The organism is Pseudomonas sp. CFBP 5748, from assembly GCF_053850495.1.
In genome coordinates, this window is sequence record NZ_JBSPTN010000006.1 from 172538 (window position 1) to 227278 (window position 54741).

Here is a 54741-nt window from a genome sequence, read left to right on the forward strand (position 1 = left end):
CCTGTCGGCGGGTTTGACCCTGCTGGAAGTGGGCGATGACCTGGACAACGCCTTGCAGCGTGCCGACCAGGCTTTGTACCGAGCCAAGCGAGACGGCCGCAATCGATGCGCCGCGGCCTGGGAGAATGTCGATGCCTGAACTGACAGTCGCCGGCAAGCAGTGGACGGTGGCGGCAGGCAGTAACTTGCTGGACGCGTTGAATCAGTCCGGCGTGCCGGTGCCCTACAGTTGTCGCGCCGGCAGTTGCCACGCGTGCCTGGTGCAATGCGTGGACGGCGATGTGCGCGACAGTCGGCCCGACGCCCTGAGCCCTGCGCAGCGCGATCAAGGCTGGCGGCTGGCCTGCCAGTGCCAGGTGGTCGAGGATGTGCAGATTCATACGTTCGACCCGCAACGCGACGGCCAGGCAGCCCAAGTGGCGGCGGTGGATTGGCTGGGCCCTGATGTGCTGCGCTTGCGCGTCACCCCAGAGCGGGCGCTACGTTACCAGGCTGGCCAGCATCTGGTGCTATGGGCCGGTGACGTGGCCCGACCCTATTCCCTGGCGAGCCTGCCCGAGGAAGACCGCTTCCTGGAGTTCCACCTCGATTGCCATGAGCCCGGCCGATTCATCGATGCGGCGCGAAAAATGAAAGGCGGCGACCCGATTCGCCTCGGTGAGTTGCGCGGCGGCGCCCTGCATTATGACCCCGACTGGCACGCCAAACCCCTGTGGCTGCTGGCCGCCGGCACCGGCCTGGCGCCACTGTTCGGCATCCTGCGCGAAGCCCTGCGCCAGCATCACCAAGGCGCGATTCGCCTTATTCACGTGGCCCATGATGCTGCCGGGCATTACCTGGCCAAACCCCTGGCGGCGCTGGCGGCCAAGCATGAAAACCTCTGCGTCGAGCTGCTGACCGCGGCCGAGGCGCCGCCTGCGTTGGCGCAACTGCGGCTTGTTTCCCGGCAAACCCAAGCCTTACTCTGCGGCCATCCCGACCGGGTCGAAGCCTTTGCCAAGCGCTTGTACCTGGCCGGCCTGCCGCGCAATCAACTGCTGGCCGACGTCTTCCTGCCCCGTGGTTGAGCGCTGATCTTCAGACGCGAGACCGACCATGACCGAAACCCTGCTGCTGGAACGCGAACGCGGTCTGCTGACCTTGCGCTTGAACCGCCCGCACAAGAAAAACGCTCTGACCCGGGCGATGTACAGTCAATTGGCGCAGGCCCTGGCGATGGCGGATGCCGATCCGCAGATCCGTGCGGTGCTGCTCACAGGTTCCAGTGACTGCTTCACCGCTGGCAACGACATCATCGACTTCCTCGAACAGCCACCCGCCGACCTCGATAACCCAGTGTTCCAGTTCATGCTCAGCTTGCTCGATTGCCGCAAACCGGTGATCGCCGCGGTGGCCGGGTCGGCGGTGGGGATCGGCACGACCTTGCTGCTGCATTGCGACCTGGTCTACGTCAGCCGGGATGCGCGGCTGCGCATGCCGTTCGTTAACCTGGGGCTGTGCCCGGAATTCGGTTCCAGCCTGATCCTGCCGCGCCTGCTCGGCCAGGCCAGGGCGGCGCAATTGTTGCTGCTGGGCGAGGGCTTCAGCGGCGAACAGGCGGTCGCCTGGGGCATCGCCACCGAGGCGTTGGGCAGTGGTGAAGCGGCATTGGCCAAGGCTCGGGAGGCGGCGCTGCGCTTCGAATCGCTGCCGCCTGACGCGGTGCGCGTAAGCAAGCAACTGATGAAAGCACCGGATCGGGAACAACTGCGCAGGGTGATCGAAGAGGAGGGCAAACTGTTCACCCAACGCCTGCGCTCGCCCGAGGCGTTAGAGGCGTTGTCGGGGTTTATCAACAGGCATTAACTTTGTAGTGCCTGGGCTGGCCCTATCGCGAGCTTGCTCGCGATAGCGGCCGACGAGGTGATACCTGTGCATCAGGTAGAAACCAAAAAGCCCCACCATTCACATGGCAGGGCTTTTGTTTTTCGAGCAGCAGGTCACTCAGACCATCGGGTCGCCAACGTGCAGGATTTTCATCCCGTTGGTGCCGCCGATGGTGTGGTAGCTGTCGCCTTTGGTCAGGATGACCCAGTCGCCGGTTTTCACCACGCCGCGCTTGACCAGTTCATCCACCGCCGCCTGGCTGACTTCGCCCGGTTGCAGGGCGGCCGGGTCGAATGGCACGGTGTAGACGCCACGGAACATGGCGGCGCGGGCCTGGGTTTCGCGGTGCGGGGAGAACGCGTAGATCGGCACCGAGGAACGGATGCGCGACATGATCAGCGGCGTGTAGCCACTTTCGGTCAGGGCGATGATCGCCTTCACGCCCGGGAAGTGGTTGGCGGTGTACATCGTCGCCAGGGCGATGCTCTCGTCGCAGCGCTCGAAGGTCTTGCCGATACGGTGGCTGGAGGTCTTGCTGGTCGGATGCTTTTCAGCGCCGATGCAGATGCGCGCCATGGCTTGCACCGCTTCGAGCGGGTAGAGGCCGGCGGCGCTTTCGGCCGAGAGCATCACGGCGTCGGTGTAGTCGAGTACGGCGTTGGCTACGTCGGACACTTCGGCGCGGGTCGGCATCGGGTTCTGGATCATCGACTCCATCATTTGGGTCGCGACGATCACCGCTTTGTTGTGGCGGCGTGCATGCAGAATGATTTTCTTCTGGATGCCCACCAGCTCGGCGTCGCCGATTTCCACACCCAGGTCGCCACGGGCCACCATCACGGCGTCGGACGCCTTGATCAGGCCGTCGAGGGTTTCATCGTCGGCCACCGCTTCGGCGCGTTCGATTTTCGCCACCAGCCAGGCAGTACCGCCGGCTTCGTCGCGCAGTTGACGGGCGTATTCCATATCAGCAGCGTCACGCGGGAAGGACACGGCCAGGTAGTCGACTTCCATTTCCGCGGCCAGCTTGATGTCGGCCTTGTCTTTCTCGGTCAGGGCCGGCGCCGTCAGGCCACCGCCGCGACGGTTGATGCCTTTGTGGTCCGACAGCGGGCCACCGATGGTCACGGTGCAGTTCAGTTCAGTGGCGGTGGCGGTATCGACGCGCATTACCACGCGGCCGTCGTCGAGCAGCAGCTCGTCGCCCACGCCGCAATCCTTGACCAGGTCCGGGTAGTCGATGCCGACCACTTGCTGGTTGCCTTCGGTCAGCGGATGGCTGGTGGAGAAGGTGAAGGTGTCACCAATCTTCAGCTCGATGCGCTTGTTGGCGAATTTGGCGATACGGATCTTCGGGCCTTGCAGGTCACCCAGCAGGGCAACGAAACGGCCATGCTTGGCGGCGAGGTCGCGCACCAGCTTGGCACGGGCCTTGTGCTCTTCGGGGGTGCCGTGGGAGAAATTCAGACGGGCAACGTCCAGGCCAGCCAGAATCAGCTGTTCAAGAACTTCCGGCGAATTACTGGCCGGGCCAAGGGTAGCGACGATTTTGGTGCGACGGACGGACATGCAAGACTCCTCAAGTTCAAGCGCCAGCGAAGGCTACTATGCTCTTTGGGTGTAGTCATTGTTCATATGCACTACTTTTTCGTTTGTTTTTCGAAATGAACATTCCTGAAAATTTTTGCGTCTTTAACCGCTAAAGCCGAACATCGCTCTTGTGGCGAGGCAAGCGTTTTCGGGCTGAAGATTTTCTTGCCCAGGTCGATACAGAGCTCAAGACAGGAGAACCTCCCCATGCGATTCGTGCTTTTCGTTGCCCTGGCCCTGAGCGTCACGGGCTGCACCCGTTGGTCGATGAACCATCACATGAACCTGGCCTACAAGGCCTATGACCGCGGTAATTGCGAGCAAGTGATGCTCGAATTGTCCCAGGTCGACCGCGCCAGCCGTGCCCGCCGCTATATGCAGCCGGAAGTCTCGATGCTGCGCGGCCAGTGCCTGGAACGGCAGAAGCTGTTCATCGATGCGGCGCAGACCTACCAGTTCATCCTCACCCAATACCCTAACAGCGAATACGCTTACCGTGCCCGCGCGCGGCTCGAAACCTTGCAGAGCCTGGGTCATTACCCGACCCGCAGCGCCTCGGCGATCCGCCCCTCCGCGTCCTGAGACCGTTCGTCCAACCCTTTGCCATCGGCAGGTGATTGCGTTGGGGTAGATGAAAGGTGCGTACCTGGGCTGGCTGTCGCCAAACCTTGAGCTATATTTGTACAAGTCGTATTAGAGCTGAGTCTCTAATGTTAAGAAGCACCTGTGACCGGCAGAGGTATGGCCTGGACGCTGTCAAGTGTCTGGCACCGGGATCGGGGAGAGCGGACTGGTATAAGGTTCGTTCCGAAGTATTCGTTTCCCCTGTCCGGGGTCGTTTAAAAGCGATACAAGACATGTACAAAAAAAGGCGAATCGAACGGCACCAGTTGCCGTGCTTCCTGCGCGTGTTCAACGGCGTCAATGACAGGCCCATCGGCTTTCTGGGCAATGTCTCTGAAAATGGCCTGATGCTGATCAGTCATTTGCCTTTGATGGTTGGCGCCGACTTTGAACTGCACTTGAAAATCCCTTCCGACGAGGGACCGCAACAAAACATCAAGTTGAAAGCCAATTGCCTGTGGTGCCATGAAGACGTGACGCCGATGCATTTCGATGCCGGCTTCAGACTGCACTGGACGCCGCCGGAGTACCTGCAACTGATCAGTGCGTTGCAGCAATATTTCAGTTTTTATCCGTTGCCGGAATCGGCTTAAACCGCGGGTGTACTCAATCCAACTGTGGGAGCGAGCTTGCTCGCGAAGGCGGCGACACATTCAGCATTGATGCAAGCTGATCCACCGCTATCGCGAGCAAGCTCGCTCCCACGGGTCCTTTATGCACCCTGTAGTTCTACAGGTCATTCGGCCTTCAGCGCTGAATCTTCGCCTCGTTATCCAGCAGCCTCTCCAGCAACAACACCCCCATCTCGCCCATCTGGTGAATCGCCAGGGCCAGGTTGCGCGGGGCGCCTTCGAGGTCTTCGGATAAATCCAGGATCAGCGTGCTCACCGAGCAGAAGGTTTCGTAGCTGTGGGCGAGCATGCCTTCGGGGTCGGCGTCGGGGGCGACGATGAAGTAGTCCAGTTGCTTGTCGGTTTTCTTGTCGGCTTGGCCGTTGTCCGGCTTGAGGTAGTAGTCCAGGGCCCTTTGGGCGGCCTGTTCGAGTTTTTCGGGGTCGAGGGTTTCGTGGGGGGATAGTGGGTCGGTGTGTGGTGGGTTGGGTGTAGCCTTGAACATGATAGGTCTCCTTAATGGGGCCTCCACCCGGTTCGCGACTAAACGAATGTAGGGTGGCGGCTGGACGCAGGTTAGTCGACCGGCGGAGACACGAAGTCCGGCGCGCCCGGGGGCGCCCTGCGTACAGCCACCATCAAGTAAGGGATAGGGGAACCCCACTGGATGACGCTTGTGCACATCGTGTCAAACCGCCGGGCGACTAAACCCGATCGCTGGATATCAGCGACGCGAATCAAGTTACGGGGCAAGACCAAGGTGCACAAGCCGGCGGATTCTGGCGGATCTGTAGTCCGTTGCGCAAGGCGCTGTAGTCAGCCGGACCTCTGCTTGTTCGCTGTAGGACCTAGGCGGTCCCCGCCTTTTTCCAGGCCAGATATTGCGTCACCAATTGCGCCCCCAATTCACTGGGGCGCGCATCCAGGGTCGGGATGCCATGGGCGCCCAGTTGCTGATGCAGTTCGGCCCGCGCATTCACATAGTCCACCGTGCCGCAGTAAGCCAAGGCCTCAGGCAGTGTTTGCACCGGCACTTGGCGCAAGCGGTCGAGCGCCTCTTCCCGCAGGCTGGCCACCAGTACCCGGTGGTGTTGGCCCAGCCGTTTGACGGCGGCCAGCAGTTCTTCGTCGTCCTCGTCCCGCAGGTTGGTCACCAGCACCACCAGCGCCCGGCGTTTTTGCCGGGCCAGCAGTTGAGTCACGGCCGCCTGGTAGTCGGCGGGGCGTTGGCTGCTGTCGAGGTCGTACACGGTGTTGAGCAAGACGTTGAGCTGGCCGGTGCCTTTGACCGGTGCGAGGTAGCGCGGCTGTTCGCTGGCGAAGGTGCCCAGGCCCACGGCGTCGCCCTGGCGCAGGGCGGTGTAGCTGAGCAGCAGGCAGGCGTTGAGGGCGTGGTCGAAGTGCGACAGCTCGCCGTCCTGGCTGCGCATGCGCCGGCCGCAATCGAGCATGAAGATGATCTGCTGGTCGCGCTCGTCCTCATATTCCCGGGCAATCGGTATCCGATGGCGGGCGGTGGCCTTCCAGTCGATCTGACGCAGGCTGTCGCCTTCGCGAAATTCGCGCAGTTGATGGAACTCCTGGCCCTGGCCGCGCCGTTGCCGCTGACGGATACCGAGCTGGCTCAGCCAGTTGTCCACCGCCAATAGCTGGCCTTCGTAGAGTCTGGCGAAATCCGGGTAGACCCGAGTCTCATCGATCGCGTCCAGCAGGCGCTTGTCGGTCCACAGGCCCAACGGGCTCGGCAGGTTGATTTCGCACTGGGCGAAGGTGAAGTGACCGCGTTTGAGCGGACGCAGGCGGTAGCCGACCTGGTTGTGCTGGCCGGGTTGAAGCTCGACGGACAGGGGCAGGTTTTCGAAATCCAGGCCGTCGGGTACGTGATCGAAGACCTGGACGTTCAGCGGCTGCGCAAAGTCGTGGCCGATTTCCAGGCGAACTTCGCCCCATCGACCCAGTGCCAGGCTGCCGGGCATCTGCCGTCGCACCCGGGGCGAGGGCAAGCGCCTGAGGCGCACGGCGTCGAGCAGCGCCAGGGCCAGCAGCGCCAGCATCAACCCCCAGTTGATCGACAGCAGCGTCGATGGCAGCGCAATGCCCAACGCCCGCAGCGTGCCCAGCGCGATGCCGAGGGCCAGGAGGATGGCGAGCCAGGTCAACAGCAGGCGGGAGGGTTTCATGGCCTCATCACAACCGCGGCGCCGGCACTTGATCGAGCAACTGCCCCAGCACCTGATCCACCGTCAGCCCTTCGATGTCCAGCTCCGGCGCCAGTCGTACCCGATGGCGCAGCACGGCCAGGGCGCAGCCTTTGATGTCATCCGGCACCACGAACTCGCCGCCGCGCAACAACGCCCGGGCCCGGGCGCAACGCACCAGGGCAATCGAGGCGCGAGGCCCGGCGCCGAGGGTCAGACCCGGCCAACTGCGGGTGGTGCGGGCCAGGCGCACGGCGTAGTCGAGTACCTGCTCGTCCATCGGCAGATCACTGGCGATGCGTTGCAGCGCTTGCACGTCCTTGGCCTGCAACACCGTACGCAATGGCTGCACGTCAAGCATGTCGGCGCGGGTCGAGCGGCTGACCTGGCGCACCATGTTCAATTCCTGGTCGGCGTCGGGGTAGTCCATGCGCACCTTGAGCATGAAACGGTCGAGCTCGGCTTCCGGTAGCGGGTAGGTGCCTTCCTGTTCGATGGGGTTCTGGGTAGCGAGCACCATGAACGGCTGGGCGATGGGCAGGGCGCGGCCTTCGAGGGTGACCTGGCGTTCCTGCATGGCTTCGAGCAGCGCGGCCTGGGTCTTGGCCGGTGCGCGGTTGATCTCGTCGGCCAGCAGCAGGTTGGTAAACACCGGCCCTTTGCGCAGCTTGAACTGCTCGGTCTGCAAGTCGTACACCGCGTGCCCGGTAACGTCGCTGGGCATCAGGTCGGGGGTGAACTGGATGCGGGCGAACTCGCCACCGAAACAACGGGCCAGGGCACGCACCAGCAAGGTCTTGCCCAACCCGGGAACCCCTTCGAGCAGAACGTGACCGCCGGCGATCAGCGCCGTGAGCACATCGTCGATCACCGCGCTCTGGCCGACTACCGCCTTGTGCAGCTCGGTGCGGATCGCCTGGGCCAACTGACTGGCGCGCTGGCGCTGTTGGACGGCGTGGGTCTGGCCGTCGGCAGGTTCGTTCTGTTCAGTCATAAGGCATTCCTAAGGGTTTGCAAATGGGCGACCTGGCGGCAGAACTCAGCGCGGGACATGCGCTGTTTCGGTCGGGGGCTCAAGGCCTGGCTGATGGCTCGCGTGGGCTGGCGGGTCAGGCGGGCGAGCACCTGCCATTGTTCGGCGACGACCAGTTGTTCGAAGCCGGGATGAAGATGGCGGGCCCGGCGCAGCACGTCCTGTTGCAACGTCTGCAACAGCTGCTGCTGGCCGTTATGGCGCAGATGGAAACCGGCGCTGGCCTGCAAGTGTTCTTCCAACTGACGCCGCGCCTTGGGGGCCGGTTGTTGCAGCGGGCCATGGCGTACCGCCGAGCGCCAGAGCCACAGGGCAATCAGCGCCAGCAGCGCCACCAATGCCTGGGGGAAATAGCGCAGCAGCAAGGTCAGCAGGTTGTCGTGGTCGGTGTTGAACAGCAGGGTGACGTCCGTGTCGGCGCTCAAGTACCAGAGCAGCCAGGCGTTGTCGTATTGGTCGATGTGCTCGTTCTTCCACAGCTCGGCGTCGGTGATCACGGTGATCGAGCCCAGGCCGAGGGTCAGCTGCATCATGTGAGTCGCCAGTTCGCTGTTGGCCCAGGCCTGGGCGAGGTTGTGCGGGTCTTCGAGGTGGAAATCCGTATCGAAGCCGATATACGCCGGCGCCTCTTCGTCCTCCAGGTACAACTTGGTCAGCTTGGGGTAACGATCCTTGATGAGTTCCGCTGGCGGTTCCTTGAGGTCCTCACTCAAGAGTTGACGCAGGCGCACGCGGTCCAGCAGCAAGTCGCCGCTGCTGCCGGTGCTGTCATCCCACAGGGCCTCGGCGACAAACAACAGGCGCCCACCGGCCCGGGTCCAGTTCATCAACTGATCGACTTCCCGTGGCGTCATGTTGGTTCGTTCACCCAGCAACAGCAGGCTGCGCTGGTGCGGCTCCAGGTTGGGTAGCACGCCAAGGTTATTGACGTGCTCGACGTTGATACCCTGCTTGCGCAGGAAGTGTTCGGCGGCCAGGTAGGGGTTGGCCCGGGCTTCGGGAGAGGGGCCGTGATCGACGGTCTCCTGATAGGGCACGGCCTTGACGTAGAGGTAAGCGCCCAATGCGCACATCAGCGCGGCCAGTACTACCCCGGCCAGCAACCCCGGGCGCCGGCTCATCGAGACACTCCCGGACCGAACAACCCGCGCCAGCGGTCACACAGTTCCTGTTGCAAATGGGGCGGCGGCGCACGATGCCCATAGGCAATGTTCTGCCAATGCAGGGTCAGGCTTTTACTGAACCCCAGCAGGTTTTCCTGTTGAAGCTGTTCGACGCGTTGCAGTACCTGGCCTTCAGTGTCGGCGGGTTTCAAGGGGACCTTGAAGTCGTGATGCAAGCGACTGAGCAGGGCCCGGTACAGTAGGCCCAGGGCCTCGCGGGGGTTGCTGGACCACAACTGCTCGACGCTGGCCGCCACGTCGACCGGCAGGCTTTCTTCACGGATATCCAGGCCGAACATCTGCGCAGGTACAGGCCGCTCCACCGGCAGGCGTTGCGTCGGTCGGCGATTCACCAGGGCCTTGAGCCGTTCACGATAGCGCCAGGCCAGCCAGACAATCGCGCCCACCAGGCAGGCCCAGAGCACGATCTGGATCAGTGTGGCGGCGATGTCGAAGCGTTGGCCACTCATCCATTTGAACAACGACTTGAACCAGCCTGGGGCTTCGCCCTTCTCGGGAGCGTCGGTGGTTTCTTCGCCGAAACGATAATGGGTGACTGCTTCCGGGTTCTTGAACGGTGGGGCATCGAGGATCGTCTTGATGCTGTCCCGGGAGGCTTCGCTGGTGAGGGGCTGATTGAGCAACCGGGGGCTGTCGGGGCCGATGCTGTCCTCGTCGGCCCATGCCGGGGGGGCCAGTGGTAGCAGCATCAGTGCCAGCAACATCAGCATCGGGGCTATGCCGCTCAGGCGCTGGCGCAGGCGTCGGAACGCCAGTTCGATGTCCCAACCCTCGAGGATCGTGCGTCGGTTCAGGTAGAGGCTGAAGCCGCAGGCGACATAGATCGGCTCCCAGACGATCAACAGCAGGGGATAGAGGAGGTTGACCAGGTGTTCGAACCACAACCAATCGTGCTCGGCCGCTGCGACCAGCATCTGCCAGTCCCATTCCAGTTCGACTTGTTGTGGCACGAACAGATAGAACAGGGCCATCAGGCCGAACCAGAGGACGGTTTCCAGGTGCATGCCGATGATGGTCAGCCATTGCGCCGCGCCGCCGCTGCGTTGCAGTAGGACCCGCAGGCGCTGCTCCCGTGCCTCACCGGCGAGGCCCTCCAGTTGCACCACGGGCATCAGGAAGCTGCGGCTCAAGCTAAACCTGCGCCAGGTCAGGCTCGCCAACAACTGGGGCTTGAGCAGCGCGGGCCACTGGCGCAAGGCCTGTTTCAAAGTGGGCGTTTCGCCAAACAGCGCCTTGGAGAGAATGTACAACGGCAGACGATCAAAGGCCGGTTTCAACCACCAGAACACCACCACGACCAGGGACGGCGAATCCCACAGCAACAGCGCCAGCAGCAGATACACCGGCAGCGTGACGATGGCCCAACTGGTCATCAGCAGCCGTCGATGTTGCTGGCTCATCAGCACGCCGAGGTCCATGGCTTCCCAGGTGGTGCGCGGGCGGATAACGACCGTGGCGTCACTCAGGCGCATGGCGGACCCGTCCGGCAAACAGCAGATAACTGATCACCAGCAGCCACAACAACGCGCCGACTGTGTATTTGGTGGCGGGCGTCACGGCGCTGGAAGACCAGTAGGCCTCGATGAACGCGGCGATGAGCAAAAACAGTATCACCCCGCCGACCATCAGCACGCTTTTGCCCGCCGCCAGCCGCAAGGCCTCGCCCCGGGTCAGGCGCCCCGGCGCGATCAAGGCCCAGCCCAGTTGCAGGCCCGCGGCGCCGGCCAGGGCGATGGCGGTGAGTTCGAAGGCGCCGTGGCCGATGACGAACGACCAGAACGTTCCTCCCGAACCGATCTGGGTCAGGTGCCCGGCCACCGCGCCAATGGTCAGGCCATTGAAGAACAGGAAGAACGCGCTGCCCAGGCCAAACATCAAGCCGCTGGCAAACGTCTGAAAGGCAATGCCGATGTTGTGCATGATGTAGTAACCGAACATGACCCAATCCTCGCTGGCGGCTCGTTCGATCGAGCGCCCCAGGTGCCCGGCGGCCGGGTCGTACATGCTGCGTATCTGGCTGACTTCTTCGGCGCTCAGCAAGCTGTAGACCAACTCGGGGAACAGATAGACCAACAGCCCGATGCCCACCAGGCTGCCCAGGAACATCAGGCTGGCGGCCAGTACGAAGCGCCATTGTTCGCGGACCAGTCGAGGAAAACCGGCGAGGATAAAAGCCGAGAGACTGGCCGAGGGGCGGCTGCGGTCCCGGTAGAGTTGCTGGTGACCGCGCAGCGCCAGTTGTTGCAGGGTGTCGATCAGCAAACTGCTGTAGCCCCGGGCCTGGGCCAGCGCCAGATGGTGGCAAAGCCGTCGATAGGCAGGAGGAAAATCGCTGCTCTGGGAAACGTTGCGGCTGCGCTCCAGTTGATCGAGCAGGCGCGACAAATCTTCCCATTCCCCTTGGTGGCGGCTTTCGAACAGGCTTTGCTTCATGTCGGCCCCAACAGACCGCGGGCAATGCCATTGAGTTCGGCCACGGCGTTGGGCGCCTGCAGCTTCAATGGCGCGGCCAGGATGGCAGCCAGTTCGTTGACTCGTTCAGGGGAAAGCTGGGCTTGGCGCTCGGCGAAACTCAGTACCGCGCGTTGCTCGTTCAGGCTCAGGGCAAACGGTGCTCGTATCGGTTGTATCAATGGCAATGCGGGGCGCTTGACCGGTTGCTCGCGATACACCACCAGCGTGCCGGCCGCGAGGTCGCCCAGGCGTTTGAAGGCCGGATGTTGCAGGCAACTGATTGCCCCGAAGGCATAGGCGAAGGGCAGCATGTCGACGAAGCGCAACAGGTTGCGGATCAATGAGGCGGACCAGCCGATGGGGCGACCGTCGTCCTGCACCACGCGCAACCCCATGATCTGCTTGCCGGGAGAGCGCCCCTGGTTCAGCACCTCGAACAGCACCATGTACCACCAACTGATGATAAAGAGCAGGATGGAACCCAGGCCCATGCCCAGTTCACCGAAAAACGCCAGGATGAGAAAGAGCAGGCCCAGCACCAGCCCGCGTATGCCCAGATCGATGGCAAAGGCCAGTGAACGAGGCATCAACCCCGCCGGGCGCAGTGGCAGGTCGATGCCTTCGGGCGTCTCAACCTGATACCGCGTGTCCAGTGGCACGGGCAGCGTCGCGTTCCTTTGCAGTGCTGGTGTCTCGAGCATGGGCAACCTGAGTGATGGGCCGGTTCGAAGGTTCAATGTCGGCATCGATGCTAGCAGCCTTCGCGCGGGCAAACGATATAACTGTGTATGTCATTTTATGGATTCAACAGGATTGAGCGGGCGAGCACAGTCTGTAGCCTCCAGCTGCCTTGTTCTCGGGAGTCCACAGACCCTGCATTCACCGCAGGTCCCCCTGTGGAAGCGAGCCTGCTCGCGATAGCTGCATCGATGTTGAATATGCAGGCGTCATCGTGAGCAAGCTCGCTCCCAGACTGGGTCCTCGGGTGTTTATGGATCTTGCGCTTGCCCCAGGTCCCGGATTGATTTCAAAAGTTACAGGAGCGCTGGCCGCAGGCAGGTGCGAGCGCCTAGACTTCGCCAGTCTTCAGCTCAGGAACTGCCCGTGACTTCCATCTTCTGGTACGACTACGAAACCACCGGTATCAACCCGCGTTGCGATCGGCCCTTGCAGGTGGCAGGTATCCGTACCGATTTCGAACTCAATGAAATCGACGCGCCGGTGAATCTCTACTGCCAGCCCAGCGATGACATTCTGCCCCATCCGGCAGCCTGTGCGATCACCGGTATCACCCCGGCATGCCTGGCCGAAAAAGGCTTGAGCGAAGCCGATTTCATGACCCGGGTCCACGCGCAACTGGCCGCCCCCGGCACCTGTGGCGCCGGCTACAACACCTTGCGCTTCGACGATGAAATGACGCGCTACAGCCTGTATCGGAATTTTTTTGATCCCTATGCGCGGGAATGGCAGGGCGGTAACAGCCGTTGGGACTTGATCGACCTGGTGCGCGCCGCCTATGCGTTGCGCCCCGACGGCATTGTCTGGCCGCAAGAGGAGGGTCGCGTCACGCTCAAGCTCGAGCGCCTGACCGCCGCCAACGGCATCGACCATGGCCAGGCGCACGATGCGTTGTCAGATGTGCGTGCAACGATCGCCCTGGCCCGGCTGATTCGCCAAAAACAGCCACGACTCTACGACTGGCTGTTCCAGTTGCGCAGCAAACAGAAGGTGATGGACCAGATCCGCCTGCTGCAGCCCATGGTGCATATTTCCGGGCGTTTCTCGGCTGCGCGCAACTATATCGGTGTGGTCCTGCCACTGGCCTGGCACCCGAAAAACCGCAACGCCCTGATTGTCTGCGACTTGCACCTGGACCCCCAGGGCTTGCTGGAGCACGATGCGGACATTCTGCGCCAGCGTTTATATACCCGCCGTGAAGAGCTGCTTGAAGGGGAATTGCCAGTGCCCCTCAAACTCATTCATATCAACAAGTGCCCGGTGATTGCGCCGTTGTCGGTGCTGCGCGCCGAGGACCAGCAGCGGCTGCAACTGGACATGGACGCTTATCAGCAGCGGGCGTTGCGACTAACTGACGCACAGAAAGTTTGGCAGGACAAACTTCAGGCTATTTATGGTCGTGAGGATTTCACTGCCAGTGAGGATCCCGAGCAACAGTTATACACAGGCTTCATCGGCGATCGCGATCGTCGTTTATGTGAGCAAGTTCGCATTTCGGATCCAGCTCAGTTGGCGCAAGAACACTGGCCTTTCGATGACGAGCGTTTGCCGGAATTATTGTTTCGATATCGTGCGCGCAACTTTCCAGACACGTTGAATCCCGAAGAGCAGGGGCGCTGGAGACTTTTCTGTCAACAACGTCTGTCTTCTGCGGAGTGGGGAGCGCCTAATACCTTGAACAGTTTTGATGAGGCAATGAGAGAGTGGATGTCCCTCTCTACGCCATTGCAGCGAGAGGTACTCATTGAATGGCAGGGCTACAGCCAGCAATTGCGTAAACGCTTAAGCCTTTGAGGCCGTGCCAGGAAATAAAAGACCGGCATAAAAAAACGCCAGCAAACGCTGGCGTTATTGTGTTCGCAAAGAGCGATGCGAACCGGTGAGGCTTAACCCAGCAGGGTTGCCCAGCCTTCAACCACGTCACCGCCCCACTTGGCTTTCCACTCTTTCAGGGTCTTGTGGTTGCCACCTTTGGTTTCGATGACTTCGCCGTTGTGCGGGTTTTTGTATTGCTTAACTTTGCGAGCGCGCTTGGTGCCGGTAGTTTTTACCGCGCCACGAGGGGCTTTGCTCGACTTGGCTTCTGGATCCAGCAGGGCAATGATGTCGCGCAGGGACTTGGAGTACTCGCCCATCAGCGTGCGCAGTTTGCCTTCGAATTCAAGCTCGGTTTGCAGTTTGTCGTCTTGGGACAGGTTTTTCAGACGGGCTTGCAGTTCTTTGATGGCTTCTTCAGTGGCGCGGTATTCATTGATCAAGGACATGGGGACTACCTTATGTAGGACGCGGGGTGACAAGGACACAGTGCGACAATAGTAATCAGACAGTTTCATCAAGTAAACATTTAAGCCGTGTTTTATTTAATTAATTAGTGCACTGCCACAAAAATGGGCATTGCAGTTAAATACTGCAATGCCGTCTCACATCTGTTTGCAATTATAGCTTGCCGCCCCAGGCCACGCCGTTCGCGGCCTGGGGTTGTCGCGAGGGGCGCGGTGCGTCATCGATACTGCAGTTTTGCTGCGCAATGGCTAGAATGGCCGCCTTTGCGAAGTTCTGGAGTTCCCCTAATGCGCACTTTTCGGCTGGTGATTGCTTGCCCGGACCGCGTCGGCATCGTTGCTAAAGTCAGTAACTTTCTGGCGTCCCATAACGGCTGGATCACTGAAGCAAGCCATCACTCGGACAATCACAGCGGCTGGTTTTTCATGCGTCACGAGATTCGTGCCGACTCGCTGCCCTTTGGTATCGAAGCTTTTCGTGAGGCGTTCGCACCGATTGCCGAAGAGTTCTCGATGGACTGGCGCATCACCGACACCGCGCAGAAAAAACGCGTGGTGCTGATGGCCAGTCGTGAATCTCATTGCCTGGCGGACCTGTTGCACCGCTGGCACAGCGATGAGCTCGATTGCGACATCGCCTGTGTGATTTCCAACCACGACGACTTGCGCAGCATGGTGGAGTGGCACGGCATCCCGTACTACCACGTACCGGTCAACCCGCAGGACAAGCAGCCGGCGTTCGCCGAAGTCTCGCGGCTGGTCAAGCAGCACGAGGCGGAGGTGGTGGTGCTGGCGCGCTACATGCAAATCCTGCCGCCGGCCTTGTGCAGCGAATACGCCCATAAGGTCATCAACATCCACCACAGCTTCCTGCCGTCGTTCGTCGGGGCCAAGCCGTACCACCAGGCCTCGATGCGCGGCGTGAAGCTGATTGGCGCCACCTGCCACTACGTGACCGAAGAGCTCGACGCCGGCCCGATCATCGAGCAGGACGTGGTGCGCGTCAGCCACAGCGACAGCATCGAAGACATGGTTCGTTTCGGTCGCGACGTGGAGAAGATGGTGTTGGCGCGGGGCTTGCGATATCACCTGGAAGATCGGGTGTTGGTGCACGGCAACAAGACCGTGGTGTTCTGACTTACACTCAAAGGGCCTGGACGAGCGATCGCCAGGCCCTTTTACATGAGGCTCGCGATGACCGATCCGTTGGACAAAGCCACTTCCCGAGCGCCGGCGACCCTGGGTGAGGGCTGCCTCAGCCGTTACGACCCTGACGCGTTGGGCCCGGAAGACGGCACTGAGTTTCCCGACGCCGCGCAATTGTGGGAGCAACTGCATCCCCAGGACGAGCCCGAACAGAAGCCGTGATCGGTCACGCCTGTCTGAGCTTGATCAGCTTCTTGATCAACGGTCGCCCGACCATCAAAAAGAACACCGGCCCGCCGGCCACCAGGTAGAAGTAATAGGTCACTGCTCGCCAGATCAGAATCGCCGCCGCCGCGGTGGATTTGCCCACCATGGGCGCCAGCAGCGCCGCCGAGGTCAACTCTGCCGCCCCGGCACCGCCCGGTAGCAGGCTGAACTGCCCTGCGCTCAAGGACAGCATCTGGATCAGGAAACTCCAGGCCCACTGCACATCCGCCCCCAGTCCTTTCAACGCCAGGTACAACACGCTATAGCGCAGTGCCCAATGCAGGCACGTCAGGCCGAAGACCTGGAACAGGGTCTGTCGCGGCAACTTCAAGGTGTCGGTAAACGCCGCCAAAAAGTGCAGGATCTTGCGCGCCCAGCGGCGGCGGGTGCTGCTCTTTACGCGCAAATGGCACAGCAGCCGAGCGCTGAGCCGAATCAGCCGGCGGTGGTAGCGGGCCACCAGTACACAGGCCAACAGTCCGCCAAACAATGAAACCGCGCTCAACATCAGCATCCATTCCAGGCGCTGGCTGAGGTTCTGGAACAGCGCGTAAAACAGGATGCCGACCAGGGCGCATAGGAAGAACAGCAGGTCGCTCAACTGATCCATGGCAAACACCGCACTGCCATGGGCCGGGCGTACGCCGTTGCGCGCCAGCAGGGCCATCAGCGTCAGCGGCCCGCCACTGCCGCCGGGCGTCGCGCACATGGCGAACTCGGTGGACATCACCACGCCCATGCTTTTCAGCCCGCCGATGCGCCCGCGATGTTCGCCCAGCAGCAGGCGCAGGCGCACTGAGTTCAGGCCCCAGCACAGCACAATCATGCCGAGCATGAGCAACAGCAGCGACACGGGAAAGCGTTGCACCCGTGACCACATCTCCCCGCCGCCCACCAGCAGCGGAACCAACAACGCCGTGAGCAGGGCGACGGCCAGCCAGATCAGCCGTTTCATGCGGCGCTGCTGACCTGTAGCCCCTGGGTCGCCAGCCAGCCGGCTTTGGTCAGTGGTACGCGGCCGTCATTGAGCAGGCGTTCGAGGGTTCGCAGCCAATAGTCCCGGGAGAATCCGTGGCGCATGTCCACCGGGTGCAGGCCCAGGCGAATCACCGGGGCTTGGCGCCAGCGCTGTTCACGCTGGTCGCTGAGGATTTTCGACAGGCCACGGCGCCAGGCACTGCGAGCGCTCCAGACCAGCCCCGGGGCGTTGATAGGGCTGAAGTCCGGCAGGCGATAAAGGTGTTGGCTATCGCTGGTGTAACTCAGGGGCAACTGGCGCAAGGCCTGGCGCGTGCCTTCGCTCATCAGCCAGGCCGGTGCAACGAAGCCTTCCAACGGCCAGTGGTAACGCTGGAAGGTTTCGATGCCGGCCCGCAGGCGGGCGAGGGCGGCTTGCTCGGACAAGTTGTAGAACTCGCCTTCGTGGGTATAGACCCGGCGCATGAACCAGTCCTTGGGATGCAGGGCCAGCGGACCGTCGTCGCAATGGTAATAGCCATGCAGCACCAATTCGTCGCCGCGCTCGACCCGGCTGTCGAGCAGGCGCCGAAAGCCTGGATGATTCTCCAGGGCATTGCTGCGGTGAAAGTCCGGCACCACCAGCCAGGTCATCGGCACGTGACCGAGGGCGTCGACGGCCTCGACGAAGGGCTGGTAGTCGGGCCAGGTTTGCGGTGCCACGTCGTGCAGCACCAATAACACGCTGGGCGAGTGATTCATCGACACGGACCTCGCCTCACGCGTTGGCCAACAGTGGCAGTTGTTCGCCCAGCACCGAGTGGTAATGGCCCAAGAGGCTGTTGACCACCGTATCCCAGGCATAGTGATGCTCCACATGCCGGCGCGCCAATACACCACGACGTTTACAGCCTTCAGAGAAGAGTTGCCGCACGGCGTTGGCCATGGCCTGTGGATTGTTGGGCGTGCACAGCAGGCCGCAGTCTTCATGGACGATTTCGGTGAAGGCCCCGGCCGCCACTGCCACGACGGGAATCCCGCTGGCCATGGCTTCGAGAATCACCAGGCCGAAGGTCTCCTGATCACCGGCGTGCAGCAGGGCGTCGGCGCTGGCCATGAGCCGGGCGACTTGCGGCGCCGGGCAGAATTCGTCGACTACCGTGACATTGTCCGGCACCACGGCAGGCATCGAGGAGCCCACCAGCAGCAGGTGGTAGCGTTCGCCCAGGCGTTTCATGCACTTGAGCAGCACCGGCAGGTTTTTTTCCTTGGAACCGCGCCCGGCGAAAATCAGCAGGCGCGTGTCTTCGGCAATGCCCAGCTCGGCCCGCAGCCCCGGGTCGCGGGCGGTGGGGTTGAAGGTTTGCAGGTCCACGCCCAACGGTTGCACGTAGACGTTCTTGACGCCCAGTCCGGTCAGTTTGTCGGCCATGACCTGACTCGGCGCCAGGACCCGGTCGAAATTACCGTACAACTTGCTGACATAGGCTTCGATATTGGGCGTGAACCAGTTACCCATGCGGTTGCTCACCAGCAGCGGCAGGTCGGAATGGTAAAAGCCGATCACGGGTACATCGAGCTGGCGCCGGGCATCCAGGGCGGCCCAGGCGGTGAGGTAGGGGTCGCCGACTTCAATCAGATCCGGCTGCAGATCACGCAGGACATTACGCCAGGGTGCCAGGCGAAGTGGGAAACGATAGCCCTTGCCAAACGGCAGTGCGGGGGCTGGAACCTTGTAGATCCCATCGTGCTCGCTCAAATGCGCGCCGGGGATCAATAGGCTGTGGCGAATCCCGGGCCGATCACCCAGGCGCCGGTGCTTGGCATCCAGATAAGTTCGCACGCCTCCGCTGGCGGGGGCGTAGAACATGGTTATGTCCGCTATATGCACGATGAACGTCCCTCCGGTCTGTGTTCTCCTGTGTTGACCTTTAGTAAGAATAGATGTTCGGTTGGGGTTGTGGAGGTGGGGTGTCAGTGAGGTGATAGGTGTTTGTGATGGCCTCTTCGCGAGCAAGCCCGCGCCCACATGTGCTTTTATATAAGCGTGCAAAATGGCGTCATATCGCAAATACCACGGGTGACCACATGCCTGACTCATCGCAACTCGTTATCGGGGCCGACCTTGCCGGCCAGCCCATCGCCCAAGCCATGCGCCTGGCGAACCGTCATGGTCTGGTGGCGGGCGCCACCGGCACGGGCAAGACCGTCACCTTGCAGCGCCTGGCCGAAGCCTTCAGCGATGCCGGCGTGGCGGTGTTCGCCGCGGACATCAAGGGTGATCTGTGCGGCCTCGGTGCCGCTGGCAATCCCCAGGGCAAGGTCGCCGAGCGTATCGCCGGCATGCCCTGGCTCGGCCACAAGCCTCAGGCTTATCCAGTGACCTTGTGGGACATCCACGGTCAATCCGGTCATCCGTTGCGCACGACGCTGAGTGAAATGGGCCCCTTGCTGATCGGCAGCCTGCTGGAGCTTACGGACAGCCAACAATCGGCGTTGTACGCCGCCTTCAAGGTCGCCGACCGCGAAGGCCTGTTGCTGCTGGACCTCAAGGACCTGAAGGCGCTGCTCAATCACCTCAAGGACAACCCCGAGTTGCTGGGCGACGATGCGGCCCTGATGACCACCGGTTCCAGCCAAGCCTTGTTGCGACGCTTGTCCACCCTGGAGCAGCAGGGCGCGGACGCGTTGTTCGGCGAGCCGGCCTTGCAACTCGAAGACATCCTGCAACCGGCCAGCGATGGTCGCGGCCGCATCCACTTGCTCGACGCCAGCCGTCTGGTTCACGAAGCCCCCAAGGTCTACGCAACGTTCCTGCTGTGGCTGCTGGCCGAGCTGTTCGAGCAATTGCCTGAGCGCGGCGATGCGGACAAACCGCTGCTGGCGCTGTTCTTCGATGAGGCGCATTTGCTGTTTGCCGGCACGCCCAAGGCTTTGCAGGAGCGGCTGGAACAAGTGGTGCGGCTGATTCGCTCCAAGGGCGTCGGGGTGTATTTCGTGACCCAGTCACCGGGGGATTTGCCAGACGACGTGCTGGCGCAGTTGGGGTTGCGCATTCAGCATGGCCTGCGGGCCTTTACCGCCAAGGAGCAGAAGTCGTTGCGGGCGGTGGCGGATGGTTTCCGGCCGAACCCGCAGTTCGAGGCCCTGGCGGTGCTGACTGAACTGGGCATCGGTGAAGCCCTGGTGGGCACCTTGCAGGAAAAAGGCACGCCGGAAGTGGTCCAGCGCGTGCTGGTGGCGCCACCGCAGTCGCGCATTGGCCCACTGACCGAGGCCGAGCGCGCCGGGCTGATTGCCAGTTCGCCATTGCAAGGGCGTTATGACAAACCCATTGATCGCGAATCGGCCTATGAAGTGCTGATGGGGCGCAAGGGGCTGGAGCCGCAGGCAGAAGAGGCCTCGGGCAAGCCAACGGCCGAAGAGCCGAGCTTCACCGAGAAAGCCGGGGAGTTTCTTGGCACGGCTGCCGGCCAGGCTTTGAAGTCGGCGATGCGCCAGGCGGCCAATCAGTTGGGGCGGCAATTGGTGCGCGGGTTGATGGGGTCGTTGCTGGGGGGTAGCAAGCGCCGGTAGGTCTGGACTCAACCTGTGGGAGCGAGCTTGCTCGCGATGGCGTTCCAACAGGCAATGAAAATCTCAGTCCTTGGGCCTGGCATGCGCCGCCAACCGCTCCAGCGCTGCCCGCAGGTTGGGGTCGCTGATGCCATCCGCCGTGGCCTGGATCGTCGCGGCGGCATCGGTGGACAAATCCAGCGTATGCCCCTTGACGCCGACCTGCACCGTGGGCGGCTGGACCTTGAACAGAATCCGCGTCAGGTTGGCGAACTCTTCGAACGCCAGCAATTGACGCAGCAGGCGCTTTTGCTGGTAACGCAAGCGCGTGGCCCAATGGCCGTCGGTGACGATCAGCAACAAACTGCCTTCGCGCCAGGACGCCACGTGGCAATGCTCGCGGGCGGCCGGCTGCAACTGGCTGTCGAGCAGGCGCTGCAAGTGGCCCAGGCGTTTGGCGTGGCCGAAGATGGCTTTCAGCGGTTTGGCTTCGCGCAGCAGGACGGCGGGAGCCTTGGCTGGAAGAGGGCGAAAGGCCATGAATGAATACCGCAAGTGACAGAGGCGCCATGGTAGCAGAAAGCGCCGAGGCCGCCTCGACCGCTGTCGCCCGCCCAATCAACGCGTAACTTCTGTGCTTTGTGGGTTGAAGTTCGCGCAAAAGCCCTTATTTTAGGGAGGCCCCGTCACAGCGCTGTGCCAGCATCGTGGAATAACGCCACTTTCCTCTCCATCGTTTCCGGGTAGAATGCTCGTTCGCATGCGGCCATGAGGGCTGCTCGGGCGACTCATGGGGCCGCCCTCCATCCCTTTAGTGTGGAAGATCCTGCCGATATGTTTGCGCCTTTGTTAAAGAAACTTTTTGGAAGCAAGAACGAGCGTGAAGTCAAACGCATGCTCAAGACGGTACAGACTGTCAATGCCTTCGAAGAGCAAATGGTGGCCCTTTCGGACGATCAGTTACGCGCCAAGACTGCCGAATTCAAGGACCGCATCGCCAAGGGGGAAACCCTTGACCAGCTCCTGCCCGAAGCCTTTGCGGTCGCCCGTGAAGCCGGCAAGCGGATCATGGGCATGCGCCACTTCGACGTTCAGTTGATCGGCGGCATGACCTTGCACGAAGGCAAGATCGCCGAAATGCGTACCGGTGAGGGCAAGACCCTCGTGGCCACCCTGGGCGTCTACCTCAACGCACTGTCCGGCAAGGGCGTGCACGTGGTAACGGTCAACGACTACCTGGCCCGCCGCGATGCCAACTGGATGCGCCCGCTCTACGAATTCCTCGGCCTGACCGTCGGCGTCGTCACGCCGTTCCAGCCGCCGGAAGAGAAGCGCGCCGCCTACGCTGCCGACATCACCTACGGCACCAACAACGAATTCGGTTTCGACTACCTGCGCGACAACATGGCGTTCAGCATGGAAGAAAAATTCCAGCGTGAACTCAACTTTGCCGTGATCGACGAAGTCGACTCCATCCTCATCGATGAAGCCCGTACCCCACTGATCATTTCCGGTCAGGCCGAGGACAGCTCCAAGCTGTACATCGAGATCAATAAACTGATCCCGCAGCTCACCTTGCACGTCGAGGAAGTCGAAGGCGAAGTCACCCAGCCCGGGCACTACACCGTTGACGAGAAGACCCGCCAGGTCGAGCTCAACGAAGCCGGTCACCAGTTCGTCGAGGAAATGCTCACCCGTGTCGGCTTGCTGGCCGAAGGCGAGAGTCTGTACTCGGCCCACAACCTGGGCCTGCTGACCCACGTCTATGCAGGCCTGCGAGCCCACAAGCTGTTCCATCGCAACGTCGAATACATCGTGCAGGACGGCCAGGTCGTGCTGGTGGACGAACACACCGGCCGTACCATGCCGGGTCGTCGTCTGTCCGAGGGCCTGCACCAGGCCATCGAAGCCAAGGAAAACCTGAACATCCAGGCCGAGAGCCAGACCCTGGCCTCGACCACCTTCCAGAACTACTTCCGCCTGTACAACAAGCTGTCCGGCATGACCGGTACCGCTGACACCGAAGCGTTCGAGTTCCACCAGATCTATGGCCTGCAAGTGGTGGTGATTCCGCCGAACAAGCCACTGGCCCGTAAAGACTACAACGACCTGGTGTTCCTGACCGCCGAAGAGAAATACGCGGCGATCATCAACGACATCAAGGAAGGCATGGCCCAGGGTCGTCCGATCCTGGTGGGTACCGCCACCATTGAAACCTCCGAGCACATGTCCGCCTTGCTCAACAAGGAAGGCATCGAGCACAAGGTCCTCAACGCCAAGTTCCACGAGAAAGAAGCCGAAATCATCGCCCAGGCCGGTCGCCCGGGTGCGCTGACCATCGCCACCAACATGGCCGGCCGTGGTACCGACATCCTGCTGGGCGGCAACTGGGAAGTGGAAGTCGCTACCCTGGAAGACCCGACCCCCGAGCAGATCGCGCAGATCAAGGCCGACTGGCAGAAGCGTCACCAGCAAGTGCTGGAGTCCGGCGGTTTGCAGGTGATCGCTTCCGAGCGTCATGAATCGCGCCGTATCGACAACCAGCTGCGTGGCCGTGCCGGTCGCCAGGGCGACGCCGGTTCCAGCCGCTTCTACCTGTCCCTGGAAGACAGCCTGATGCGTATCTTCGCCTCTGACCGGGTGAAGAACTTCATGAAGGCCCTGGGCATGCAGCCGGGCGAGGCGATCGAGCACCGCATGGTGACCAACGCCATCGAGAAGGCCCAGCGCAAGGTCGAAGGCCGCAACTTCGACATTCGCAAGCAACTGCTCGAGTTCGACGACGTCAACAACGAACAGCGTAAAGTGATCTATCACATGCGTAACAGTTTGTTGGCCGCCGACAACATTGGCGAGACCATCACCGATTTCCGCCAGGACGTGCTCAACGCCACCGTCAGCGCTCACATTCCGCCGCAGTCGCTGCCTGAGCAGTGGGACGTCGCCGGTCTGGAAGCTGCGTTGCAGAGCGACTTCGGCGTGGCATTGCCGATCCAGCAATGGCTCGACGAAGACGATCACCTGTACGAAGAAACCCTGCGCGAGAAGCTGCTGGCCGAGCTGATCGCCGCGTACAACGAGAAAGAAGACCAGGCCGGCGCCGAAGCGCTGCGCTCGTTCGAGAAGCAGATTGTGTTGCGGGTCCTGGATGACTTGTGGAAAGACCACCTGTCGACCATGGATCACCTGCGTCACGGCATCCATTTGCGTGGCTACGCCCAGAAGAACCCGAAGCAGGAGTACAAGCGCGAGTCCTACACGCTGTTCTCCGAGCTGCTGGATTCGATCAAGCGCGACTCGATCCGTGTGCTGTCCCACGTTCAGGTCCGCCGCGAAGACCCGGCCGAAGAAGAAGCCCGCCTGCGTCAGGAAGCCGAAGCCCTGGCCGCACGCATGCAATTCGAACACGCCCAAGCCCCTGGCCTGGACGTGGTAGCCGAGGAGGGCGTCGATGTGGATGTCGCGCTGGCGACCGCGCCAGTGCGCAACGAGCAGAAGCTGGGCCGTAACGAACTGTGCTATTGCGGTTCGGGCAAGAAATACAAGCATTGCCACGGGCAGATCCAATAACCCCCGTTTCAACGCTGAATGACCCGCGCCGCGACTCACCATCGCGGCGTTTTGCCATTTTGATCCACCGTTTCGATTAAAGACGGTGCCGATATACATCTATTTGAGGAGCGCATTCATGGCTGTTGGTCTTGGTCCGTTGCCAACGTTGCACCCGGTTGCCGGTTTTGAACTCGGTATCGCTTCGGCGGGTATCAAGCGCCCCGGGCGCAAGGATGTCGTGGTGATGCGTTGCGCCGAAGGCTCGACGGTTGCCGGCGTGTTCACCCTCAACGCCTTTTGCGCGGCGCCGGTGATCCTGGCCAAGCAACGTGTGCAGGGGCCGGTGCGTTATTTGCTGACCAACACCGGTAACGCCAACGCTGGCACCGGTGCGCCAGGCCTGGCTGCCGCCGAGCGCACGTGCGCCAAGCTGGCCGAGCTGACCGGTGTCGACGCCAGCCAGGTGCTGCCGTACTCCACGGGTGTGATCGGCGAGCCGCTGCCGGTCGAGAAGATCGAAGGCGCGCTGCAGGCCGCGCTCGATGACCTGTCGGAAAACAACTGGGCTGCGGCCGCCACCGGCATCATGACCACCGACACGCTGCCCAAGGGCGCGAGCCGCCAGTTCCAGCACGACGGCGTGACCGTCACCGTCACTGGCATCAGTAAAGGCGCAGGCATGATTCGTCCGAACATGGCGACCATGCTCGGCTATATCGCCACCGACGCCAACGTCTCCCGGCAGGTGCTGCAAGACCTGATGCTCGACGGCGCCAACAAGTCGTTCAACCGCATCACCATCGATGGCGACACGTCGACTAACGACTGCTGCATGTTGATCGCCACCGGCAAGGCCAACCTGCCGCAGATCACCGAGGCCAGCGGTCCGCTGTTCGCGGCCCTGAAGCAGGCCGTGTTCGAAGTGTGCATGGAAGTGGCCCAGGCCATCGTCCGTGACGGTGAAGGCGCAACCAAGTTCGTGACCGTGCAGGTCAACGGCGGTGGTAATCACCAGGAATGCCTGGACGTCGGCTACACCGTGGCGCACTCGCCGCTGATCAAGACCGCGTTGTTCGCCTCCGACCCAAACTGGGGCCGGATCCTCGCCGCCGTCGGCCGTGCCGGCGTGCCGGAGCTGGACGTGAGCAAGATCGACGTGTTCCTGGGTGAAGTCTGCATTGCCAGCCAGGGCGCTCGCGCTGCGACCTACACCGAAGCCCAGGGTGCGGCAGTGATGCAACAGGAAGAAATCACCATCCGCATCGAGCTGGGGCGTGGTGATTGCAGCGAAACCATCTGGACTACCGACCTGTCCCACGAGTATGTGAAGATCAACGCTGAGTATCGAACTTAAACCGAGTCGTCCCATTCGCGAGCAAGTCGGATCGCCGCACCGCCGCTCCCATAGGGATTTGTTGGGTGACATAAAACGTGTTCACACCGTAAATCCATTGTGGGAGCGGGCTTGCTCGCGAAGGCGGCCTGCCAGATCCACAGTTTGCTCCACAAGAAAGGAATCCACATGAGCCTGCACCTGATCATCGGCGACAAAGATCTATCTTCCTGGTCCATGCGCGGCGCTTTGGCCCTGGCGCTGACCGGCGCGAAGTACACCGAAGAGTTGGTCAGGCTCGACCAGCCGGACACCCGCGAGAAACTGCTCAAGTATTCAGCCACCGCCAAAGTCCCGTTGCTCAAGACCGAGTTCGGTGTGATTGCCGACTCCCTGGCAATTGCCGAATACCTGGCCGAACAGTTCCCCAGCGCCGGTCTCTGGCCCAAGGATGTTGCCGCTCGGGCCCAGGCACGTTCGGCCTGTGCACAAATGCACAGCGGTTTCTTCGCCATCCGCAGCAACATGCCCTTTGACTTGCTCCGCGATGCGCCGCTGTCGCCCGTGCCGGTGGAAGTCCAGGCGGAAATCCAGCGGATGCTGGCGCTGTGGGCTGAATGCCGAGCCGCGGCCACCGAGAGCGGTCCCTACCTGTTCGGTAGCTTGAGCCTGGCCGATGCGTTTTTCGCGCCGATTGCCGTGCGCCTGCGCACTTATCAGGTGGAACTGCCGGAAGTCGATGCGGCCTATGTCGAAACCCTTTATCAATGGCCGGCGTTCAAGGCGTGGCAACAGGCCGGCCTGGAGGACACTGCGCGGTGAAACGAATACATGTAGCGGCGGCGGTCATTCGTGACGCTGCTGGCAAAATCCTCATTGCCCGTCGGGCCGACACTCAGCACCAGGGCGGCCTGTGGGAGTTTCCCGGTGGCAAGGTCGAGGCCGATGAGTCCGTCGAAACCGCCCTGGCCCGGGAACTTCAGGAAGAGCTGGGCATTGTGGTCGGCGCGGCGCGGCCACTGATCAAAGTGCGCCACGACTACCCGGACAAACAGGTATTGCTGGATGTCTGGGAAGTCTCGGCGTTCACCGGCGAGCCCCATGGCGCCGAAGGGCAACCGCTGGCTTGGGTCGCGGCCCGGGATCTGCCGAACTACGAGTTTCCGGCGGCCAACCAGCCGATCGTCGCGGCAGCCCGTTTGCCGAGTGAGTACCTGATCACGCCTGAAGGCCTCGAAACACCGGCCCTGCTGCGAGGCATGCAGAAGGCCATCGCCGGCGGGATCAAACTGGTCCAGCTACGCGCGCCCAACGGCTACGACCCGCAATATCGCGATCTGGCGGTGGACGCGGTGGGGCTGTGTGCCGGCAAGGCCCAGTTGATGCTCAAGGGACCGTTCGAATGGTTGGGGGATTTCCCCTCCGCCGGCTGGCACATCACCGCTGCGCAACTGCGCAAGCATGCGGCGGCAGGGCGCCCCTTCGGCAAAGATCGCTGGCTGGCGGCCTCCTGCCACAACGCCGAGGAGCTGTCCCTGGCACTGCAGATGGACGTGGACTTCGTCACGCTTTCTCCGGTGCAACCGACCCAGACCCATCCAGACGCTCAACCGTTGGGTTGGGAAGAGGTTGCACGGCTGGTCGAGGGTTTCAACAAGCCGGTTTATCTGTTGGGCGGGGTCGGGCCTGGCGAACGGCAAAAGGCCTGGGAGGCCGGGGCGCAGGGTGTGGCGGGGATTCGGGCGTTTTGGCCTGAGGCTTGATTTTGTGGTGTGGCTGCTGGCCCCTTCGCGAGCAAGCCCGCTCCCACAGTAATATGTCACCCAGTAGGTCCCTGTGGGAGCGAGCTTGCTCGCGATGAGGAACTCACAAACGATACACCTCTGTGATCAACCCTCAGGCTTGGCCGCCGCCACCCAAAGCACCTCCGCCACCCCCTGCCGCCGGGCGATGACCCGCGCCGCCACGAACAACAGGTCCGACAACCGATTGATATAGGCCAGCCCCGGCCCGGCCAACGGTTCCACGGCGTTCAACTGCTGGCAACGGCGCTCGGCGCTGCGGGCCAGGCTGCGGCAGACATGAGCCAGGGCAATCAGTGTCGAGCCACCGGGCAGGATGAAGTTTTCCAGCGGCCCCAGTTCTTCGTTCCACACATCAATCGCCGCTTCCAGGCGCTCGACTTCCGCCGTGGTCAGTGCTTGATAGGCTGGCATCGCCAGTTCACCGCCCAGGTCGAACAACCGATGCTGACAGGGCGTCAGCACGTCGATGACCTCCTTCAGCGCCGGGTATTGACCCATTTCAGCGGCAAGGCCGGCCAGCAGCAACCCCAGCTGACTGTTCAGCGTATCCACTTCACCGATGGCCTCGACCCGAGGGTGATCCTTCGCCACGCGGCGGCCATCTCCCAACCCGGTTTCACCTTTGTCGCCGGTGCGGGTGTAAATCTTCGACAGGCGAAAACCCATGCTCAGCGCTCCAGTTGCTTGTTTTCCTGCGCCACCATCGAAGTGCCCGCCAGGGGCAGGCGCAGGGTGAAGCAGGTGCCCTGGCCTGGCGCCGACTGCACTTCCATCTGGCCCTTGTGATTATTGGTGATAATGAAATACGACACCGACAGCCCCAGGCCGGTGCCCTGGCCGATTTCCTTGGTGGTGAAAAATGGCTCGAAGGTGCGCTTGCGCACGTTCTCGCTCATGCCGATGCCGTTGTCCTCGACCTGGATCTCCGCCCACGGCGGATTCAATCGCGTGCGCAGGATAATACGCCCTGGCTCGCTGTCGTCCTGGCGTTGGTGGATCGCCTGGGCGGCGTTTTTCAGCAGGTTGAGCAGCACCTGCTCCAGCTCGTTGGCCGTGCCAGGCACCGGGCCCAGGTTTGGGTCGAACTGACGGATGATCGCCTGGCCCTTGAAGTCGAAACCAATTGCCAGGTCGAAGTCGTTGCCCGCGATTTCCACCGCCTGGTCGATCAGCGCTGGCAGGTCGCACGGCGCCATCTGCCGGGTACTGCGACGGCTGAAGCTGAGCATGTGGGTGACGATTTTCGCGGCCCGGGCGCCGGCCTGTTGAATGCCGTCGAGCAGTTGCGGGATCTCCCGGCCCTGAAGGTAGCGATTGACCTCTTGCAACTCGATACCCAGTTGCTCGGCCTGTTCGAGGTTCTTGGGCAGTTCCGGCGACAGGCGTCGGCGGATGTTCTGCACGTTGTGCAGGATCGCCCCCAGCGGGTTGTTGATCTCGTGGGCCATGCCCGCCGCGAGGCCGCCGACCGAGAGCATCTTTTCCGATTGCACCATCATTTCTTCCAACGACAGGCGCTGGGTGATGTCATCGATGCGGATCACCACCCCGCGCCCGGCGCCGCCCATCAGCGGGTAGAAAGTGAGGGCGTAGTGTCGGGCTTCGTCGTCCTTGGTCCAGGTGACGCGTTCGATCTTGGCCACCGTGTGCTGCTCGACCGTTTGCTTGAGCTGCGGCAGGTAGGGCTTGAGCGGTTCGAAGGCGAGGAAGATCGGCTGGTTCAGCGCCTCGTCCAGCCGAGTTCCGGAGAGCGCGCTGGCTTCCTGGTTCCATTGGGTGACGTAGAGCTGCTCGTCGAGGGCGATCAGCGCCGACGGCATGGAGTCGATGATGCTGTTGAGGTAGTTCTGAAAACCCGTGAGCTTCTTTTCGATCTTGCTGCGCACCTGGACTTCCAGCTCCAGCTTGCGGTTGGTGTGGCGGGTTTCTTCCGCCAGGCCCTGGGCCTGGTCGTAGGCAGCTTGGGAGTCATCCCGGGCGCGCTTGAGTTGTTGTTCCCGGGCTTCGATGCGCGAGAGCATGGTATTGAACGCCTCGGCCAGGCTGCCGATTTCATCGTGGTTGCCGCGAGCGGCGCGCAGGGAATAGTTCTCCTCGCGGGTGACCTGGCGCGACAGTTCTTCGAGCTGATGGATCGGCTGGGTGATCAGGCGTTTGATCTGCTGGGCAATGATCAGCCACAACAACACGCTGAAAATCAGGATGCCCAGGCTGGCGGTCAGGGTGCCGGTGTAGAACGCCGTCGGCAGTTCGCTGCTGGCCACCAGCAACAGGTGGCCCGGCTCCGTACCGGGGCGGGGCAGGGTGATGACCTGGTTGCTGCGAAATTCACCGGCCTGCCAGGCCTGCATATAGCGGTAATGGTCCGGCAGCTTGAGTTTTTCGGCATGTTGCAATTGCGCCAGGCGTTCGCCCTGGCCGTCATACAGCGCCGCTGCCCGTAGCGGTGCATAGCTGTTGAGCTCATCGAGCAGGCGCTTGGCATTTTGTGGCGATTGCAGGGCATCGGAGATCAGGCTCGGATTGGCCACCAGCCGGCCGATGGTCTGCAGGGCCTGGGGCGCCATGCTTTCCTGGGAAATGTAATAGGCGGCGCTGATAAAGGTCAGGTTGGCCACCAGCAGGACAGTGGTCAACAACACCAACAGGGCGGCCAGCAGTTTCTGGCCGACCGGGAGGTTTTCAAGGTGCTGGCGCAATGGCATCAGGCTCGTCGCAAAAAAGGAACACGAGGGCCAGCGTAGCCGCTGCTCAGTCGCTGGGCAATCCGAGGTTGTTCAAGTGCCCAATCAATCGCTGGCGCAGCTGTTCCAGGTGCGGCACCGTCAACCCATGGCGCTGGGCGACCTTGCAGGCGTGGCCGAGCAAGTAGCTGATTTCGGTGCGGCGGCCGTTGGCGACGTCCTGGTACATCGAGGAGTAGTTGGCGGCGGTGGCCTGGATCACCCGTTCGACTTCGCTCGGCAAGTCTTCGGCTGCCGCCGGCTGACCACAGCGCTCCAGCAGATCGGTGAGTTCGGCGCACAAGGTTGCCACTTCACAGTGATGCGTCTGCAAGCCGCCGTTCTTGCAGTGATGCAGCACGGTCAGTGGGTTGATCGCGCAGTTGAGCGCCAGTTTGCGCCAGAGCCGCGTGAGAATGTCGGCGCTCCATTGGTGGGGAATGCCGGCGGCGCTCAGGTCATCCAGCCAGAACGGTGCTACCGGGTGGGCGGGGTCGCCCAGCCAGGTGTAGCCGTGGCCGGCGAACACCACGCGCCAGTCACCGTCGCGGAACGCGCCTTCGGTGCTGGAGGCGCTGATACAACGGGCCTGGGGCACGCGATTGGCCACCGCATCCTGGCTACCGAGGCCGTTCTGCAGCAGGATCAGTTCCGTCTCGGCGCTCAGGCGATGGGCCACCGAGGCCACGGCCGCCTCCGCATCATAGGCCTTGCAGGCCACCAGCAGGCGGTTGATCGGCTCGGGGCTGACCGCCGTTTCGCCAGGCACCGGGTAACACTGCGCTTGGCCCTGTTCCACCAAGGTCAGGCCACCGGCGGCCCGATAGGCCTGCAAGCGGGTTTCGTTGCGCAGCACCAGCCGCACCGGCAGGCCGGCCCGGGCCAGGCGGGTGGCCCATAAGGTGCCGAGGCTGCCGGCCCCGAGGACATGCCAGGTGGTGGACATCAGTTTTTTACTCGGTTTGGCGCAGGCATCTGAGGGGCTCGCGGTATCGGCAAGAAAAGACCCGTTATAATGAGCCCGATTTTAACCACAAGCCAAGTGCGCGCCTTCGTTACGGGCGCGCCTTTTTATTTGGAGAACACTACATGCCGTCATTCGACGTGGTATCCGAACTGGACAAACACGAAGTCACCAACGCCGTTGAAAACGCCGTCAAGGAACTCGACCGTCGTTATGACCTCAAGGGCAAGGGCAGTTTCGAGTTCAAGGAAAAGGACCTGACCGTCAACCTGACCGCCGAGGCCGATTTCCAGCTCGAGGCGATGATCGAGATCCTCAAGCTGGCCCTGGTCAAGCGCAAGATCGACGTGCAGTGCCTTGAGGTCAAGGATGCCTATGCCTCGGGCAAGCTGATGAAGCAGGAAGCCGTGCTCAAGGAAGGCATCGACAAGGAACTGGCGAAGAAAATCGTCGCTCATATCAAGGACGCCAAGCTCAAGGTACAGGCCGCCATCCAGGGCGAGCAGGTGCGCGTCACCGGCAAGAAGCGTGACGACTTGCAGGAAGCCATCGCGGCACTGCGGGCCAAGGAATTCGGCATGCCATTGCAGTTCAATAACTTTCGCGACTGATACCTCAGTTGTATGGAGACACTGTGGCGAGGGAGCTTGCTCCCGCTGGTTGCGTAGCAGCCCCTTAGTAGGTGGGCGCGACGCACCCAAGCGGGAGCAAGCTCCCTCGCCACAACGCGTCTCTGCAGGTCTTTCGTGGTAACAGGAACAAAGGAGAATTAGATGGACTTGAACGCTGAAGTGGACAACCTGGTCAAGGCTTCCCAGACCTGGATCCCCATGATCATGGAATATGGCAGCCGGGTGCTGCTGGCGATCATCACCCTGGCCATCGGCTGGTGGCTGATCAACAAGGTGACGCAAAAACTGGGTGCTTTGCTGGCACTGCGTAACGCTGACCTGGCGCTGCAAGGGTTTATCAGTACCCTGGCAAACATCATCCTGAAAATACTGCTGATCGTCAGCGTCGCGTCGATGATCGGTGTGGAAACCACCTCATTCGTCGCCGCCATCGGTGCCGCCGGCCTGGCCATCGGCCTGGCGTTGCAGGGCAGCCTGGCGAACTTCGCCGGCGGCGTGCTGATCCTGCTGTTCCGTCCGTTCCGTATCGGCGACTGGATCGAAGCCCAGGGTGTGGCCGGTACGGTCGACAGCATCCAGATCTTCCACACGGTGATTCGCACCGGTGACAACAAGACCGTCATCGTGCCCAACGGCAACCTGTCAAACGGCATCATCACCAACACCAATCGCCAGCCGACCCGCAAAGTCGTGTTCGACGTGGGCGTGGATTACCAGGCCGACCTGAAAAAGGCCCAGCAGGTGTTGCTGGATTTGGCCAAGGATGAGCGCGTCTTGGCCGAGCCGGCGCCGGAAGCGGTGATTTCCACTTTGGGCGACAGTTCGATCACGGTGTCGTTGCGGGTTTGGGTCAAGACGGCGGATTACTGGAGCGTGATGTTCATGTTCAATGAACAGGCCCGGGATCGTTTGAAAGAAGCGGGTATTGATATTCCGTTTCCGCAGCGGGTTATTCGGGTGGTCCAGGAAGGGGCACCGCAATAACGATTTGAATATAACCTGGCGTTAGGGTCAGGTTATGTTTAGTTAGCTTGCTATTTATAAGTTGTCGTAGCGTTGATATGTAGCGGATACAAAAAAACCGCTCACCTGGATCAGGTGAGCGGTTTTTGTTTGTTGCGGGTGCAGCTATCGAATTAGCACTGAATTACAAGATGCTCAGTGGGTATTCGACGATGAAGCGGAAGTCATTGTTGTCGCGGTTGTTAACGGCGGCAGTATAAGAGCTGTTGGTGCGGTAGAACGCGCTACGCAGGCGGAACGACAAGTCTTTGGCTGGACCGCTTTGCAGAACGTATTTGGTTTCGAAGTCCCACTCGTGCTCTTTTGCTTCCCCATCAGGAGTGGAAATGTTGTCACCAGTGACATAACGGGTCATGAAGCTCAGGCCAGGAACGCCGTAAGTTTTCATGTTCAGGTCGTAGCGAGCCTGCCAGGAGCGCTCGTCCTGACCGTTGAAGTCGGAGTACTGGATGGAGTTGGCGAGGAAGATGGTACCGCCGCCGTCAACGCCGTACGCATAGCCGGTATCACCGGTGGAGCGCTGGTGAGCCAGGGTGAACTTGTGGGCGCCGATGGCATAGGCTGCTGCGAGGGACCAGATGCGGTTGTCAACTTCGCCGCTGAGCTTCTGGCCTTGGTCTTTGCTGTCATAACCGTTGAAGTCGAAGTTCAGCGACTGATCTTCGTTGATCGGCAACGTGTAGTTCAGGTTCAGGTATTTCTTTTTGTAGTGATCTTCGACGTCGGAAGCCGCTACGCCGGCTACGAAATTGTCGGTGAACTGGTAGGTTGCACCGGCAATGTCAGCGGATTTCAGGCCAAGGCCGTCATCACCCATGCCAGTTTGCGAGCTGATGGCGTTGAAATGACCTGCGCTCAGCTCCAAGCCTTTGATTTCTTTACTGGTGATCAGCGTACCGGTAGCAACTTCTGGCAGCAGACGGCTGTCGTCAGTAGAGAAAACCGGGCTGGTAGTGAACTGGTTGCCGTATTTCAGAACGGTGTCGGACAGACGGAACTTAACCGCGCCGCCAATCTTCGATTGTGTTTCTTCCAGGTTGCCATCACTGTCCTGAGCGAACAGGCCGTTACCGGCGCGACCAGTACCACCGTCGAAACGGGCGGAGCCGAATGCGAAGGCGTCAGCGCCTACACCAACGGTACCTTGGGTGAAGCCCGACTCGTAGATGGCGCGAACGCCAAGGCCGGCTTCTTCACGATAACTTTGACGAGTGCTTGGTTCGTTCTTGAAGTCGCGGTTCATGTACAGCATGCGGCTCAGAACATTCAAGCTCTGATCTTCAAAAAAGCCCTTGGATTCTTCCTGGGAAGAGGCCATTGCGAACTGCGAGGTACTGGCCGAAACAGCCAGTGCGATCATGCTCCACTTCATCACGCGCATCGTGATTTGCTCCTTTGGTTTTTAGAAGAGTACTGCCGTCCCACCTGTTTTTTTATCTGGGCGGCTCTTTCTTTTTGTGTCGGCGCAAACTTATATCACGACGACATTATTGGCGATACTTGCCCATCCAACCTTTTAGCTTCTTTACGACCATGTCGCCAATGGCTCGATCCATGTCGTATTTCGGCTGTTCCGGCGCAATCGGACTCACAACTCGAAGTTGCTTCTTTTTTCCGGCGACGGTGTAAAGAGTCCTTTGTTACTGCGCTTGAAGCTCCTTGAGGGCAACCTTGCCACTTTATTTATAGGCCAGCTGGTTTTCGCTTCCGGCGACACCTTGCTGGCGATGTCTGGGATGAATGCAACAAGCATGCTCAAACCCGGATTTTGTTCACGTTTTTTTCACATTCTGTGTTTTGACGTGGTGAAACCTCATGAAACCGGGCTCCAAAGGCCTTGTTTTAAATAGGGTTGACTGCCGTGTAGCTCTCGTGTTTGGGGCGCACAAATGTCGCGAGACCACCAAAAACGTTACCGGTTCACCCTGCCAGTGAGTAAATCCCGGATGCTTCGTGCACTGAGCGTAGACGCGTTGTGCTGTTTTGGTGCAAAAAATTTTCAAGCTGTACGATAATTTTACAGCGGCAGCGCTTAGCGCAACCCCTGGGATGGTCGTCTCAGGCGTTTGCGGGACCTGTTGCGCTGTGTTGGTGCGCGCGTTGCCCGTGTTAATGCCAGTTGGAGCGCACAGTGAACGCGTTGGCGTTCGCAGGTATGCTGCGGGTCTGTGCCTGATGCAGGCCTGCGAGGCGCTGAGCCGGGCAGAATCAATAACGAGGAGTACGCGGTGTTTGCCTTAGACCCACGATTGCAACAAGACACATTGCCCATCGGTGATTTCCCGCTGTGCCGGTTGCTCTTGTCCAACGATTCGAATTACCCGTGGTTCATTCTCGTGCCGCGGCGGGAAGATATCAGCGAATTGTTTCAATTGGATGACGCCGATCAACAGCAACTGTGGAAAGAAACCACGGCGCTGGCCGAAACCCTCAAGGATTCGTTCGACGCCGATAAGATGAACGTTGCAACCTTGGGTAACGTTGTCAGTCAATTGCACATGCATGTCATCGTGCGCAAGCGCGATGATGCCGCCTGGCCCGCGCCGGTCTGGGGCAAGCATCCGGCCAAGCCGTATAATGCCGAACAGGTGACGGCCATTCGCGAACGCTTGCGAGTGGCCCTCGCCAATGATTTCAAGTTTCTGGAGGGCTGAAACCATGAACCTTGAAGCGCGTGTAACCGATCTGGAAAGCCGCCTGGCGTTTCAGGATGACACCATCCAGGCATTGAACGACGTGCTGGTGGAGCAGCAGCGCGTTGTCGAGCGTTTGCAGCTGCAGATGGCAGCGTTGCTCAAGCGCCAGGAAGACATGGCCGGGCAATTCGAATCCTTCGAAGAGGAAGCACCACCGCCTCATTACTGACCCCGCCCTGATTGGCAGGCAATAAAAAACCGCGAGCAGCCTGGCTGCATCGCGGTTTTTTTACGCTTGGATCAGCGGCGCGGCAGCGCGGCGATCACATCTTCGGCCTGCAGGCCCTTGTCGCGGTTCATCACGGAGAACTCCACGCGCTGGCCTTCTACCAGGACGCGGTGGCCTTCGCCACGAATGGCCCGGAAATGCACGAAAATATCATCGCCGGAGTCGCGTGAAATGAAACCAAACCCTTTGGAAGTGTTGAACCACTTCACGGTGCCGGTATCGCGGTTGGACATGTCGTAGTTCTGCGGCGCGGCGGCGGGTGACGACTTCTTGTAGAAGCTGACGGCCAGGTGCAGTGCTACCGCCAGCAGGGCCGCAGCCAGGCTGAGCAGGATGGCCGGTTGACCGGCGATTTCCGGCATGGGGGCCAGCAGGGCCAGGGTTTGCACGGCAACGGCCAGCACCAGCAGGGCACTGACGAGGTTTTGCAGTTGATGACGTGGACCTTTGTTCCAGTAAGGGATAACAGGTGCGAGGGTCAGGTTGAGCAGGCCGAAAAAGGCCAGGTACAGCGCATCGGGATGTTGCAGGTAAGGTGTGGCTTCGGAACCCAGGCTAGGGATGAAGGACAGCAGCAGGGCAGCTGCGCCCATTAGCAAGTGGACGATTTTCAACATTTTGATTGGCTCACGGTTAAGACAGATCACAAGGAAGAGCTGGTCGGAGGCGGTTCGCTTCGAGACAATGAGAGGCGTTGGACACGTCTCCGAATCAGCCTATGCGCCATACCCGGAAAAATAGGCGTAGCGACACACTGCCTATTTAACAGCAAAGCCCCGGCCTTCTCAAACGCGTTACGGACGTGTACCACGCTGTTCGTCGGCCAGGAAAAGCCAATCGGCACTTGAAGGGGGCTGGCAAAGGGCGTTGAATTTTCCCAGCTGGCCGGAACCGTCAGGTGTCCAGGCTTGTCGGTTCAGCAGGATTGGCAATTTGTCGCAGGCTGCCGGCGGCGATATCCACTAAATTGTCAAATTCATCACCGTCAGGAGATCAACCAGCATGGCAATTGATATCGGTATCAGTGAAGAAGATCGCAAGTCCATCGTCGACGGGCTGTCGCGCCTGTTGTCGGACACCTATGTGCTGTATCTCAAGACCCACAATTTCCACTGGAACGTCACGGGGCCGATGTTTCGGACCCTGCACCTGATGTTCGAGGAGCAATACAACGAACTGGCGCTGGCGGTGGACCTGATCGCCGAGCGTATTCGTGCCCTTGGCTTCCCGGCCCCAGGCGCTTACTCGGTGTATGCGCGCTTGTCTTCTATAAAGGAAGAGGAGGGCGTACCTGGCGCCGAGGACATGATCAAGCAACTGGTCGAGGGCCAGGAAGCGGTGACGCGTACGGCCCGTGGCATCTTTCCTTTATTGGACAAGGTCAGTGATGAGCCGACCGCCGATCTGCTGACCCAGCGCATGCAGGTCCACGAAAAGACCGCATGGATGTTGCGTTCGTTGCTCGAAGGGCAGTAAGCGTCGCGCAACTGCTGATGTGGCCATCGGTATCATTGCCTGCGCGTCAGGTGTAGGACGGCGTAACTCGTCGCCTGTCTGCTGCTGGCTTGTCCTACGTCGATGGTCATAAAGTCATCTGGATCTGGCGATGCCGTTGAGCTTCCATAGAGCTACAGATTGGTTGTCCCAATTGAGAGGTTCGTATGGCAAAGGAGTGTCAACGGTATGATTCAAGGAAAGGAATCCAGGGAGGGCGCGCTTGGGCGTTGTCAGCCCATAAGCATCGATCCGTTCGTCAGTGGCTTCGACATGCAGCTGGCCCGTCCCTTGGCCCGATCCATCCGCCTGAACGGGTTTGCTACCTGTCTGCGCCTGGAACAGGTCTATTGGGATATTCTCGGCGCCATGGCCCGGCTCAACAGCTGTTCCGTCAGCACGTTGCTGTCCCATGTGGACCGGGAGGTGCATCTGCGCCATGGCGGGGTACGCAATTTCAGTGGGTTGGTGCGGGTGGTTTGCGTGGTGCACAGCTTGAAGGAGACCGGGATGGCGGTTGTGGAGCCCTCGTTGGCAGGCTGAGCACATAGCTCCATCAAATGATGGGGGCGACCTGTGCCGTCTTACGGCTGCACAGGCCGCATTTAATGGATATAATCCCGCTCTTTGCCGCAAAGCCCAGTCTTTGCGCGAGTAACCTGATCGCCGAGACAACCCCCATGCCGATGTACGACTATCAATGTGCTTCCTGTGGTCATCAGATGGAAGCCATTCAAAAGATCAGCGCGGCACCGCTGGTCGACTGCCCTGCCTGCCAGGCGCCGGAACTGAAAAAGATGCTGTCCATGCCAGGTTTCCGCCTCGGCGGCACCGGCTGGTATGAAACCGACTTCAAGACCGGCGCCAAGAAAAATCTGGCCGGTGGCGACAAAGCTGATTGAGTTGAACACGCGCGAGTTCTTGCACGGGCAGGGCCTCCAACCGAATTTCGAATTACGAGAAGTGAAACCACTACCATGATGCGCAGCCATTATTGCGGCCAACTGAACGAAAGCCTGGAAGGTCAGGAAGTTACTCTTTGCGGATGGGTCCATCGTCGCCGTGACCATGGCGGGGTGATTTTCCTCGATATCCGTGATCGTGAAGGCCTGGCCCAGGTGGTGTTCGATCCGGACCGCGCGGACACCTTCGCCACCGCCGACCGCGTGCGCAGCGAATATGTGGTCAAGATCACTGGCAAGGTCCGCCTGCGTCCGGCCGGTGCCGGCAACGCCAACATGGCGTCTGGCATGATCGAAGTGCTGGGTTATGAGCTGGAAGTGCTGAACGAATCGGAAACCCCGCCGTTCCCACTCAACGAATACTCCGATGTGGGCGAAGAAACCCGACTGCGCTACCGCTTCATCGACCTGCGTCGCCCGGAAATGGCCGAGAAGCTGCGTCTGCGTTCGCGCATGACCACCAGCATCCGCCGTTACCTGGACGAGAACGGCTTCCTTGACGTCGAGACGCCGATCCTGACTCGCGCCACGCCGGAAGGCGCCCGCGACTACCTGGTGCCGAGCCGCACACACCCCGGCAGTTTCTTCGCCTTGCCGCAATCGCCGCAGTTGTTCAAGCAACTGCTGATGGTGGCCGGCTTCGATCGCTACTACCAGATCGCCAAGTGCTTCCGCGATGAAGACCTGCGTGCCGACCGTCAGCCTGAGTTCACTCAGATCGACATCGAGACCAGCTTCCTCGACGAAAAAGACATCATGGGCCTGACCGAAGGCATGATCCGCAACCTGTTCAAGGAAGTGCTGGGTCTGGAGTTCGGCGAATTCCCGCACATGACCTTCGAAGAGGCCATGCGCCGCTACGGTTCCGACAAGCCGGACCTGCGTAACCCGTTGGAACTGGTGGACGTGGCCGACCAGCTCAAGGAAGTCGATTTCAAGGTGTTCAGCGGTCCGGCCAACGACCCGAAATGCCGTATCGCGGCCCTGCGTGTGCCAGGCGGGGCCAGCATGCCGCGCAAGCAGATCGACGATTACACCAAGTTCGTCGGCATCTACGGTGCCAAGGGCCTGGCGTACATCAAGGTCAACGAGCGCGCCGCCGGTGTCGACGGCCTGCAATCGCCGATCGTGAAAAACATCCCTGAAGCCAACCTGAACGTGATCCTCGATCGCGTGGGTGCGGTTGACGGCGACATCGTGTTCTTCGGCGCCGACAAGGCCAAGATCGTCAGCGAAGCCCTGGGCGCGCTGCGCATCAAGCTGGGTCACGATCTGAAGCTGTTGACCTGTGAGTGGGCACCGATGTGGGTCGTCGACTTCCCGATGTTCGAAGAGAACGACGATGGCAGCTTCTCGGCGCTGCACCACCCGTTCACCGCGCCGAAGTGCTCGCCGCAAGAGTTGGAGGCCAACCCGGCCACCGCTCTGTCGCGCGCTTACGACATGGTCTTGAACGGCACCGAGCTGGGTGGCGGTTCGATCCGTATCCATCGCAAGGAAATGCAACAGGCGGTCTTCCGTCTGCTGGGCATCAACGAAGCGGAACAGGAAGAGAAATTCGGCTTCCTGCTCGATGCGCTGAAGTACGGTGCACCGCCCCACGGTGGCCTGGCCTTCGGCCTGGACCGCCTGGTAATGCTGATGACCGGCGCCCAGTCGATCCGTGAAGTGATTGCGTTCCCGAAAACCCAGAGCGCGGCCGATGTCATGACCCAGGCTCCGGGCGTGGTGGATGCCAAGGCGCTGCGCGAGTTGCACATCCGTCTGCGTGAACAGCCAAAGGCTGAGTAAGGCCGGCACCTGAGGGCGCATCTTCGGATGCGCCTTTTCATTGGGGTCCATATTTCTGATTGCCGGCTGCTGCGTGAGCGCAGGGCGGGCAATGTTTCAAAGCAAAACCGGAGCGAGTTATGGCAGGTCATTCCAAGTGGGCGAACATCAAGCACCGCAAAGAACGTCAGGATGCCAAGAGGGGCAAGATCTTTACCAAGTGGATCCGTGAGCTGACGGTCGCGGCCCGCCAGGGTGGCGGCGATCCGGGTTCCAACCCGCGTTTGCGCCTGGCCCTGGACAAGGCACTGGGTGCGAATATGAGCCGCGACATCATCGACCGGGCCGTCGCCCGGGGCGCGGGTGCGACCGAGGCCGACAACGTTGAAGAGCTGACCTATGAAGGTTACGGCCCGGGCGGTGTGGCGGTGATGGTCGAGTGCATGACCGACAACCGCAACCGTACCGCGGCGGCCGTGCGTCACGCCTTCAGCAAGTGCGGTGGCAACCTGGGCACTGACGGTTCGGTGGCGTACCTGTTCGAGCGCAAGGGGCAGATCAGCTTCGCGCCGGGCCTCGATGAAGATGCCCTGACAGAGGCGGCCCTGGAAGCCGACGCCGATGACGTGGTCAGTCATGAGGACGGTTCGTTCGACGTATTCACTTCGTTCGTCAGCTTCTATGCCGTGCGCAACGCCCTGGAAGCAGCTGGGTTCAAGCCGGCCGACGCGGAAATCGTCATGCAACCGACCACCAGCGCCGAGCTCGACCTGGAAGGCGCCGAGAAGGTGCTCAAGCTGATCGACATGCTCGAAGACCTGGACGATGTGCAGAACGTCTACTCCAATGCCGATATTCCGGAGTCGGTGGCTGAACAGCTTGGCTGAGAAGGCCTGGTCAAACATTGACGATTGCTAATGACCAAAATGTGGGAGCGAGCTTGCTCGCGATAGCGGTACTTCAGTCAACGCTTTGCTTGCTGATCCGACGCCATCGCGAGCAAGCTCGCTCCCACAGGTCTGAATAACTCCCCTCAAACCGCAGGCGCTATGACTTTAATCCTTGGCATCGACCCCGGTTCGCGCATCACCGGCTACGGCGTGGTTCGCGACACCGGGCGCGGCTGCGTGTACGTCGCTTCCGGCTGTATTCGTACCGGTGCCGGTGAGTTGCACGAGCGTTTGCAGATTGTTTATCGCGGCGTGCGCGAAGTCATCCAGACCTACGGCCCGGTCACCATGGGCATCGAAAGGGTCTTCATGGCGCGCAACGCCGATTCTGCCCTGAAGCTGGGGCAGGCCCGGGGCGCGGCGATCGTGGCTGGCGCCGAGGAAAACCTGGAGATCGCCGAATACACGGCCACCCAGGTCAAGCAGGCCGTTGTCGGAACGGGCGCGGCGAACAAGGAACAGGTGCAAATGATGGTGATGCACTTATTGAAACTGGTCAGCAAGCCGCAAATCGACGCCTCCGACGCCCTGGCCATCGCCATTTGCCATGCCCATACCCGTTCCAGTCTGTTGCCTCACGGCCTGGGAGCCGCACGCAGTCGTGGCGGGCGCCTGCGTCTCTGATAGCATCAGCGCAATCTTTCGTGAGCCCGAGCATTTTGCGCCTGTGTTGTCGGCGTTCCTGCTCTGGCTGTGACTCGCCAGCCAGCAGCTGGCCTACGCCCAAGGATCTGAAACGTGATTGGACGCTTGCGCGGCACCCTGGCTGAAAAACAGCCGCCGCACCTGATTCTGGATGTAAATGGCTTGGGTTATGAGCTTGAAGTGCCCATGACCACGCTGTATCGCTTGCCGTCGGTCGGTGAGCCGCTGACCCTGCACACCCATTTGGTCGTGCGTGAGGATGCACAGTTACTCTATGGCTTCGTCGGCAAGCGCGAGCGGGATTTCTTCCGTGAGTTGATTCGCCTCAATGGCGTCGGCCCGAAACTGGCCCTGGCCTTGATGTCGAGCCTGGAAGTCGACGAGCTGGTGCGTTGCGTGCAGTCCCAGGACACCTCGGCCTTGACCAAAGTGCCAGGTGTGGGCAAGAAAACTGCCGAGCGCCTGTTGGTCGAGCTCAAGGACCGCTTCAAGGCCTGGGAAGCCGTACCGGCGATGTTCGCATTGGTGCCGAACCAGCCGGACGCGCCGGCACCTGCGGTCAGTGCCGAAAGCGATGCGGTTACCGCGCTGATTTCCCTGGGCTACAAGCCGCAGGAAGCCAGCAAGGCGATTTCCGCCATCAAGGAAAAAGGCCTGAGCACCGAAGATATGATTCGTCGTGCCCTGAAGGGAATGATTTAAGTGATTGAAGCTGACCGTCTGATCGCCGCCACGGGCGCGCCCCGTGACCGCGAGGAAATCCAGGACCGCGCGATTCGCCCCGTCAGCCTGGCCGACTATATCGGTCAACCGACCGTGCGCGAGCAGATGGAACTGTTCATCCAGGCAGCCCGTGGGCGCAGCGAGTCGTTGGACCACACCTTGATCTTCGGCCCGCCGGGCCTGGGCAAGACCACCCTGGCCAACATCATTGCCCAGGAAATGGGCGTGTCGATCAAGAGCACGTCCGGGCCGGTCCTTGAGCGGCCGGGTGACTTGGCGGCGCTGCTGACCAATCTTGAGCCCCACGACGTGCTGTTCATCGACGAAATCCATCGCCTGTCGCCGATCGTCGAGGAAGTGTTGTACCCGGCCATGGAAGATTTCCAGCTCGACATCATGATCGGCGAAGGGCCGGCGGCGCGCTCCATCAAGCTCGACCTGCCGCCTTTCACCCTGGTGGGCGCCACCACCCGCGCTGGCATGCTGACCAATCCACTGCGCGACCGTTTCGGGATCGTCCAGCGCCTGGAGTTCTACAACAACGCCGACCTGGCGACGATTGTCAGCCGCTCGGCAGGCATCCTCGGGCTGCCGCTGGACCCGGACGGTGCTTATGAGATCGCCCGTCGGGCCCGGGGCACACCACGGATCGCCAACCGACTGCTGCGCCGGGTCCGGGATTTCGCCGAAGTCCGGGCCAAGGGCCACATCACCAAGCCGATTGCCGACCTGGCATTGAACCTGCTGGACATCGATGAGCGCGGCTTCGACCACCAGGACCGGCGCCTGCTGCTGACTATGATCGAGAAATTCGACGGGGGGCCGGTGGGTGTGGACAGCCTGGCCGCGGCCATCAGCGAAGAGCGCCACACCATCGAGGATGTGCTGGAACCGTATCTGATCCAGCAGGGCTACATCATGCGCACCCCCCGTGGACGCGTGGTGACCCGCCATGCCTATTTGCATTTCGGCTTAAACATCCCGACACGAATGGGTGAGATGCCGGTGGTAGACGAATTCCTCGATGCCGTGGACGATTGAACGAGCTTTGTGCAACGACTTTTTTCGGGTTCGTGCTGTCCCAGACGACACTCGGAGCGTCAATGCCTTCGAGAATGAAAAAACAGTTGCCTGGCCGATTGGCAACCTGAGGAGTAAGCACTAGAGTATGCGCGCGCAAAACGGGCTGGAGTCGTTCGCACATCGCTGTCGCGTTTATTACGAGGACACCGATGCCGGCGGCATCGTTTACTACGTCAATTACCTCAAGTTTATGGAACGGGCTCGAACCGAACGGCTGCGGGAACTGGGTTTTGCCCAATCCGCACTGGCAGGGGAGGACCTGTTATTCGTCGTGCATTCCAGCGAAGCGCGCTACCACGCGCCGGCGCGACTGGACGACGAGCTTCTGGTAAGTGCCGATGTCATCGAATTGAACCGTGTCAGCCTGCGTTTCAAGCAGCAGGTCAGGCGGGCTACGGATAATGTGCTGCTCTGTGAAGGGCAGTTTTTGGTGGCCTGTGTGCGCACCCATAGTTTGAAACCCCGGGCCATTCCCGAAGCTCTACGTGCGGCCTTTGCCGGCGTGAGCGGCGCGGGTACACACTCAGAGCAGGAGATAAAGCGTGGAAGCTAACGTCGTCGACCATACCTCCATGTGGAGCCTGGTCAGCAATGCCAGTGTCGTGGTGCAACTGGTAATGCTGATCCTGGTAGCCGCATCGGTGACCTCATGGATCATGATTTTTCAGCGCAGCAATATGCTGCGCGCCGGTCGCCGTGCCCTGGAGAGCTTCGAAGAGCGCTTCTGGTCCGGCATCGACCTGTCCAAACTCTACCGCCAGGCCGGTAGCAACCCGGACCCGGATTCGGGCGTGGAGCAGATCTTCCGTGCCGGCTTCAAGGAATTCTCCCGTCTGCGCCAGCAGCCAGGCGTTGACCCGGAAGCGGTGATGGAAGGCGTGGCCCGTGCCATGCGTGTGGCTATCTCCCGTGAGGAAGAAAAACTCGAACAGGGCCTGTCGTTCCTGGCCACCGTCGGTTCGGTCAGCCCGTATATCGGCCTGTTCGGTACCGTGTGGGGGATCATGAACTCCTTCCGTGGCCTGGCCTCCGCCCAACAAGCGACCCTGGCTACTGTAGCCCCGGGTATCGCCGAGGCACTGGTCGCCACCGCCATCGGCCTGTTCGCGGCCATTCCGGCCGTTATCGCCTACAACCGCTTCGCTGCCCGCAGCGAAACGCTGACCAGCCGCTACTACACCTTCGCCGATGAGTTCCAGGCGATCCTGCACCGCAAAGTGCACACCAGCGAAGAATAAGCAGGTATTTCCCCATGGCTTTAATCGCTCGAGCCCGAAACAAGCGCAAGCCGGTTGCCGAGATGAACGTGGTGCCCTACATCGACGTGATGTTGGTGCTGCTGGTCATCTTCATGGTGACCGCGCCGATGCTCAATCAGGGCGTGAAGGTCGATCTGCCCAAGGTTTCCAGCGAAGCCTTGCCGCAGGACAACAACACCCAGGTACTGACCATTTCGATCAAGGCTGACAAGACCTACTACTGGAACCTTGGCAGCGAAGTCGACACCGAGAAGCAGCAGGACCGCGCCATGACGTTGCCGCAGATGACCGACGCGGTGACCAAGATCATCAATGCCGGCAACGGTAACGGCAAGCGCACCCAGGTCTTCATTCGCGGCGACAAGACCGTCGACTACGGTGCCGTGATGGGCGCCATGGGCGGTTTGCAGAAAGCCGGGGTCGGTAACGTTGGCTTGATCACTGAGGCGCCCTGATGCAGCAACAGCGAGAGCCGTCCGCCTCGGAAAGCTACTTCTGGCCCAGTGTCCTGGCAATCGGCCTGCATGTGCTGGTGTTCGGCATGCTGTTCGTCAGTTTTGCCATGACCCCGGAGCTGCCGCCGGCCAAGCCGATCGTGCAGGCGACGTTGTACCAGCTCAAGTCGAAAAGCCAGGCCACCACGCAGACCAACCAGAAGCTGGCCGGTGAGGCGAAGAAATCCGCTGCGCGTCAGACTGAAGTCGAGCAGATGGAACAGAAGAAGGTCGAGCAGGAAGCGATAAAGGCAGCGGAACAAAAGAAAGAGGAAGCGGCTCAAAAGGCCGAGGAAGCCAAGAAGGCCGACGAGGCGAAGAAAGCGGACGAGGCAAAAAAGGCTGATGAAGCCAAGAAAGCCGACGAAGCGAAGAAAACCGCCGAGGCAAAAAAGGCCGAAGAGAAACAATTGGCTGATATAGCCAAGAAGAAAGCCGAAGAAGAAGCCAAGAAAACCGCTGAAGAAGAGGCCAAGAAAGCGGCCGCTGAAGAAGCGAAGAAAAAGATCGTCGAGGACGCGAAGAAAAAAGCGGCCGAAGACGCCAAGAAGAAAGCTGAAGCTGACGAGGCGAAAAAGAAAGTCGCCGAAGACGCGAAGAAGAAAGCCGCCGCCGACGCCGCCAAGAAAAAGGCCCAGGACGCAGCGCGTAAATCCGCCGAAGACAAAAAGGCCCAGGCCCTGGCAGATTTGCTTTCCGACACGCCGGAGCGCCAGCAGGCATTGGCCGATGAGCAGGGCGATGAAGTCGCCGGCAGTTACGATGATTTGATTCGCGCCCGAGCGGCGGAAGGCTGGGCTCGCCCACCTTCGGCGCGTAAAGGCATGACGGTAGTATTGCAAATCGGCATGTTGCCCGACGGTACGGTTACCTCGGTCAGCGTTGCCAAGTCCAGCGGTGACGGTCCGTTCGACGCTTCGGCGGTTGCAGCGGTCAAGAACATTGGGCGATTGACGGAAATGCAAGGAATGAAACCGAGCGACTTTGCTCCCTATCGTTCATTCAAGATGACATTCACACCTGAGGATCTAGCCTTGTGAGAAACCTTCTTCGATCAATGCTGGTCGTTATCTGCTGCCTGGCAGGGATAGCGGTAGCAGAGGAAAAGAACATTCTGGTCACCAGCGGCAGCGATCGGGCCACCCCGATCGCCGTCGTACCGTTCGGCTGGCAGGGCGGTAGCGTCCTGCCGGACGACATGGCGGAAATCATCGGCAACGACCTGCGCAACTCGGGTTACTACGCGCCGATTCCGAAGCAGAACATGATCAGCCTGCCGACCCAGGCCAGCGAAGTCATCTACCGTGACTGGAAGGCCCTGGGCGCCCAGTACATCATGGTCGGCAGCATCGTTCCGGCTGGCGGTCGCCTGCAGGTGCAGTACGCCCTGTTCAACGTCGCCACCGAGCAGCAAGTGCTGACCGGCAGCGTGTCGGGCAGTGTCGATCAGTTGCGCGACATGGCGCACTACATCGCCGACCAGTCGTTCGAGAAACTCACCGGCATCAAGGGTGCGTTTTCTACCCGCATGCTCTACGTGACGGCCGAGCGCTTCTCCGAAAACAACACCCGCTACACCCTGCAGCGTTCCGACTATGACGGCGCCCGTGCAGTGACCCTGCTGCAATCGCGCGAGCCGATCCTGTCGCCGCGTTTCGCCCCCGATGGCAAGCGCATCGCCTATGTGTCGTTCGAGCAGAAGCGTCCACGCATCTTCATGCAGCACATCGATACTGGTCGTCGCGAGCAGATCACCAACTTCGAAGGCCTCAACGGTGCGCCAGCCTGGTCGCCGGACGGTACTCGCCTGGCGTTCGTGCTGTCCAAGGACGGTAACCCGGACATCTATGTGATGAACCTGGCTTCGCGCTCGATCTCCCGCGTCACCAATGGCCCGGGCATCAACACCGAACCGTTCTGGGGCAAGGATGGCTCGACCATCTACTTCACCTCCGACCGTGGCGGCAAGCCACAGATCTACAAGACCAGTGCGGGTGGCGGCGGTGCCGAGCGTGTGACGTTCGTGGGTAACTACAACGCCAACCCTAAACTGTCGGCGGACGAAAAGACCCTGGTGATGATCCATCGCCAGGATGGTTTCACTAATTTCAAGGTGGCGGCCCAGGATTTGCAGCGCGGTAGCGTAAAAATCCTCACTGATAGCACTCTGGACGAGTCACCTACTGTTGCGCCCAACGGCACCATGGTAATCTACGCCACCCGCCAGCAGGGCCGGGGAGTCTTGATGCTCGTGTCCATTAATGGACGCGTGAGGCTCCCGCTTCCTACCGCACAAGGCGAAGTCAGAGAACCGTCCTGGTCCCCTTACCTGAACTGACGCGGCGCTATACGTTTTACTTAACACACTGGGGTTCATTAGGAGTTTCACGATGGAAATGCTGAAGTTTGGTAAATTTGCTGCGCTGGCTCTGGCCATGGCTGTAGCTGTAGGTTGCTCGTCCAAAGGCGGCGACAACGCCGGTGAAGGCGCTGTTGATCCAAACGCTGGTTACGGCGCTAACACTGGTGCAGTTGACGGCTCCCTGAGCGAAGAAGCTGCTCTGCGCGCAATCACCACCTTCTACTTCGAATACGACAGCTCGGACCTGAAGCCAGAAGCCATGCGCGCTCTGGACGTTCACGCCAAAGACCTGAAGTCGAACGGCGCTCGCGTTGTTCTGGAAGGCAACACCGACGAACGTGGTACTCGTGAGTACAACATGGCACTGGGCGAGCGTCGTGCGAAAGCCGTTCAACGCTACCTGGTACTGCAAGGTGTTTCCCCAGCTCAGCTGGAACTGGTTTCCTACGGCGAAGAGCGTCCAGTTGCTACCGGCAACGACGAGCAGTCCTGGGCTCAAAACCGTCGCGTCGAACTGCGTAAGTAATTCGTCATGCGAACGTGCCGTCGTGCTGTAACTGTTCTGGCTCTCAGCCTCGCGCCGCTTGCGGCGTGGGCTGCGGTTCCTGTGGTCGATAACGATACCGGCTATAACAATAGCGGGAGCAGCTATCCGCCTGCAGGTTACGGTACGAACGGCGCCTATGCCGGGGGAGGGGTTTCGGCCCCTGTCTCGGCACAGGGCGAGCTGTTCAACCAGCTCCAACAAATGCAGGATCAGCTGTCGCGCCAGCAAGGCGTGATTGAAGTTCTGCAAAATGATATTTCGCGCATGAAGCAGGAAAACCTGGAGCGATACCAGGATCTTGATCGGCGCATAGGAACCGGCGTTGCACCTGCACCTGCCGCGACTCCTGAGAATTCTCCTGCCGGTGGCGACTTGAACGCCCCCGGTGCAGCCGCAGGCGCTGGGGCAACTGCTCCAGCACCGGCCGCCGGTGGCGAGCCGGCTGATCCGGCGAAGGAAAAGCTCTATTACGATGCTGCCTTCGACCTGATCAAGGCCAAGGATTTCGACAAGGCCAGCCAGGCCTTTGCCGCTTTCCTGCGCAAATACCCAAACAGCCAGTATTCGGGCAACGCCCAATACTGGTTGGGTGAAGTGAACCTGGCCAAGGGCGACCTGCAAGGCGCCGGCCAGGCATTCGCCAAGGTTTCGCAGCTGTATCCCAAGCACGCCAAGGTGCCGGATTCACTGTACAAGCTGGCTGACGTAGAGCGCCGCCTCGGTCACACTGACAAGGTAAAAGGCATTCTGCAGCAGGTGGTGGCCCAATACCCGGGTACCTCCGCCGCCCAGTTGGCCCAGCGTGATCTGCAGCGCATGTAGACCGGTTTGACCCTGTATTGAAGAAACCCGCGCCTGTCGCGGGTTTTTTCGTTAGAATTCACGCCCTTTTTATGAAACACGCTTTTTGGGATCTGCGCGTTGGCGGGGTTCCTTCAAGTGCCTGACGGAGGCGGACAGCCTGTTTAGCTGTTACGCCCGTGGCGACTATGCAAGACACATTGAGAATCACCGAAGTTTTTTACTCGTTGCAGGGTGAAACGCGAACGGCCGGGCTGCCCACAGTTTTTGTGCGCCTCACCGGCTGCCCGTTACGTTGCCAGTACTGCGACAGTGCCTACGCGTTCAACGGCGGCACCTTGCGAACCCTCGACGATATCCTTGAGCAAGTGGCCGGCTATCGTCCGCGCTATGTGTGTGTCACAGGGGGCGAGCCATTGGCGCAACCCAATGCCATCCCATTACTCAAGCAGCTGTGCGATGCCGGTTATGAGGTTTCGCTGGAAACCAGCGGTGCCTTGGACATTTCGGCCGTCGACCCGCGCGTCAGTCGCGTCGTGGACCTGAAAACCCCGGGTTCCAAGGAAGCGCATCGCAACCGTTATGAGAATATCGAGCTGCTGACGTCCAACGATCAGGTCAAGTTTGTCATCTGTTCGCGGGAAGACTATGACTGGGCGGTGTCCAAACTGATTCAGTACGGTCTCGACCAGCGTGCCGGCGAAGTATTGTTTTCGCCGAGTCATCACGATTTGAACGCCCGGGACCTGGCGGACTGGGTGGTGGCGGACAATCTGCCGGTGCGCCTGCAATTGCAGTTGCACAAATATCTTTGGAACGACGAACCGGGGCGCTGATATGACTGAGCAAGCGAACATTGCAGAAAAACGTGCGGTTATCCTGCTGTCTGGTGGCCTGGACTCGGCGACGGTGGTGGCCATGGCCCGCGCTGAAGGCTACCGCTGCTACACCATGAGTTTCGATTACGGTCAGCGTCACCGTGCCGAGCTGCACGCCGCCGAGCGGGTTGCCCGGGATTTGGGTGTGGTGGAACACAAGGTGATTGGCCTGAACCTCAACGGCATTGGTGGTTCGGCCCTGACCGACAGTTCCATTGCTGTACCCGAAGCACCGAGCGAAGGCATTCCGGTGACGTATGTGCCGGCGCGCAATACGGTGTTCCTGTCCTTGGCGCTGGGGTGGGCCGAAGTGCTGGGCGCCCGTGACATTTTCATTGGCGTCAATGCCGTGGATTACTCCGGCTATCCGGACTGCCGCCCGGAGTTCGTCGAAGCCTTCGAGCGCATGGCCAATCTGGCGACCAAGGCTGGTGTTGAGGGGCAGGGCTTCCGTATCCAGGCGCCGCTGCAGAATCTCAGCAAGGCCGATATCGTCAAGGCCGGTGTAAAGCTTGGTGTGGACTATGGACTGACCGTTTCCTGCTATCAGGCCGACGATCAGGGCCGTGCTTGCGGCAAATGCGACAGCTGCCGCCTGCGTGCAGAAGGCTTCGCAGCGGCGGGCGTGAGCGATCCAACCCGTTATTTTTGATTTATTTCAAATTAAGTGTTGAATAGTCCTTAAAAATCAGTATTATACGCGCCACCACACAGCGGGTCGTTAGCTCAGTTGGTAGAGCAGTTGGCTTTTAACCAATTGGTCGTAGGTTCGAATCCCACACGACCCACCATTTTTAGCAGTTTTAAAAGTCTGGAAGGCCCACGAAAGTGAGGATTTCCGGATTTTTTTTTGCCTGATGAAAAGTCGCAGGCCGCCATCCTGAGCCACTCGACGGTTCGAGTGGCTCCCGGGTCGATTAAAGCAGGCCGTCCTCAGCGCATACTTTTACGATCTGTTCGCGAAACCAGATGTTGGCGTTGTCCAGGCTCGGTTTTTCGCTCCACATCATCTCCAGCGTGAAGTTCGGTAAACCCGTCGGTGCTCGGCGATGGCTGAATTTGTGTTCATCGCAGGTCAACGCCTGGATGCGCCGAGGCAGGGTGAGGATGAAGTCGGTCCCGCTGATCATATTGAGTGCCGCCACATAACTGTTGGCCCGAGCGACAATCTGGCGGGTGTAGCCCTGGCGGGCGAGCCATCCATCTATCATGTTGGTGTCGGATGTCCAGGGCGTCGGAAAAACATGCTGGCACGCGGCAAATGTCTCCAGGCTGAAGTCCTCTTGCGTCAGCGTGAAGTTTTTATCAACTACGCAGATCAACTCATCTTCCAGTAATACTTGCGAGCGCAAACCTTTGCCACCGCGATGGAGGTTTGGGCCAAAACAAATGACCAAGTCGAAGCGGCCATCCATCAGTTCCTCGGCGGGAATATCTCTGTGAAATTTCGTTATGTTAATGATGACCGGAAGACGGCTGCCGATAAAACATTTTACTAATTTTGGCAAGATAAGAAGTTCAAAGTACTCGGGCGCGCAAACATTGAATACTCTCTCTTTTTGGGTCGGGTCGAATGCCTCAATGCCGGAGTGGCAGATATTTATTGTTTTGAGAATCTTCAGTATATGGCTGTACATGGCGGTGGCTTTGCTGGTGGGGCGCATGCCACTGCGGGTATTAACGAAAAGTTCATCTTCGAAGCTTGTGCGCAGCTTCTTCAGGCAGTAGCTCACGGTTGACTGGCTGACACACAGGGCCTCGGACACCTCGGTGACGCTGCTCTGCTCGTACACTGCGACAAACACCATCAAGTCCTGCATGTCCAGCTTTCTAAGCAAATTACTATTGAGCATAAGATCCTTCTTGGCGCAATCCATGGACTAGCGTCCTATGTTTTTATGACAAAGACGTTTATTTACATATTAGCGGAAGCAATTTATTTTTTAAATGGTCTGTAGGACTTTTCCCCAATATGCTCGCCTCGCTTTTTACAGGAATCCTGCACAAGGACGGAGGAGGACGAAATGCAAATACGTGTCGCTGAAACTAAGACGCCGTTATGGGTGCAAGCCACAGAAGTAGTGAAGGAGAAATTTCGCAGTTCTTATTCCGCTTCGGTTGAACCGAATCCGCAATACTTTGCGGTCACTCAGGATCCGGCAGATCGTATTCTTGCTTGCGCCGGTATTACGTTTGCGGACCACCGCACGTTGTTTTCCGAGCAATACCTGACACAACCGATAAACGAGATATTGTCCCAGCGTTTCGAGAAAACCATTGATCGCTCGAACATTGTCGAGATCGGTAACCTGATCTCCCATCACCTGACGGCCGGAATGATTCTGGTCAACATGATTCCGTTGTTGGCCTGGTGCATGGGTGGGCACTACCTGTTGTGCACGGTGACCCCTCGAGTCCGGCAAATGATGGAGAGTTGCCAGATCGATTTCGAGCCACTGCTGACCGCAGACCCTACGCGCCTGGCCGACGGCGACGGCAAGAAATGGGGCAGCTATTACGCCAAGTTGCCAGTCACCGGTTTTATCCGGGTAGATCCACAGCGTTCACGTTTCGCCGCCATGACCCTCAATACTTCATTCACGCAATTGCCCAGCGATTCTCTGGTGAGGGCGCGGCCATGAGCGGCGGCTTTATCAGTCAGTTGCAACGCGCGTTGCGGGACAACCGCCAGGCCATCTGTGCGGTTGACTGGTCGCAATCGGGTAATGAGCCCGTGGAATTGACCTATGGCGAGCTGGAACATCGCTCGCTCAATCTGGCGGCAACACTGCAGCGGCGTTTCGCAAGCCAGGCTCATGGCGATCAGGTCGTGCTGGGGATTGCGACACGTAACAGCAGTGACTGGCTGGTGGCCGACCTGGCGTGCCTGTTCGCCGGGATCACTGCGTTGCCCTTGCCGTTGGCGTTCAGCCAGTCCCAGGCTGAGCACTTGGCTGGAGGGTGCGACGGGTTTCTGGTGGATGCCGCCGGGCAGCGAACCCTGGCGCAACGCTGGAAGCTGAATTTTCCCGACAGCCGCCTGCAACGCCTCAATGAACCGCTGATTGAGCAGCCACTGTTATATACGCCGGACGGCGACGATGACTGGATCTGCAAAATCATTCACACCTCGGGCACCACAAGCCGGCCAAAGGGTGTGCGCCTGAGTACCCAGGCGGTTGGCACAGTGCTGGCGTCGCTGCGCCAAGGCATGCCAGCCAATGCTCATCGTCGTTACCTGTCGCTGGTCCCGTTGAGTTTGTTGCTTGAACAGGTGACCGCCGCGTATCTGCCGCTGCTGGCTGGCGGGACCGTGCATTTTCTACCGCCGAACGAACCGTTGCTCGGTGAGCCTGGCGCTTCACCGCAGCGCCTGGTCGACTGGCTCCTGCAAGTCCAGCCAACGGCCCTGACCGTTCCGCCGGTCATGGTCAATCGCTTCCTGGAACAACTGAACGAGGGGGGCGAGCAGGGCGAGGGCCTCGCGCGTTACTTGAAATCCGGCGTGCATATCACCTGCGGCGGTGCGGCGGTGAGTATTGATGTCCTGCGCGGTCTGGCTGAGCTAGGTATTGGGGTGTACCAGGGCTACGGGCTTTCGGAGAACGCCTCGGTCGTCAGCATGAATACCGTCGAGCAGCAACGTCTTGGCAGCGTCGGCAAGCCGTTGCCCCATGTCCAAGTGCGTATCGGTGCCGACCAGACCATCGAGGTCAAGAGCAGCTCGCTGTTCAGCGGCTACTCGGGCACCGACCCTAGCGCCTGCTCCATGTCCGGCGACGGCTGGATGGATACCGGTGACTTGGGGACCCTGGATGCCGATGGCTACCTCTATGTGCATGGGCGCAAGAAGAACGTGATTTGCCTGCCCAATGGCCGCAACGTCAGCCCCGAGCAGGTTGAGCTTGAGTATCGAAAATACCCAGGCGTAAACGACGCTGCGGTGTTTTTTGATGAGCTTCACGGTCTGGTGGCGTTGCTGTGCGTCGAGTCGCCACCGGCGCGTAATGAGCTGGTTGCCTGGTCGGCGGGGCGTTTCTCTGACATCGAACGCCCGAACCGACTCTGGTTGTTGACCAAGGACGATCCGTTGCTCGAGCAGCTTTATACCGTCACCGGCCGGCCGAAACGTGCCGATATCGCCAGTGTTTTTTCCACTCTGCAAAGGAATGCATCCAATGAGCACACCTGCCTTTCACTTTAAGAACCCGGACGTATCCATCGTCGAGCCGCACCATTTCGCCAGCCTGGGTAAGGGCGAGCTGTATGAGCTGCTGGGGCATTACGGTGTCGTGTTGTTGCGCAACTGTATCCACAACGCCGAGGATTTCAGCGCGTACGTGAAGCAAAACAGCTCGCGATTGAGCCTGGATCCGGCACGGGTCATGGTCGGTGGCGCGGCGCAGTTGGTGGATGCCGGGCGCCAGGCGGTCGGCCTGCATTGCGAAAATGGCAACTCACCGTTCTGGCCGGACATGACCTGGTTCTATTGCCAGGAAGCGCCGCGCAAGGGCTCGCAAACCACCTTGTGCGACGGTGAGAAGGTACTGGCGAAACTGTCCCCAGGCTGTCGCAGTTTCTTTGAAGAAAACCCTATTCGCTACAGCCGAACCGTGGCGGGAGAAAAATGGCGCCGCCTGGTTTGTCACTACTCAGCGACGTTGTCGGACCCGGCGGCCGTGGGTATCGACGACCTGTTGCAGGTCATCGGTGATGATCCGCAAACCCAGATTTCCTTCAACCCCGCCGACGACTCGATCCACTACGCCTTCAGCACGTCGGCGATCCTGACATCCGCCTTCAGCCAGCGCCCGGCTTTTGCCAACAGCATCCTGGGGCCGTCCTTCAACTACGAAGCTCCGGTGATCGATACGGTGTCCGGGCAGCCGATTCCCGCCAAGTTCCTGGCCGAGATCGCCGAGGTGTCCGAGCAGTACACCTGTCCGGTGGGCTGGCGGGATCACGACGTGGTGATGATCGACAACCGTCGGGTCATGCACGGTCGGGAAACCATCGTCGATGAGCGTCGGCGCATTTTCAACGCCTTGAGCTACCGCTGAGACTCCTCATGAAGAACAACAAATACATTATCAGCGGACAGTACGAGACCTACCTCGACGGCGATGGCCGGCAGATTATCGATCTGAGCGGCGGGTTCGGCTTCCAGGTGCCGTCCGTGATCGAGGCGGTCAGCCGCCAGGCGGACATCATGGGCCTGTCCAATCGGGTACTGATGTCCGAACCGTTGCTTGCCTTGTGCCGACGTCTGGCCGAGCTGCTGCCCGCGCCGCTGGTCAGCTCATATGTGTGC

The 54741-nt window shown here is 60.5% G+C and carries 57 protein-coding genes and 1 tRNA gene (2 of these 58 only partly in view); 39 read left to right on the plus strand and 19 right to left on the minus strand.

What is annotated here, in order from left to right:
• The 3 genes in view from ACWNZ1_RS15720 to ACWNZ1_RS15730 are tightly spaced (at most 28 nt apart) and all read left to right on the plus strand, a layout consistent with a single transcriptional unit that may run on beyond the window.
• Positions 1–139 carry the end of a GGDEF domain-containing protein gene (locus ACWNZ1_RS15720; protein ID WP_256453657.1) on the plus strand. Its footprint begins 968 nt before the window's first position, so only the last 139 of its 1107 coding nucleotides appear in the window; the start codon falls outside the window, past its left edge; its stop codon occupies positions 137–139.
• Positions 132–1067, plus strand: coding sequence for an iron-sulfur-binding ferredoxin reductase (locus ACWNZ1_RS15725; RefSeq protein ID WP_265072353.1), 936 nt, complete (start codon positions 132–134; stop codon positions 1065–1067). Before ACWNZ1_RS15720 ends, ACWNZ1_RS15725 begins: the two co-directional genes overlap by 8 nt.
• A gap of 28 nt (positions 1068–1095) precedes the next feature.
• Entirely contained in the window at positions 1096–1845 is a 750-nt protein-coding gene (locus ACWNZ1_RS15730; protein ID WP_135846947.1) for an enoyl-CoA hydratase-related protein, read from the plus strand.
• Between the two features lie 138 nt (positions 1846–1983).
• Here the strand turns inward: ACWNZ1_RS15730 and pyk are convergent, their stop codons facing one another.
• On the minus strand, positions 1984–3435 hold the full coding sequence (pyk, locus tag ACWNZ1_RS15735) for a pyruvate kinase (RefSeq protein WP_256453654.1): 1452 nt from the start codon (positions 3433–3435) through the stop codon (positions 1984–1986).
• A 228-nt stretch (positions 3436–3663) separates the two neighbouring features.
• On the opposite strand from pyk, the gene ACWNZ1_RS15740 reads away from it, so the two are divergent.
• A complete protein-coding gene (locus tag ACWNZ1_RS15740) occupies positions 3664–4038 on the plus strand; it encodes a tetratricopeptide repeat protein (RefSeq protein ID WP_135846945.1) in 375 nt (124 codons plus the stop codon).
• Positions 4039–4313: 275 nt separating this feature from the next.
• On the plus strand, positions 4314–4673 hold the full coding sequence (locus ACWNZ1_RS15745; protein WP_135846944.1) for a PilZ domain-containing protein: 360 nt from the start codon (positions 4314–4316) through the stop codon (positions 4671–4673).
• A 154-nt stretch (positions 4674–4827) separates the two neighbouring features.
• Here the strand turns inward: ACWNZ1_RS15745 and ACWNZ1_RS15750 are convergent, their stop codons facing one another.
• From ACWNZ1_RS15750 to ACWNZ1_RS15780, 7 genes are all read right to left on the minus strand, one after another.
• Positions 4828–5196 carry a DUF6124 family protein gene (locus ACWNZ1_RS15750; RefSeq protein WP_135846943.1) on the minus strand — a complete coding sequence of 123 codons (369 nt, stop codon included), beginning with the start codon at positions 5194–5196 and terminating at the stop codon, positions 4828–4830.
• 343 nt (positions 5197–5539) lie between these two features.
• Positions 5540–6871, minus strand: coding sequence for a DUF58 domain-containing protein (locus ACWNZ1_RS15755; RefSeq protein ID WP_256453653.1), 1332 nt, complete (start codon positions 6869–6871; stop codon positions 5540–5542).
• A 7-nt stretch (positions 6872–6878) separates the two neighbouring features.
• Complete coding sequence (locus tag ACWNZ1_RS15760; RefSeq protein ID WP_135846941.1) at positions 6879–7883, minus strand: AAA family ATPase; 1005 nt, start codon at positions 7881–7883, stop codon at positions 6879–6881.
• The gene (locus ACWNZ1_RS15765; RefSeq protein WP_256453652.1) at positions 7880–9043 is read right to left on the minus strand and encodes a DUF4350 domain-containing protein; all 1164 of its coding nucleotides are present in this window, start codon (positions 9041–9043) and stop codon (positions 7880–7882) included. Before ACWNZ1_RS15765 ends, ACWNZ1_RS15760 begins: the two co-directional genes overlap by 4 nt.
• Positions 9040–10578, minus strand: a complete 1539-nt coding sequence (locus ACWNZ1_RS15770) for a DUF4129 domain-containing protein (protein ID WP_135846939.1) — start codon at positions 10576–10578, stop codon at positions 9040–9042. The genes ACWNZ1_RS15765 and ACWNZ1_RS15770 overlap by 4 nt, the downstream gene beginning before the upstream one ends.
• Positions 10565–11539, minus strand: coding sequence for a stage II sporulation protein M (locus ACWNZ1_RS15775; RefSeq protein WP_135846938.1), 975 nt, complete (start codon positions 11537–11539; stop codon positions 10565–10567). The genes ACWNZ1_RS15770 and ACWNZ1_RS15775 overlap by 14 nt, the downstream gene beginning before the upstream one ends.
• Complete coding sequence (locus ACWNZ1_RS15780; protein WP_135846937.1) at positions 11536–12261, minus strand: RDD family protein; 726 nt, start codon at positions 12259–12261, stop codon at positions 11536–11538. Before ACWNZ1_RS15780 ends, ACWNZ1_RS15775 begins: the two co-directional genes overlap by 4 nt.
• Before the next feature lie 403 nt (positions 12262–12664).
• Between ACWNZ1_RS15780 and sbcB the strand changes: the two genes are divergently transcribed.
• On the plus strand, positions 12665–14092 hold the full coding sequence (sbcB, locus tag ACWNZ1_RS15785) for an exodeoxyribonuclease I (RefSeq protein WP_135846936.1): 1428 nt from the start codon (positions 12665–12667) through the stop codon (positions 14090–14092).
• Between the two features lie 92 nt (positions 14093–14184).
• Here the strand turns inward: sbcB and mvaT are convergent, their stop codons facing one another.
• The gene (gene mvaT / locus ACWNZ1_RS15790) at positions 14185–14562 is read right to left on the minus strand and encodes a histone-like nucleoid-structuring protein MvaT (protein ID WP_003205091.1); all 378 of its coding nucleotides are present in this window, start codon (positions 14560–14562) and stop codon (positions 14185–14187) included.
• Between the two features lie 306 nt (positions 14563–14868).
• On the opposite strand from mvaT, the gene purU reads away from it, so the two are divergent.
• Positions 14869–15717, plus strand: a complete 849-nt coding sequence (gene purU / locus ACWNZ1_RS15795; RefSeq protein WP_135846935.1) for a formyltetrahydrofolate deformylase — start codon at positions 14869–14871, stop codon at positions 15715–15717.
• 57 nt (positions 15718–15774) lie between these two features.
• Positions 15775–15948 (plus strand): hypothetical protein, encoded by a 174-nt coding sequence (locus ACWNZ1_RS15800; RefSeq protein ID WP_178084277.1) that lies wholly within the window; start codon positions 15775–15777, stop codon positions 15946–15948.
• A gap of 4 nt (positions 15949–15952) precedes the next feature.
• Here the strand turns inward: ACWNZ1_RS15800 and ACWNZ1_RS15805 are convergent, their stop codons facing one another.
• From ACWNZ1_RS15805 to ACWNZ1_RS15815, 3 genes are read right to left on the minus strand one after another with little or no spacing between them, the layout of a single operon-like run.
• The gene (locus ACWNZ1_RS15805; RefSeq protein WP_135846934.1) at positions 15953–16948 is read right to left on the minus strand and encodes a lysylphosphatidylglycerol synthase transmembrane domain-containing protein; all 996 of its coding nucleotides are present in this window, start codon (positions 16946–16948) and stop codon (positions 15953–15955) included.
• Complete coding sequence (locus ACWNZ1_RS15810) at positions 16945–17712, minus strand: DUF2334 domain-containing protein (protein WP_256453651.1); 768 nt, start codon at positions 17710–17712, stop codon at positions 16945–16947. The genes ACWNZ1_RS15805 and ACWNZ1_RS15810 overlap by 4 nt, the downstream gene beginning before the upstream one ends.
• A 16-nt stretch (positions 17713–17728) precedes the next feature.
• On the minus strand, positions 17729–18820 hold the full coding sequence (locus tag ACWNZ1_RS15815) for a glycosyltransferase family 4 protein (RefSeq protein WP_178084276.1): 1092 nt from the start codon (positions 18818–18820) through the stop codon (positions 17729–17731).
• Positions 18821–19038: 218 nt separating this feature from the next.
• On the opposite strand from ACWNZ1_RS15815, the gene ACWNZ1_RS15820 reads away from it, so the two are divergent.
• On the plus strand, positions 19039–20526 hold the full coding sequence (locus tag ACWNZ1_RS15820) for a helicase HerA-like domain-containing protein (RefSeq protein WP_135846931.1): 1488 nt from the start codon (positions 19039–19041) through the stop codon (positions 20524–20526).
• A 63-nt stretch (positions 20527–20589) separates the two neighbouring features.
• Here the strand turns inward: ACWNZ1_RS15820 and ACWNZ1_RS15825 are convergent, their stop codons facing one another.
• The gene (locus tag ACWNZ1_RS15825; protein ID WP_135846930.1) at positions 20590–21045 is read right to left on the minus strand and encodes a DUF721 domain-containing protein; all 456 of its coding nucleotides are present in this window, start codon (positions 21043–21045) and stop codon (positions 20590–20592) included.
• Between the two features lie 294 nt (positions 21046–21339).
• Here ACWNZ1_RS15825 and secA point away from each other — a divergent pair, with 294 nt between their 5' ends.
• The 4 genes from secA (at position 21340) to ACWNZ1_RS15845 (ending at position 27153) form a co-directional block, all read left to right on the plus strand.
• Positions 21340–24075, plus strand: coding sequence for a preprotein translocase subunit SecA (gene secA, locus ACWNZ1_RS15830; RefSeq protein WP_135846929.1), 2736 nt, complete (start codon positions 21340–21342; stop codon positions 24073–24075).
• Positions 24076–24193: 118 nt separating this feature from the next.
• Entirely contained in the window at positions 24194–25411 is a 1218-nt protein-coding gene (gene argJ / locus ACWNZ1_RS15835) for a bifunctional glutamate N-acetyltransferase/amino-acid acetyltransferase ArgJ (protein ID WP_135846928.1), read from the plus strand.
• Between the two features lie 168 nt (positions 25412–25579).
• Positions 25580–26212 (plus strand): glutathione S-transferase family protein, encoded by a 633-nt coding sequence (locus tag ACWNZ1_RS15840; protein ID WP_256453650.1) that lies wholly within the window; start codon positions 25580–25582, stop codon positions 26210–26212.
• Entirely contained in the window at positions 26209–27153 is a 945-nt protein-coding gene (locus tag ACWNZ1_RS15845; RefSeq protein WP_135846926.1) for a Nudix family hydrolase, read from the plus strand. The genes ACWNZ1_RS15840 and ACWNZ1_RS15845 overlap by 4 nt, the downstream gene beginning before the upstream one ends.
• A gap of 126 nt (positions 27154–27279) precedes the next feature.
• Here the strand turns inward: ACWNZ1_RS15845 and ACWNZ1_RS15850 are convergent, their stop codons facing one another.
• From ACWNZ1_RS15850 to ACWNZ1_RS15860, 3 genes are read right to left on the minus strand one after another with little or no spacing between them, the layout of a single operon-like run.
• On the minus strand, positions 27280–27861 hold the full coding sequence (locus ACWNZ1_RS15850) for a cob(I)yrinic acid a,c-diamide adenosyltransferase (RefSeq protein WP_256453649.1): 582 nt from the start codon (positions 27859–27861) through the stop codon (positions 27280–27282).
• 2 nt (positions 27862–27863) lie between these two features.
• Complete coding sequence (locus ACWNZ1_RS15855; protein ID WP_135846924.1) at positions 27864–29900, minus strand: sensor histidine kinase; 2037 nt, start codon at positions 29898–29900, stop codon at positions 27864–27866.
• Positions 29901–29946: 46 nt separating this feature from the next.
• Positions 29947–30864: a putative 2-dehydropantoate 2-reductase gene (locus ACWNZ1_RS15860; RefSeq protein WP_256453648.1), complete on the minus strand. Its 918-nt coding sequence runs from the start codon at positions 30862–30864 to the stop codon at positions 29947–29949.
• 143 nt (positions 30865–31007) lie between these two features.
• Here ACWNZ1_RS15860 and ACWNZ1_RS15865 point away from each other — a divergent pair, with 143 nt between their 5' ends.
• Together ACWNZ1_RS15865 and ACWNZ1_RS15870 are read left to right on the plus strand one after the other, a co-directional pair.
• Positions 31008–31493: a YajQ family cyclic di-GMP-binding protein gene (locus ACWNZ1_RS15865; RefSeq protein ID WP_135846922.1), complete on the plus strand. Its 486-nt coding sequence runs from the start codon at positions 31008–31010 to the stop codon at positions 31491–31493.
• A gap of 162 nt (positions 31494–31655) precedes the next feature.
• Positions 31656–32498, plus strand: a complete 843-nt coding sequence (locus tag ACWNZ1_RS15870) for a mechanosensitive ion channel family protein (RefSeq protein WP_256453647.1) — start codon at positions 31656–31658, stop codon at positions 32496–32498.
• 163 nt (positions 32499–32661) lie between these two features.
• On the opposite strand, the gene ACWNZ1_RS15875 is transcribed toward ACWNZ1_RS15870, so the two are convergent.
• Positions 32662–33918 (minus strand): OprD family porin, encoded by a 1257-nt coding sequence (locus tag ACWNZ1_RS15875; RefSeq protein WP_256453646.1) that lies wholly within the window; start codon positions 33916–33918, stop codon positions 32662–32664.
• Between the two features lie 847 nt (positions 33919–34765).
• On the opposite strand from ACWNZ1_RS15875, the gene ACWNZ1_RS15880 reads away from it, so the two are divergent.
• Both ACWNZ1_RS15880 and ACWNZ1_RS15885 read left to right on the plus strand, forming a co-directional pair.
• Positions 34766–35191 (plus strand): HIT family protein, encoded by a 426-nt coding sequence (locus ACWNZ1_RS15880; protein ID WP_135846919.1) that lies wholly within the window; start codon positions 34766–34768, stop codon positions 35189–35191.
• A gap of 4 nt (positions 35192–35195) precedes the next feature.
• Positions 35196–35402 carry a SlyX family protein gene (locus tag ACWNZ1_RS15885; protein ID WP_135846918.1) on the plus strand — a complete coding sequence of 69 codons (207 nt, stop codon included), beginning with the start codon at positions 35196–35198 and terminating at the stop codon, positions 35400–35402.
• A gap of 71 nt (positions 35403–35473) precedes the next feature.
• Here the strand turns inward: ACWNZ1_RS15885 and ACWNZ1_RS15890 are convergent, their stop codons facing one another.
• The gene (locus tag ACWNZ1_RS15890) at positions 35474–36079 is read right to left on the minus strand and encodes a cold-shock protein (RefSeq protein WP_135846917.1); all 606 of its coding nucleotides are present in this window, start codon (positions 36077–36079) and stop codon (positions 35474–35476) included.
• 385 nt (positions 36080–36464) lie between these two features.
• Between ACWNZ1_RS15890 and ACWNZ1_RS15895 the strand changes: the two genes are divergently transcribed.
• From ACWNZ1_RS15895 to ACWNZ1_RS15980, 18 genes are all read left to right on the plus strand, one after another.
• Positions 36465–36938, plus strand: coding sequence for a Dps family protein (locus tag ACWNZ1_RS15895; RefSeq protein ID WP_135846916.1), 474 nt, complete (start codon positions 36465–36467; stop codon positions 36936–36938).
• A 207-nt stretch (positions 36939–37145) separates the two neighbouring features.
• On the plus strand, positions 37146–37499 hold the full coding sequence (locus tag ACWNZ1_RS15900; RefSeq protein WP_135846915.1) for a ribbon-helix-helix domain-containing protein: 354 nt from the start codon (positions 37146–37148) through the stop codon (positions 37497–37499).
• 137 nt (positions 37500–37636) lie between these two features.
• Positions 37637–37858, plus strand: a complete 222-nt coding sequence (locus tag ACWNZ1_RS15905; protein ID WP_003178589.1) for an FmdB family zinc ribbon protein — start codon at positions 37637–37639, stop codon at positions 37856–37858.
• Between the two features lie 75 nt (positions 37859–37933).
• Positions 37934–39709 carry an aspartate--tRNA ligase gene (gene aspS / locus ACWNZ1_RS15910; RefSeq protein WP_135846914.1) on the plus strand — a complete coding sequence of 592 codons (1776 nt, stop codon included), beginning with the start codon at positions 37934–37936 and terminating at the stop codon, positions 39707–39709.
• Positions 39710–39828: 119 nt separating this feature from the next.
• Positions 39829–40575: a YebC/PmpR family DNA-binding transcriptional regulator gene (locus tag ACWNZ1_RS15915; RefSeq protein WP_135846913.1), complete on the plus strand. Its 747-nt coding sequence runs from the start codon at positions 39829–39831 to the stop codon at positions 40573–40575.
• Positions 40576–40737: 162 nt separating this feature from the next.
• Positions 40738–41262, plus strand: a complete 525-nt coding sequence (gene ruvC / locus ACWNZ1_RS15920) for a crossover junction endodeoxyribonuclease RuvC (RefSeq protein WP_046062629.1) — start codon at positions 40738–40740, stop codon at positions 41260–41262.
• Between the two features lie 114 nt (positions 41263–41376).
• Positions 41377–41985: a Holliday junction branch migration protein RuvA gene (ruvA, locus tag ACWNZ1_RS15925; RefSeq protein ID WP_003205039.1), complete on the plus strand. Its 609-nt coding sequence runs from the start codon at positions 41377–41379 to the stop codon at positions 41983–41985.
• Complete coding sequence (gene ruvB, locus ACWNZ1_RS15930) at positions 41986–43047, plus strand: Holliday junction branch migration DNA helicase RuvB (protein WP_003178599.1); 1062 nt, start codon at positions 41986–41988, stop codon at positions 43045–43047.
• A gap of 127 nt (positions 43048–43174) precedes the next feature.
• The gene (gene ybgC, locus ACWNZ1_RS15935; protein ID WP_025215227.1) at positions 43175–43642 is read left to right on the plus strand and encodes a tol-pal system-associated acyl-CoA thioesterase; all 468 of its coding nucleotides are present in this window, start codon (positions 43175–43177) and stop codon (positions 43640–43642) included.
• A complete protein-coding gene (gene tolQ, locus ACWNZ1_RS15940; RefSeq protein WP_135846912.1) occupies positions 43632–44327 on the plus strand; it encodes a protein TolQ in 696 nt (231 codons plus the stop codon). The genes ybgC and tolQ overlap by 11 nt, the downstream gene beginning before the upstream one ends.
• 23 nt (positions 44328–44350) lie before the next feature.
• Positions 44351–44803, plus strand: coding sequence for a protein TolR (gene tolR / locus ACWNZ1_RS15945; protein WP_162488970.1), 453 nt, complete (start codon positions 44351–44353; stop codon positions 44801–44803).
• Positions 44803–45882 carry a cell envelope integrity protein TolA gene (gene tolA / locus ACWNZ1_RS15950; protein ID WP_456027741.1) on the plus strand — a complete coding sequence of 360 codons (1080 nt, stop codon included), beginning with the start codon at positions 44803–44805 and terminating at the stop codon, positions 45880–45882. Before tolR ends, tolA begins: the two co-directional genes overlap by 1 nt.
• Positions 45879–47180, plus strand: coding sequence for a Tol-Pal system beta propeller repeat protein TolB (gene tolB, locus ACWNZ1_RS15955; protein WP_135846911.1), 1302 nt, complete (start codon positions 45879–45881; stop codon positions 47178–47180). The genes tolA and tolB overlap by 4 nt, the downstream gene beginning before the upstream one ends.
• A 52-nt stretch (positions 47181–47232) precedes the next feature.
• A complete protein-coding gene (gene pal, locus ACWNZ1_RS15960; RefSeq protein ID WP_003205029.1) occupies positions 47233–47730 on the plus strand; it encodes a peptidoglycan-associated lipoprotein Pal in 498 nt (165 codons plus the stop codon).
• A 6-nt stretch (positions 47731–47736) separates the two neighbouring features.
• Complete coding sequence (gene ybgF / locus ACWNZ1_RS15965; protein ID WP_135846910.1) at positions 47737–48573, plus strand: tol-pal system protein YbgF; 837 nt, start codon at positions 47737–47739, stop codon at positions 48571–48573.
• A 167-nt stretch (positions 48574–48740) separates the two neighbouring features.
• Positions 48741–49388, plus strand: coding sequence for a 7-carboxy-7-deazaguanine synthase QueE (gene queE, locus ACWNZ1_RS15970; RefSeq protein ID WP_135846909.1), 648 nt, complete (start codon positions 48741–48743; stop codon positions 49386–49388).
• 19 nt (positions 49389–49407) lie between these two features.
• Entirely contained in the window at positions 49408–50082 is a 675-nt protein-coding gene (gene queC / locus ACWNZ1_RS15975; RefSeq protein ID WP_178084331.1) for a 7-cyano-7-deazaguanine synthase QueC, read from the plus strand.
• A 63-nt stretch (positions 50083–50145) separates the two neighbouring features.
• Positions 50146–50221 (plus strand) — tRNA-Lys (locus tag ACWNZ1_RS15980).
• A gap of 126 nt (positions 50222–50347) precedes the next feature.
• On the opposite strand, the gene ACWNZ1_RS15985 is transcribed toward ACWNZ1_RS15980, so the two are convergent.
• Positions 50348–51283, minus strand: a complete 936-nt coding sequence (locus tag ACWNZ1_RS15985; RefSeq protein ID WP_135848059.1) for a LysR family transcriptional regulator — start codon at positions 51281–51283, stop codon at positions 50348–50350.
• Between the two features lie 171 nt (positions 51284–51454).
• On the opposite strand from ACWNZ1_RS15985, the gene ACWNZ1_RS15990 reads away from it, so the two are divergent.
• The 4 genes in view from ACWNZ1_RS15990 to ACWNZ1_RS16005 are tightly spaced (at most 8 nt apart) and all read left to right on the plus strand, a layout consistent with a single transcriptional unit that may run on beyond the window.
• On the plus strand, positions 51455–52072 hold the full coding sequence (locus tag ACWNZ1_RS15990; RefSeq protein WP_135846907.1) for a thermostable hemolysin: 618 nt from the start codon (positions 51455–51457) through the stop codon (positions 52070–52072).
• Positions 52069–53634 (plus strand): AMP-binding protein, encoded by a 1566-nt coding sequence (locus tag ACWNZ1_RS15995; RefSeq protein WP_135846906.1) that lies wholly within the window; start codon positions 52069–52071, stop codon positions 53632–53634. The genes ACWNZ1_RS15990 and ACWNZ1_RS15995 overlap by 4 nt, the downstream gene beginning before the upstream one ends.
• Positions 53609–54490: a TauD/TfdA family dioxygenase gene (locus tag ACWNZ1_RS16000; protein ID WP_456027742.1), complete on the plus strand. Its 882-nt coding sequence runs from the start codon at positions 53609–53611 to the stop codon at positions 54488–54490. The genes ACWNZ1_RS15995 and ACWNZ1_RS16000 overlap by 26 nt, the downstream gene beginning before the upstream one ends.
• Before the next feature lie 8 nt (positions 54491–54498).
• Positions 54499–54741, plus strand: partial view of an aminotransferase class III-fold pyridoxal phosphate-dependent enzyme gene (locus ACWNZ1_RS16005; RefSeq protein ID WP_135846904.1) — the start only. 882 nt of this gene lie beyond the right edge of the window; 243 of the gene's 1125 nt are visible here — the first part of the coding sequence; the start codon lies at positions 54499–54501; its stop codon lies off the right edge, out of view.

What these genes read in the sequence shown, in the direction of transcription:
- ACWNZ1_RS15800 (WP_178084277.1), top strand. Translation starts at nt 15,775, where the DNA reads ATGACCGATCCGTTGGACAAAGCCACTTCCCGAGCGCCGGCGACCCTG.
- ACWNZ1_RS15850 (WP_256453649.1), bottom strand. Translation starts at nt 27,861, where the DNA reads ATGGGTTTTCGCCTGTCGAAGATTTACACCCGCACCGGCGACAAAGGT.
- ACWNZ1_RS15745 (WP_135846944.1), top strand. Translation starts at nt 4,314, where the DNA reads ATGTACAAAAAAAGGCGAATCGAACGGCACCAGTTGCCGTGCTTCCTG.
- ACWNZ1_RS15855 (WP_135846924.1), bottom strand. Translation starts at nt 29,900, where the DNA reads ATGCCATTGCGCCAGCACCTTGAAAACCTCCCGGTCGGCCAGAAACTG.
- queE (WP_135846909.1), top strand. Translation starts at nt 48,741, where the DNA reads ATGCAAGACACATTGAGAATCACCGAAGTTTTTTACTCGTTGCAGGGT.
- ACWNZ1_RS15885 (WP_135846918.1), top strand. Translation starts at nt 35,196, where the DNA reads ATGAACCTTGAAGCGCGTGTAACCGATCTGGAAAGCCGCCTGGCGTTT.
- ACWNZ1_RS15840 (WP_256453650.1), top strand. Translation starts at nt 25,580, where the DNA reads ATGAGCCTGCACCTGATCATCGGCGACAAAGATCTATCTTCCTGGTCC.
- pyk (WP_256453654.1), bottom strand. Translation starts at nt 3,435, where the DNA reads ATGTCCGTCCGTCGCACCAAAATCGTCGCTACCCTTGGCCCGGCCAGT.
- ACWNZ1_RS15805 (WP_135846934.1), bottom strand. Translation starts at nt 16,948, where the DNA reads ATGAAACGGCTGATCTGGCTGGCCGTCGCCCTGCTCACGGCGTTGTTG.
- secA (WP_135846929.1), top strand. Translation starts at nt 21,340, where the DNA reads ATGTTTGCGCCTTTGTTAAAGAAACTTTTTGGAAGCAAGAACGAGCGT.
- ACWNZ1_RS15775 (WP_135846938.1), bottom strand. Translation starts at nt 11,539, where the DNA reads ATGAAGCAAAGCCTGTTCGAAAGCCGCCACCAAGGGGAATGGGAAGAT.
- ACWNZ1_RS15810 (WP_256453651.1), bottom strand. Translation starts at nt 17,712, where the DNA reads ATGAATCACTCGCCCAGCGTGTTATTGGTGCTGCACGACGTGGCACCG.
- ACWNZ1_RS15765 (WP_256453652.1), bottom strand. Translation starts at nt 9,043, where the DNA reads ATGAGCCGGCGCCCGGGGTTGCTGGCCGGGGTAGTACTGGCCGCGCTG.
- ybgC (WP_025215227.1), top strand. Translation starts at nt 43,175, where the DNA reads ATGCGCGCGCAAAACGGGCTGGAGTCGTTCGCACATCGCTGTCGCGTT.
- ACWNZ1_RS15755 (WP_256453653.1), bottom strand. Translation starts at nt 6,871, where the DNA reads ATGAAACCCTCCCGCCTGCTGTTGACCTGGCTCGCCATCCTCCTGGCC.
- ruvC (WP_046062629.1), top strand. Translation starts at nt 40,738, where the DNA reads ATGACTTTAATCCTTGGCATCGACCCCGGTTCGCGCATCACCGGCTAC.
- ACWNZ1_RS15895 (WP_135846916.1), top strand. Translation starts at nt 36,465, where the DNA reads ATGGCAATTGATATCGGTATCAGTGAAGAAGATCGCAAGTCCATCGTC.
- ACWNZ1_RS15740 (WP_135846945.1), top strand. Translation starts at nt 3,664, where the DNA reads ATGCGATTCGTGCTTTTCGTTGCCCTGGCCCTGAGCGTCACGGGCTGC.
- ACWNZ1_RS15815 (WP_178084276.1), bottom strand. Translation starts at nt 18,820, where the DNA reads ATGTTCTACGCCCCCGCCAGCGGAGGCGTGCGAACTTATCTGGATGCC.
- ACWNZ1_RS15985 (WP_135848059.1), bottom strand. Translation starts at nt 51,283, where the DNA reads ATGCTCAATAGTAATTTGCTTAGAAAGCTGGACATGCAGGACTTGATG.
- ACWNZ1_RS15865 (WP_135846922.1), top strand. Translation starts at nt 31,008, where the DNA reads ATGCCGTCATTCGACGTGGTATCCGAACTGGACAAACACGAAGTCACC.
- ACWNZ1_RS15750 (WP_135846943.1), bottom strand. Translation starts at nt 5,196, where the DNA reads ATGTTCAAGGCTACACCCAACCCACCACACACCGACCCACTATCCCCC.
- ACWNZ1_RS15905 (WP_003178589.1), top strand. Translation starts at nt 37,637, where the DNA reads ATGCCGATGTACGACTATCAATGTGCTTCCTGTGGTCATCAGATGGAA.
- ACWNZ1_RS15995 (WP_135846906.1), top strand. Translation starts at nt 52,069, where the DNA reads ATGAGCGGCGGCTTTATCAGTCAGTTGCAACGCGCGTTGCGGGACAAC.
- ACWNZ1_RS15870 (WP_256453647.1), top strand. Translation starts at nt 31,656, where the DNA reads ATGGACTTGAACGCTGAAGTGGACAACCTGGTCAAGGCTTCCCAGACC.
- mvaT (WP_003205091.1), bottom strand. Translation starts at nt 14,562, where the DNA reads ATGTCCTTGATCAATGAATACCGCGCCACTGAAGAAGCCATCAAAGAA.
- ACWNZ1_RS16000 (WP_456027742.1), top strand. Translation starts at nt 53,609, where the DNA reads ATGAGCACACCTGCCTTTCACTTTAAGAACCCGGACGTATCCATCGTC.
- purU (WP_135846935.1), top strand. Translation starts at nt 14,869, where the DNA reads ATGCGCACTTTTCGGCTGGTGATTGCTTGCCCGGACCGCGTCGGCATC.
- ACWNZ1_RS15990 (WP_135846907.1), top strand. Translation starts at nt 51,455, where the DNA reads ATGCAAATACGTGTCGCTGAAACTAAGACGCCGTTATGGGTGCAAGCC.
- ACWNZ1_RS15780 (WP_135846937.1), bottom strand. Translation starts at nt 12,261, where the DNA reads ATGCTCGAGACACCAGCACTGCAAAGGAACGCGACGCTGCCCGTGCCA.
- ACWNZ1_RS15820 (WP_135846931.1), top strand. Translation starts at nt 19,039, where the DNA reads ATGCCTGACTCATCGCAACTCGTTATCGGGGCCGACCTTGCCGGCCAG.
- pal (WP_003205029.1), top strand. Translation starts at nt 47,233, where the DNA reads ATGGAAATGCTGAAGTTTGGTAAATTTGCTGCGCTGGCTCTGGCCATG.
- ACWNZ1_RS15730 (WP_135846947.1), top strand. Translation starts at nt 1,096, where the DNA reads ATGACCGAAACCCTGCTGCTGGAACGCGAACGCGGTCTGCTGACCTTG.
- ACWNZ1_RS15860 (WP_256453648.1), bottom strand. Translation starts at nt 30,864, where the DNA reads ATGTCCACCACCTGGCATGTCCTCGGGGCCGGCAGCCTCGGCACCTTA.
- ACWNZ1_RS15915 (WP_135846913.1), top strand. Translation starts at nt 39,829, where the DNA reads ATGGCAGGTCATTCCAAGTGGGCGAACATCAAGCACCGCAAAGAACGT.
- tolA (WP_456027741.1), top strand. Translation starts at nt 44,803, where the DNA reads ATGCAGCAACAGCGAGAGCCGTCCGCCTCGGAAAGCTACTTCTGGCCC.
- ACWNZ1_RS15890 (WP_135846917.1), bottom strand. Translation starts at nt 36,079, where the DNA reads ATGTTGAAAATCGTCCACTTGCTAATGGGCGCAGCTGCCCTGCTGCTG.
- ACWNZ1_RS15825 (WP_135846930.1), bottom strand. Translation starts at nt 21,045, where the DNA reads ATGGCCTTTCGCCCTCTTCCAGCCAAGGCTCCCGCCGTCCTGCTGCGC.
- ACWNZ1_RS15760 (WP_135846941.1), bottom strand. Translation starts at nt 7,883, where the DNA reads ATGACTGAACAGAACGAACCTGCCGACGGCCAGACCCACGCCGTCCAA.
- ACWNZ1_RS15725 (WP_265072353.1), top strand. Translation starts at nt 132, where the DNA reads ATGCCTGAACTGACAGTCGCCGGCAAGCAGTGGACGGTGGCGGCAGGC.
- ybgF (WP_135846910.1), top strand. Translation starts at nt 47,737, where the DNA reads ATGCGAACGTGCCGTCGTGCTGTAACTGTTCTGGCTCTCAGCCTCGCG.
- ACWNZ1_RS15770 (WP_135846939.1), bottom strand. Translation starts at nt 10,578, where the DNA reads ATGCGCCTGAGTGACGCCACGGTCGTTATCCGCCCGCGCACCACCTGG.
- ACWNZ1_RS15900 (WP_135846915.1), top strand. Translation starts at nt 37,146, where the DNA reads ATGATTCAAGGAAAGGAATCCAGGGAGGGCGCGCTTGGGCGTTGTCAG.
- ACWNZ1_RS15875 (WP_256453646.1), bottom strand. Translation starts at nt 33,918, where the DNA reads ATGCGCGTGATGAAGTGGAGCATGATCGCACTGGCTGTTTCGGCCAGT.
- argJ (WP_135846928.1), top strand. Translation starts at nt 24,194, where the DNA reads ATGGCTGTTGGTCTTGGTCCGTTGCCAACGTTGCACCCGGTTGCCGGT.
- aspS (WP_135846914.1), top strand. Translation starts at nt 37,934, where the DNA reads ATGATGCGCAGCCATTATTGCGGCCAACTGAACGAAAGCCTGGAAGGT.